General features: G+C 69.3%; 52 protein-coding genes, 7 pseudogenes and 1 riboswitch. Of the genes and pseudogenes, 26 read left to right on the plus strand and 33 right to left on the minus strand.

Annotated elements, in window-relative coordinates; translation table 11 throughout:
* The 3 genes from ACIOMQ_RS34160 to ACIOMQ_RS34170 form a co-directional block, all read left to right on the plus strand.
* Positions 1–4446 (plus strand): putative T7SS-secreted protein (locus tag ACIOMQ_RS34160; protein ID WP_402191710.1); only part of this gene is annotated, 4446 nt, incomplete at its 5' end.
* Complete coding sequence (locus tag ACIOMQ_RS34165) at positions 4443–5201, plus strand: hypothetical protein (RefSeq protein ID WP_402191713.1); 759 nt, start codon at positions 4443–4445, stop codon at positions 5199–5201. The genes ACIOMQ_RS34160 and ACIOMQ_RS34165, both read left to right, overlap by 4 nt.
* A 252-nt stretch (positions 5202–5453) precedes the next feature.
* Positions 5454–6239 (plus strand): cytochrome P450, encoded by a 786-nt coding sequence (locus ACIOMQ_RS34170; protein WP_402191715.1) that lies wholly within the window; start codon positions 5454–5456, stop codon positions 6237–6239.
* On the opposite strand, the gene ACIOMQ_RS34175 is transcribed toward ACIOMQ_RS34170, so the two are convergent.
* Positions 6230–6856 carry an isochorismatase family protein gene (locus ACIOMQ_RS34175; RefSeq protein ID WP_362202839.1) on the minus strand — a complete coding sequence of 209 codons (627 nt, stop codon included), beginning with the start codon at positions 6854–6856 and terminating at the stop codon, positions 6230–6232. The genes ACIOMQ_RS34170 and ACIOMQ_RS34175 overlap by 10 nt on opposite strands.
* 215 nt (positions 6857–7071) lie before the next feature.
* On the opposite strand from ACIOMQ_RS34175, the gene ACIOMQ_RS34180 reads away from it, so the two are divergent.
* Positions 7072–7563 carry a MarR family transcriptional regulator gene (locus ACIOMQ_RS34180; RefSeq protein WP_362202836.1) on the plus strand — a complete coding sequence of 164 codons (492 nt, stop codon included), beginning with the start codon at positions 7072–7074 and terminating at the stop codon, positions 7561–7563.
* Between the two features lie 96 nt (positions 7564–7659).
* A complete protein-coding gene (locus ACIOMQ_RS34185) occupies positions 7660–8154 on the plus strand; it encodes a hypothetical protein (protein ID WP_401760056.1) in 495 nt (164 codons plus the stop codon).
* Positions 8155–8290: 136 nt separating this feature from the next.
* Here the strand turns inward: ACIOMQ_RS34185 and ACIOMQ_RS34190 are convergent, their stop codons facing one another.
* Entirely contained in the window at positions 8291–8440 is a 150-nt protein-coding gene (locus tag ACIOMQ_RS34190) for a hypothetical protein (protein ID WP_402191718.1), read from the minus strand.
* On the opposite strand from ACIOMQ_RS34190, the gene ACIOMQ_RS34195 reads away from it, so the two are divergent.
* The 4 genes from ACIOMQ_RS34195 (at position 8427) to ACIOMQ_RS34210 (ending at position 11309) form a co-directional block, all read left to right on the plus strand.
* Positions 8427–8834 carry a hypothetical protein gene (locus tag ACIOMQ_RS34195; RefSeq protein WP_402191720.1) on the plus strand — a complete coding sequence of 136 codons (408 nt, stop codon included), beginning with the start codon at positions 8427–8429 and terminating at the stop codon, positions 8832–8834. The two genes, ACIOMQ_RS34190 and ACIOMQ_RS34195, sit on opposite strands and share 14 nt — an antisense overlap.
* Positions 8835–9273: 439 nt before the next feature.
* Positions 9274–9813, plus strand: coding sequence for an FAD-dependent monooxygenase (locus ACIOMQ_RS34200; RefSeq protein ID WP_401267991.1), 540 nt, complete (start codon positions 9274–9276; stop codon positions 9811–9813).
* The gene (locus tag ACIOMQ_RS34205; RefSeq protein ID WP_401760049.1) at positions 9810–10625 is read left to right on the plus strand and encodes an SDR family NAD(P)-dependent oxidoreductase; all 816 of its coding nucleotides are present in this window, start codon (positions 9810–9812) and stop codon (positions 10623–10625) included. The genes ACIOMQ_RS34200 and ACIOMQ_RS34205 overlap by 4 nt, the downstream gene beginning before the upstream one ends.
* A 90-nt stretch (positions 10626–10715) precedes the next feature.
* Positions 10716–11309 (plus strand): TetR/AcrR family transcriptional regulator C-terminal domain-containing protein, encoded by a 594-nt coding sequence (locus ACIOMQ_RS34210; protein ID WP_362202821.1) that lies wholly within the window; start codon positions 10716–10718, stop codon positions 11307–11309.
* Between the two features lie 74 nt (positions 11310–11383).
* Here the strand turns inward: ACIOMQ_RS34210 and ACIOMQ_RS34215 are convergent, their stop codons facing one another.
* From ACIOMQ_RS34215 to ACIOMQ_RS34230, 4 genes are all read right to left on the minus strand, one after another.
* Complete coding sequence (locus tag ACIOMQ_RS34215; protein WP_402191722.1) at positions 11384–11854, minus strand: transposase family protein; 471 nt, start codon at positions 11852–11854, stop codon at positions 11384–11386.
* A gap of 6 nt (positions 11855–11860) precedes the next feature.
* Entirely contained in the window at positions 11861–12310 is a 450-nt protein-coding gene (locus ACIOMQ_RS34220) for a transposase family protein (RefSeq protein ID WP_402191725.1), read from the minus strand.
* A 47-nt stretch (positions 12311–12357) separates the two neighbouring features.
* A complete protein-coding gene (locus tag ACIOMQ_RS34225) occupies positions 12358–12939 on the minus strand; it encodes a GNAT family N-acetyltransferase (RefSeq protein WP_402191729.1) in 582 nt (193 codons plus the stop codon).
* A 277-nt stretch (positions 12940–13216) separates the two neighbouring features.
* Positions 13217–13882 (minus strand): DNA-binding response regulator, encoded by a 666-nt coding sequence (locus ACIOMQ_RS34230; RefSeq protein ID WP_402191731.1) that lies wholly within the window; start codon positions 13880–13882, stop codon positions 13217–13219.
* Between the two features lie 67 nt (positions 13883–13949).
* On the opposite strand from ACIOMQ_RS34230, the pseudogene ACIOMQ_RS34235 reads away from it, so the two are divergent.
* The 3 genes and pseudogenes from ACIOMQ_RS34235 (at position 13950) to ACIOMQ_RS34245 (ending at position 16133) form a co-directional block, all read left to right on the plus strand.
* Positions 13950–14826: pseudogene (locus ACIOMQ_RS34235) on the plus strand (oxidoreductase).
* 167 nt (positions 14827–14993) lie between these two features.
* Positions 14994–15266, plus strand: a complete 273-nt coding sequence (locus ACIOMQ_RS34240) for a hypothetical protein (protein ID WP_401754131.1) — start codon at positions 14994–14996, stop codon at positions 15264–15266.
* Positions 15267–15386: 120 nt separating this feature from the next.
* Positions 15387–16133, plus strand: a complete 747-nt coding sequence (locus ACIOMQ_RS34245; RefSeq protein ID WP_401754134.1) for a hypothetical protein — start codon at positions 15387–15389, stop codon at positions 16131–16133.
* Between the two features lie 101 nt (positions 16134–16234).
* On the opposite strand, the gene ACIOMQ_RS34250 is transcribed toward ACIOMQ_RS34245, so the two are convergent.
* From ACIOMQ_RS34250 to ACIOMQ_RS34260, 3 genes are all read right to left on the minus strand, one after another.
* Entirely contained in the window at positions 16235–16645 is a 411-nt protein-coding gene (locus tag ACIOMQ_RS34250; RefSeq protein WP_401939936.1) for a transposase, read from the minus strand.
* Positions 16646–16735: 90 nt separating this feature from the next.
* The gene (locus ACIOMQ_RS34255; RefSeq protein WP_401268016.1) at positions 16736–16906 is read right to left on the minus strand and encodes a hypothetical protein; all 171 of its coding nucleotides are present in this window, start codon (positions 16904–16906) and stop codon (positions 16736–16738) included.
* Positions 16907–16908: 2 nt separating this feature from the next.
* A complete protein-coding gene (locus ACIOMQ_RS34260; protein ID WP_401754140.1) occupies positions 16909–17241 on the minus strand; it encodes a hypothetical protein in 333 nt (110 codons plus the stop codon).
* Between the two features lie 153 nt (positions 17242–17394).
* Between ACIOMQ_RS34260 and ACIOMQ_RS34265 the strand changes: the two genes are divergently transcribed.
* Positions 17395–18006 carry a DUF3592 domain-containing protein gene (locus ACIOMQ_RS34265; RefSeq protein ID WP_402191734.1) on the plus strand — a complete coding sequence of 204 codons (612 nt, stop codon included), beginning with the start codon at positions 17395–17397 and terminating at the stop codon, positions 18004–18006.
* Between the two features lie 1135 nt (positions 18007–19141).
* Here ACIOMQ_RS34265 and ACIOMQ_RS34270 read toward each other — a convergent pair.
* Entirely contained in the window at positions 19142–20041 is a 900-nt protein-coding gene (locus ACIOMQ_RS34270; RefSeq protein ID WP_402191736.1) for an MFS transporter, read from the minus strand.
* Between the two features lie 485 nt (positions 20042–20526).
* On the opposite strand from ACIOMQ_RS34270, the gene ACIOMQ_RS34275 reads away from it, so the two are divergent.
* Positions 20527–20838 carry an alpha/beta hydrolase fold domain-containing protein gene (locus ACIOMQ_RS34275; protein ID WP_401988279.1) on the plus strand — a complete coding sequence of 104 codons (312 nt, stop codon included), beginning with the start codon at positions 20527–20529 and terminating at the stop codon, positions 20836–20838.
* Positions 20839–20917: 79 nt separating this feature from the next.
* Here the strand turns inward: ACIOMQ_RS34275 and ACIOMQ_RS34280 are convergent.
* A pseudogene (locus tag ACIOMQ_RS34280) lies at positions 20918–21446 on the minus strand (transposase); the annotation flags it as partial.
* A gap of 118 nt (positions 21447–21564) precedes the next feature.
* Entirely contained in the window at positions 21565–22776 is a 1212-nt protein-coding gene (locus ACIOMQ_RS34285; RefSeq protein WP_401268028.1) for a Dyp-type peroxidase, read from the minus strand.
* A gap of 30 nt (positions 22777–22806) precedes the next feature.
* On the opposite strand from ACIOMQ_RS34285, the gene ACIOMQ_RS34290 reads away from it, so the two are divergent.
* Positions 22807–24174, plus strand: a complete 1368-nt coding sequence (locus ACIOMQ_RS34290) for a right-handed parallel beta-helix repeat-containing protein (RefSeq protein WP_402191739.1) — start codon at positions 22807–22809, stop codon at positions 24172–24174.
* 107 nt (positions 24175–24281) lie between these two features.
* Here the strand turns inward: ACIOMQ_RS34290 and ACIOMQ_RS34295 are convergent, their stop codons facing one another.
* The 5 genes and pseudogenes from ACIOMQ_RS34295 to crcB (ACIOMQ_RS34315) form a co-directional block, all read right to left on the minus strand.
* Positions 24282–25127, minus strand: a complete 846-nt coding sequence (locus ACIOMQ_RS34295; protein WP_402191741.1) for a hypothetical protein — start codon at positions 25125–25127, stop codon at positions 24282–24284.
* A 279-nt stretch (positions 25128–25406) separates the two neighbouring features.
* Positions 25407–28022 carry an SdrD B-like domain-containing protein gene (locus tag ACIOMQ_RS34300; protein ID WP_401268032.1) on the minus strand — a complete coding sequence of 872 codons (2616 nt, stop codon included), beginning with the start codon at positions 28020–28022 and terminating at the stop codon, positions 25407–25409.
* Positions 28023–28596: 574 nt separating this feature from the next.
* Positions 28597–28971 (minus strand): fluoride efflux transporter CrcB, encoded by a 375-nt coding sequence (gene crcB / locus ACIOMQ_RS34305; protein ID WP_402191743.1) that lies wholly within the window; start codon positions 28969–28971, stop codon positions 28597–28599.
* Positions 28968–29315 (minus strand): DUF190 domain-containing protein, encoded by a 348-nt coding sequence (locus tag ACIOMQ_RS34310; RefSeq protein WP_401754161.1) that lies wholly within the window; start codon positions 29313–29315, stop codon positions 28968–28970. Before ACIOMQ_RS34310 ends, crcB (ACIOMQ_RS34305) begins: the two co-directional genes overlap by 4 nt.
* Positions 29312–29777, minus strand: a pseudogene (gene crcB / locus ACIOMQ_RS34315) (fluoride efflux transporter CrcB). The gene ACIOMQ_RS34310 and the pseudogene crcB (ACIOMQ_RS34315) overlap by 4 nt, the downstream one beginning before the upstream one ends.
* Before the next feature lie 238 nt (positions 29778–30015).
* A riboswitch (Fluoride riboswitch) is annotated at positions 30016–30080 on the plus strand.
* Positions 30081–30111: 31 nt separating this feature from the next.
* On the opposite strand from crcB (ACIOMQ_RS34315), the gene ACIOMQ_RS34320 reads away from it, so the two are divergent.
* The 3 genes from ACIOMQ_RS34320 to ACIOMQ_RS34330 are packed head-to-tail and all read left to right on the plus strand — an operon-like array spanning position 30112 to position 31953.
* Positions 30112–30597 carry an inorganic diphosphatase gene (locus ACIOMQ_RS34320; RefSeq protein WP_402191745.1) on the plus strand — a complete coding sequence of 162 codons (486 nt, stop codon included), beginning with the start codon at positions 30112–30114 and terminating at the stop codon, positions 30595–30597.
* Between the two features lie 32 nt (positions 30598–30629).
* Positions 30630–31415, plus strand: coding sequence for a hypothetical protein (locus ACIOMQ_RS34325; protein ID WP_402191747.1), 786 nt, complete (start codon positions 30630–30632; stop codon positions 31413–31415).
* Positions 31416–31419: 4 nt separating this feature from the next.
* Positions 31420–31953 carry a histidine phosphatase family protein gene (locus ACIOMQ_RS34330; RefSeq protein WP_362202766.1) on the plus strand — a complete coding sequence of 178 codons (534 nt, stop codon included), beginning with the start codon at positions 31420–31422 and terminating at the stop codon, positions 31951–31953.
* 81 nt (positions 31954–32034) lie between these two features.
* On the opposite strand, the pseudogene eno reads toward ACIOMQ_RS34330, so the two are convergent.
* Both eno and ACIOMQ_RS34340 read right to left on the minus strand, forming a co-directional pair.
* Positions 32035–33184, minus strand: a pseudogene (eno, locus tag ACIOMQ_RS34335) (phosphopyruvate hydratase); the annotation flags it as partial.
* 486 nt (positions 33185–33670) lie between these two features.
* The gene (locus ACIOMQ_RS34340; RefSeq protein WP_402191750.1) at positions 33671–37900 is read right to left on the minus strand and encodes a S8 family serine peptidase; all 4230 of its coding nucleotides are present in this window, start codon (positions 37898–37900) and stop codon (positions 33671–33673) included.
* A 91-nt stretch (positions 37901–37991) separates the two neighbouring features.
* Here ACIOMQ_RS34340 and ACIOMQ_RS34345 point away from each other — a divergent pair, with 91 nt between their 5' ends.
* A complete protein-coding gene (locus ACIOMQ_RS34345) occupies positions 37992–38954 on the plus strand; it encodes a helix-turn-helix domain-containing protein (protein WP_401268050.1) in 963 nt (320 codons plus the stop codon).
* Between the two features lie 200 nt (positions 38955–39154).
* On the opposite strand, the gene ACIOMQ_RS34350 is transcribed toward ACIOMQ_RS34345, so the two are convergent.
* On the minus strand, positions 39155–39331 hold the full coding sequence (locus tag ACIOMQ_RS34350) for a hypothetical protein (protein WP_402128489.1): 177 nt from the start codon (positions 39329–39331) through the stop codon (positions 39155–39157).
* Positions 39332–39339: 8 nt separating this feature from the next.
* A complete protein-coding gene (locus ACIOMQ_RS34355) occupies positions 39340–39840 on the minus strand; it encodes an NUDIX domain-containing protein (RefSeq protein ID WP_362202751.1) in 501 nt (166 codons plus the stop codon).
* Positions 39841–39997: 157 nt separating this feature from the next.
* On the opposite strand from ACIOMQ_RS34355, the gene ACIOMQ_RS34360 reads away from it, so the two are divergent.
* Positions 39998–40405: a hypothetical protein gene (locus ACIOMQ_RS34360; RefSeq protein WP_402191752.1), complete on the plus strand. Its 408-nt coding sequence runs from the start codon at positions 39998–40000 to the stop codon at positions 40403–40405.
* A 142-nt stretch (positions 40406–40547) separates the two neighbouring features.
* Here ACIOMQ_RS34360 and ACIOMQ_RS34365 read toward each other — a convergent pair whose 3' ends face one another.
* The 3 genes from ACIOMQ_RS34365 to ACIOMQ_RS34375 all read right to left on the minus strand — a co-directional run bounded on the left by ACIOMQ_RS34365 (position 40548) and on the right by ACIOMQ_RS34375 (position 43239).
* Positions 40548–41204 carry a transcriptional regulator gene (locus ACIOMQ_RS34365; protein ID WP_402191754.1) on the minus strand — a complete coding sequence of 219 codons (657 nt, stop codon included), beginning with the start codon at positions 41202–41204 and terminating at the stop codon, positions 40548–40550.
* A 195-nt stretch (positions 41205–41399) separates the two neighbouring features.
* Positions 41400–42587 carry a GDSL-type esterase/lipase family protein gene (locus ACIOMQ_RS34370; protein ID WP_362212695.1) on the minus strand — a complete coding sequence of 396 codons (1188 nt, stop codon included), beginning with the start codon at positions 42585–42587 and terminating at the stop codon, positions 41400–41402.
* Between the two features lie 4 nt (positions 42588–42591).
* Positions 42592–43239, minus strand: coding sequence for a WHG domain-containing protein (locus ACIOMQ_RS34375; protein ID WP_362212692.1), 648 nt, complete (start codon positions 43237–43239; stop codon positions 42592–42594).
* Between the two features lie 71 nt (positions 43240–43310).
* On the opposite strand from ACIOMQ_RS34375, the pseudogene ACIOMQ_RS34380 reads away from it, so the two are divergent.
* The 3 genes and pseudogenes from ACIOMQ_RS34380 to ACIOMQ_RS34390 form a co-directional block, all read left to right on the plus strand.
* Positions 43311–43517: pseudogene (locus ACIOMQ_RS34380) on the plus strand (FBP domain-containing protein); the annotation flags it as partial.
* 105 nt (positions 43518–43622) lie between these two features.
* Positions 43623–43895, plus strand: a complete 273-nt coding sequence (locus ACIOMQ_RS34385) for a hypothetical protein (protein ID WP_402191757.1) — start codon at positions 43623–43625, stop codon at positions 43893–43895.
* Positions 43896–43909: 14 nt separating this feature from the next.
* Positions 43910–44344: a transposase gene (locus ACIOMQ_RS34390; protein ID WP_401940143.1), complete on the plus strand. Its 435-nt coding sequence runs from the start codon at positions 43910–43912 to the stop codon at positions 44342–44344.
* A gap of 30 nt (positions 44345–44374) precedes the next feature.
* Here ACIOMQ_RS34390 and ACIOMQ_RS34395 read toward each other — a convergent pair whose 3' ends face one another.
* Entirely contained in the window at positions 44375–44818 is a 444-nt protein-coding gene (locus ACIOMQ_RS34395; protein ID WP_362212687.1) for a nuclear transport factor 2 family protein, read from the minus strand.
* A 187-nt stretch (positions 44819–45005) separates the two neighbouring features.
* Positions 45006–45554: a DUF1062 domain-containing protein gene (locus ACIOMQ_RS34400; RefSeq protein ID WP_401754185.1), complete on the minus strand. Its 549-nt coding sequence runs from the start codon at positions 45552–45554 to the stop codon at positions 45006–45008.
* 611 nt (positions 45555–46165) lie between these two features.
* On the opposite strand from ACIOMQ_RS34400, the gene ACIOMQ_RS34405 reads away from it, so the two are divergent.
* Positions 46166–47617, plus strand: a complete 1452-nt coding sequence (locus ACIOMQ_RS34405) for an amidase (protein ID WP_402191759.1) — start codon at positions 46166–46168, stop codon at positions 47615–47617.
* A gap of 175 nt (positions 47618–47792) precedes the next feature.
* Here ACIOMQ_RS34405 and ACIOMQ_RS34410 read toward each other — a convergent pair.
* Positions 47793–48631 (minus strand): annotated as a pseudogene (locus ACIOMQ_RS34410) (helix-turn-helix domain-containing protein); the annotation flags it as partial.
* 135 nt (positions 48632–48766) lie between these two features.
* On the opposite strand from ACIOMQ_RS34410, the pseudogene ACIOMQ_RS34415 reads away from it, so the two are divergent.
* Positions 48767–49438: pseudogene (locus ACIOMQ_RS34415) on the plus strand (SDR family NAD(P)-dependent oxidoreductase).
* 40 nt (positions 49439–49478) lie between these two features.
* On the opposite strand, the gene ACIOMQ_RS34420 reads toward ACIOMQ_RS34415, so the two are convergent.
* Positions 49479–50693 carry a beta-ketoacyl-[acyl-carrier-protein] synthase family protein gene (locus ACIOMQ_RS34420; RefSeq protein WP_401268069.1) on the minus strand — a complete coding sequence of 405 codons (1215 nt, stop codon included), beginning with the start codon at positions 50691–50693 and terminating at the stop codon, positions 49479–49481.
* Between the two features lie 223 nt (positions 50694–50916).
* Between ACIOMQ_RS34420 and ACIOMQ_RS34425 the strand changes: the two genes are divergently transcribed.
* Complete coding sequence (locus ACIOMQ_RS34425) at positions 50917–51222, plus strand: hypothetical protein (protein WP_402191761.1); 306 nt, start codon at positions 50917–50919, stop codon at positions 51220–51222.
* 659 nt (positions 51223–51881) lie between these two features.
* On the opposite strand, the gene ACIOMQ_RS34430 is transcribed toward ACIOMQ_RS34425, so the two are convergent.
* The 5 genes from ACIOMQ_RS34430 to ACIOMQ_RS34450 all read right to left on the minus strand — a co-directional run bounded on the left by ACIOMQ_RS34430 (position 51882) and on the right by ACIOMQ_RS34450 (position 55218).
* Complete coding sequence (locus ACIOMQ_RS34430) at positions 51882–52673, minus strand: ABC transporter permease (protein WP_402191763.1); 792 nt, start codon at positions 52671–52673, stop codon at positions 51882–51884.
* A complete protein-coding gene (locus ACIOMQ_RS34435; protein ID WP_402191765.1) occupies positions 52670–53668 on the minus strand; it encodes an ATP-binding cassette domain-containing protein in 999 nt (332 codons plus the stop codon). The genes ACIOMQ_RS34430 and ACIOMQ_RS34435 overlap by 4 nt, the downstream gene beginning before the upstream one ends.
* A gap of 472 nt (positions 53669–54140) precedes the next feature.
* Positions 54141–54572, minus strand: coding sequence for an SHOCT-like domain-containing protein (locus tag ACIOMQ_RS34440; RefSeq protein WP_401268077.1), 432 nt, complete (start codon positions 54570–54572; stop codon positions 54141–54143).
* 23 nt (positions 54573–54595) lie between these two features.
* Complete coding sequence (locus ACIOMQ_RS34445; protein ID WP_362211251.1) at positions 54596–54856, minus strand: hypothetical protein; 261 nt, start codon at positions 54854–54856, stop codon at positions 54596–54598.
* Positions 54853–55218, minus strand: a complete 366-nt coding sequence (locus ACIOMQ_RS34450; protein ID WP_362211248.1) for a DUF2089 domain-containing protein — start codon at positions 55216–55218, stop codon at positions 54853–54855. The genes ACIOMQ_RS34445 and ACIOMQ_RS34450 overlap by 4 nt, the downstream gene beginning before the upstream one ends.
* Positions 55219–55582: the final 364 nt, after the last annotated feature.

A 55582-nucleotide genomic window follows, 5' to 3' on the forward strand; every position in this document is an offset into this window, starting at 1 on the left:
TTCGATCTCGTGGGCGGCGGGATGAAGAAGCTCGACTCGGGCCACTGGAAGGGTGAGGCCGCCGACGCCTTCCGGGCGAAGTTCGAGACCCTGCCGACCGACTGGCTGCGTGCGGCGGATGCGTTCGAGGGCGCGGCCAGGGCGCTGGAGACGTATGCGGGGACGGTCACGAGCGCGCAGGCCAAGGCCGGTGAGGCGATCGCTCTGTACAAGGAGGGCAAGCAGGACTACGAGAGGGCTGCTGCCGCGTTCCGGGAGAAGGCGGCGGCGTACAACGCGGTCCGCAACACCGATCATCCGCTCCCGCATCCGGGAACGTTCTCCGATCCGAGCGTGGCCAAGCGGCAGCATGCGCAGGAGATGCTGGAGCATGCCCGGCGGGCGCGCAACGAGGCCGCCGACGCGGCCAAGGGCGCGATCACCGCTGCGATGGCACACGCCCCGAAGGAACCCACCGGCCTGGACCGTGCCAAGCAGGAGTTCTTCGACTACGGGGTCGGCCAGGGCTTCGAGCTGGCCCACTTCGGCGGCGGAATCATCAAGGGCACCGCAGGACTGGTGAACTTCGTCCGCTCGGTCAACCCGACCGACCCGTACAACCTGACGCACCCGGCCGAGTACTACAAGGGCGTCAACATGACGCTCGCCGGCCTCGTCTCCACCGCAGCCAACCCCGACCGCACACTCAAGAACGCCTGGGACGCGGCCAAAGGCGACCCATCCGAATTCATCGGCCGACTCGTCCCCGAACTGGTAGGCACCAAGGGCGGCGGCCTCATCAAGGGCGGCCTGCGGGCCGGCATGAAAGACGCCGTGAAGGAGGGGCTGAAACCGGGCCCCGGCCGTAAAGGGGTGGGCGACCCGGCGAAGCCGTCCCGTACCGAGAGGGCACCCGAGAAGGACCCGTCGGACCCGGTCGACCTGGCAACCGGCGCGATGTACCTTCCGCAGACCGATATCGTCCTGCCCGGCACACTTCCGCTCGTCTTCCGCCGGCGTGTCGCCTCCGACTACCGGGCAGGGCGCTGGTTCGGCCCGTCCTGGGCATCCACCGCGGACCAGCGCCTGGAGATCGACTCCGAGGGCGTTGTCTTCATATCCGAGGATGGCCTGCTGCTGTCCTACCCCCACCCCGCACCTGGTGTCCCGGTCCTGCCCAGCCACGGCCCTGAATGGCCACTGGACGTGAACCCCGACGGCGACTACACGCTCACCGACCCGGACACGGGCCACGTCCGGCACTTCACCACACGTCACAGCACCGAAGCACTGCTCGCGCAGATCGACGACCGCAACGGCAACTGGATCATCTTCGAGTACGACGCACTCGGGACACCGACGTCGATCGTCCACCACGGCGGCTACCACCTCGAACTCACCACCGACAACGGTCGCATCATCGCCCTGCGCCTCAAAGACGGAGCCCCCGACGGCACCGACCGGCAAATCCTCGCCTACGGCTACACCGACGGCCACCTCACCGACCTCACCAACTCCTCCACCCGCCCCCTGCGCTTCAGCTACGACGAGCGCGGCCGCATCACTTCCTGGACCGACACCAACAACAGCCGCTACGACTACGCCTACGACGACCAGGACCGCTGCATCGCCGAAGGCGGCGTCGAAGGCCACATGGCACTACGCCTGGACTACGACGGCACCGACCCCGCGACCGGCCTACGGGTCACGACGGCGACCGCCAGCAGCGGCGCCGTCCACCAGTACCTGATCAACGACGCACACCAGATCGTCTCGGAGATCGACCCGCTCGGCGCGGTCACCCGCTTCGAACGCGACCGCCGCAACCGACTGCTGTCCCGCACCGACCCTCTCGGCCGCATCACCCGCTTCACCTGCGACGAGACGGGACGACTGACCACCGAGGTCCGCCCCGACGGCCTGGAATCATCCGCGCAGTACAACGATCTCCGGCTACCGGTCCGCGTCACCAACCCGGACCGGACCGTGGTCGAGTACGCCTACGACGAACGCGGCAACCGAACTGCGGTCACCGACCCGTCCGGCGCCATCACCCGCGCCGCCTACAACGAGGCCGGTCACCTGGTCTCCGTGACGGACGCGCTCGGCAACACCACCCGCATCCGCAGCAATACCGCCGGCCTGCCCGTCGAGATCACCGACCCGCTCGGTGCCATCACCCGCATCACCCGCGATGCCTTCGGCCGCCCCACCATGCTCACCGACCCCCTTGGCGCCGTCACCCGCCTTGAATGGAATGTCGAAGGCAAACTCTCTCACCGCACCGATGCGGACGGCACCACACAGTCCTGGACCTACGACGGCGAGGGCAACTGCCTGACCCACATTGACGCCTCCGGCGGCGTCTCCAGCTATGAATACACCCACTTCGACCTCCCGCTCGCCAGCACCCGGGCCGACGGCGGCCGCTACGAGTTCGAGCACGACAACGACCTGCACCTCACCCGGGTCACCAACCCGCAGGGTCTGAACTGGACTTACGAGTACGACGCGGTTGGCAACATCGTGTCCGAGACCGACTTCGACGGCCGCACCCTCACTTACCGTGTGGATGCCGCGGGCCAGCTCACCGAGCGGGTCGACGCCCTCGGCGGGACCATCTCGTTCGAGCGAGACCAACTGGGCCAGGTGCTCCGCAAGAACGTCGACGGCAGGGTGACGACCTACGCGTACGACCGGGCAGGCCGCCTCCTGGAGGCGGTTGGTCCGGAGAGCGAACTGCGGTGCCAGTACGACCGTCGCGGACGGGTCAAGGCCGAACTCGTGGACGGCCGTCCCCTCCTCTACTCCTACGACGACCTGGGACGGCGCATCCGCCGAACCACGCCCACCGGACATGTCACCTCCTACGCTTACGACTCCGACGGCCTTCCCTCGCGGCTGACCACGGGTGGTCGGCTGGTCGACTTCACCCACGATGCCGCCGGCCGCGAGCTGGTCCGCGCCTTCGGGGACACGATCACCATGACATCGGCCTGGGACGAGGCCGGACGGCTCGCCACGCAGCACATCACGGCAGGAGCCCAGGCCGTCAACAGCCGCGCCTACGCCTACCGCGCCGATGGGCATCTGCTCTCCGTCGCGGACCGGCTGTCGGGCACCCGCACCTTCGATCTCGACCGCATGGGCCGGGCCACCGCCGTCCATGCCCCGGGCTGGACGGAGCGGTACGCCTACGACGACGCGGGCAACCAGACCTCGGCGTCCTGGCCGGACCAGCACCCGGGCAGCGAGGCCACCGGATTACGTACCTACCTCGGCACCAACATCACCCGTGCCGGCGCTGTCCGCTTCGAACACGACGCCCTCGGCCGGGTCACCCTGCGACAGAAGACCCGCCTGTCCCGCAAACCCGACACCTGGCGCTACACGTGGGACACAGAGAACCGCCTCACCTCCGTCACCACCCCCGACGGGACCCGTTGGCACTACCGCTACGACCCACTGGGCCGACGCACCGCGAAGCAACGCCTGGCCGCCGACGGCGAGACCGTGGCCGAGGAGGTCCGGTTCACCTGGGACGGCCTCACCCTCTGCGAACAGACCAGCCACCAGCCGGACGGCCCAAACACGGTCGCCCTCACCTGGGACCACCGCGACGTCATCCCACTGGCCCAGACCGAGCGCATCCTCACGGCCGACAGTCGGCAGGAGGAGATCGACCGCCGGTTCTTCGCCATCGCAACCGACCTCATCGGCACCCCGACCGAGCTGATCGACGAGGCGGGCGCCGTCGCCTGGCGCGGCCGGAGCACCCTGTGGGGCACCACGGCCTGGGCCCGGGACAGCAGCACGTACACCCCGCTGCGCTTCCCTGGTCAGTACTTCGACCCCGAGACCGGGCTCCACTACAACTGCTTCCGCCACTACGACCCAGAGACCGGCCGCTACACCTCCCCGGACCCCCTGGGCCTGGCTCCCGCGCCGAACCCGGTCGGCTATGTGAACAACCCGCATGCCGGGTGCGATCCGCTGGGCCTGATGCCGTACACGAAGGAGGAGAAGGCCCAGCAGGCCAGGGAAAAGGCCAGGGAAAAGGCCATCAAGACCGCGGACGAGGTCATCGAGCGGGCGCGAGGTGGCCGGATGCGGAAGGACGGCGACTACCACGCAGACACCAGGCACGCGTTCAACGACGAACGGGTCGTGGAGATCCTGAAAAACCCGGACGCGGTGTACCACTCCTCGGCCGGCAGCGGAAACTTGATCTTCCGCCAAGGCGAGGACGTCGTGGTTGTCCGGGGCCAAAGAGGCGGAGCGGGCAACGCCATCACCGCGTACGGCCCCTCGGGCATGAAAGGCACGTCCGGGGCGGAGGCGCTCGGCGGTCTACCCACCGATCCCGGCGGGCCGATCACCCACGCGGACGTCGTGGAGGGCAGGATTCCGAGCAAGAACGGCTACATGGCTCCGGCGGAGCAGATCAAACGAGGCGGCACGGCATGAAGATCACCATCGACAGCGACTGGACCGCGACGGTGACGGGCGAACCCCTGAGCGTCACCCCGCGCTTCGACTTCTCGAGTCCCGGTTTGCGCCTAGCGCCCTACGCGGACCGGGAGGAGCGTGAGCGCTTTCTCCTGGACACCTTCGGCAGCCAGGAGTGGCTGTGGGACACCCCGGACACGCTCGGGTTCGACCGGGCCGGCCGGGAGCTGATCGGCGCCGAGTTCGAGCTGCCCTCCGAGCCCGCCTCCGCCGAGGACTGCGCCCGCCTCCCCTCCATGCCCCCCGTCCTCCCAGGCGGGCTGCGTGCGGACGAAGAGCGGAACTGCCGCCTTGAGGTGACCTCGGTGCTGTGCCGCGCGCCCGGCGACGCCGTGCTGACCTGTCTGCGCGACCTCGACGTCCTTGACGAACCGCTGGAGGCCCGCATCGGCATCGCCCCGGACGTGGCGCTCCTGGTCCAGCACGGCTCCATCGTTGGCTGGAGCCTGACCGATCCCGCGCGCTATCTGACCACCGGCTACGCCGCCCCCGACCCCGCCCCGCCGTCCTCGGCCACCCGTCGGCTGCTCAGCGCATGCCTGGACCTGATCACTGATCCGCTGCTCGAAGAGGTGCGGGACCGCGAGCCGGCCGCCCTGGCCCGGCTCCGGACGGTCCACCAGGACCTGCGGGCCCAGCGCGGGGACCGGCACCGAGCCGACGCGCTGCTCGCGCTCATCGCCAACTTGGTGGAGGACTACGGGAACTGGTGAGGTCAGCCGAAGAAGCTGAGGCGCACATGGCGCTGTAGGTTGCCCTTGTTGGTGTCCACCGGACAGCACTACTGCCAGGTGCCGAGTTCGGGTGTGATACTGGCGGACTCTCCTATTCAACTGTCGCCAGTTCTCGTGGAGTACAGCCTGCTGGTGACCGTGTGTGGTCGACGGCGGCGTATCGGATCCAGGTTCCTCCGGCCTCGGACGCGAGGCGAACCGAGGCCGCGCCTCGTCTTGGCCGGTTCATCGATGCCCCGAGGCCCGCACGACGCCGACCGCCCCGCCACCCCCTCGGACCTGCCCGACCTCATCCACACCCGCCACATCGTCCAGGAGACCCTGCGGCTCTACCCACCCATCTGGTTCTTCCCCCGGCGAGCCGCCACCGACCTGCAACTGGGCGGCCACTCCATCAAGCGAGGAACCCAGGTCTTCTACAGCCCCTACGCCATGCACCGCGACTCCCGCTGGTACTCCCGGCCCGAATCCTTCGACCCCGACCGGTGGGACCCGGACCGCCGCGCCCAGCCGCCACGGGGCGCGTGCATTCCCTTCGCCACGGGGGTGCACGGCTGCCCCGGGGGAGACTTCGCCCTGGCGGAACTCACCCTGATCACGGCCGCCGTCACCGAGCGGTGGCACCTGGACCCGGCCCCGGGCAGTGAACCCGGACCGGTCGCGGCCGCCACGCTCGGCCCCGCCCCCCATCACCATGACCGTCTCCGCCCGCCCTCATCCGGGCTGACCCCGGAATGCCACGCGAGGTACGAGGGGCGGCCGGAGCGAGCGAACCGGTCGCCGGGGTCGGACCACCCATGTCCGTCCGACACGCGCCGGCACCGCTTCGGCGCGGCTGTGCGGGGCACGGCGGGCGCGGCGCCGAGCGGGCGGGCGCGCCGAGCGACTCGTCCTCGTGCAGGGAGAGTTCGTGGAACGCTACGGATGGCACGGTGTGTACCACCGGCCGCCGCCGGGATCATGCCTGCTTTCAGGCCGCCGCCGGGGCGCCGGCGGGTCGGTGGGCGCTATGCCTGATAGGCCGCGGAGATCTGGCCGACCAGAACGGCGAACGGCATGTCGAGGGCGGCGTAGAGGGCGTCGGAGTCGTGGGCGGCGTTGTCCGCCAGCGCCTCGACCATGAGGGTGGCGTAGTCGGAGACGATGACACCTGCCTGCTGCAGACGGAGCAGTCCGGCCTCCCGCTTGGCCTGGCTGAAGGTGCCGGAGGCGTCCAGGGTGACGTAGGCGTCGTACCCGGCACCTGTGGCGGAGATCGCGGGCAGGGCCGCGCAGACCTCGAGCGATACCCCGGCGAAGATCACCTTCTGTCGGCCGGTGGCCTCGATGGCCTCGCGGACCCGGTCGTCGTGCCAGGCATTGACGGTGCTGCGGTCGATGATCTTCTGTCCGGCCGGCAGTGCCTGGACCAGTTCGGGAGTGGTCGGCCCCCACAGGCTGCCGGCCGCAGTGGTGGTGACGACCAGCGGGATGCCCAACACGGTCGCCGCCCGGGCCAGCGCCACCACATTGTGCTTCAGTTCGCCGACCGGGATGTCCCGGACGCCGGAGAGAAGGCCCACCTGATGGTCGACCAGCACCACGGCGGCGTTCTCCCGGGTAATCGACTCCTGGAACTTGCTGCGCTCGCTCATCTTCCGCTCCTTCGAGGGTTGGACCACGGGCTAATCGGTCACTAATCTTGATAGTCAAGATTGGTGACTATTTTGAGGCTATGCCCCTGGCGCCCGGAGGGCAAGCATCGGCCGGGAGGAGGCACCCTGCGTCCGGGCGAGGCCCGGCCCGCCGGACAGGGCTAAAGTTGCCGGTCGGAGCAGAGCGGCAGACAAGCGCAGAGACAGGAGGGGCGTTGACCGGACGTCAGACCAAGGAACCGGACCTCGGCGTACTCGCCGCCCGGATCCTCTTCTCCGTCCAGCGCGAGCTGTTCACCACACTCGCCGAACAGGGCTTCGACGACATCCAGCCCCGCGCCGGCGCCGTCCTCGCCCACCTGCGATCCGACGGCGTCCGTGCGAGCGAACTCGCCCGCGCCTCCGGACAGCACAAGCAGGTCATCAGCACCCTCATCGACGACCTCGAACGCCTGGGCTACGTCGAACGCAAACCCGACCCCGCAGACCGCCGAGCCAAACTGATCCACCCCACCGAACGCGGCCTGCTCCAGATGGAGGCCGCCACCTCCATCATGCGAACGATCGAGGAACGCCACGCGAAGGCGCTGGGCAAGCAGGAGTACACCGCCTTCAAGACCACTCTCCATTGCGTGGCCGCACTCCAACATGAGACCGAGCACAGCAGCCAAGGCACCGGGACACGGCCAGGCCGGCCCGACCGGTGAGGCTGGTTGAGCCCAGGTGGCACACGCGGGCGCCGGGCCGGAGGCGTGACTGGCGGAGTCGGGTGGGGGAACTCTCCGAATGCCCTCGGGCTCCGCGTGGGTGCTGCGGACCGGTATCAGATCAGATCGGCGCGAGGGTCGACAGCTACCACACCGCTTTCGTGGGCGGCGAAGATCTCCACTTTCTCCTTTGTTCTCCTTGGGGAATTCGCCCTGCCCGTTGTTCGGGTACTGCCAGAACTGACCGCCGCTCTTGCGGGTGACGAGGTCCTCGTAGTCCTCCCCGTCCAGGTCGCCCCGGTGGGTGAGGAGCGGGCCGTTCCAGTCGACGCTGGTGTTCGGGGAGAAGGGTGTGTCGACGCGGCCTTGGCCGGTGCCGCTGTGGAGTTGCAGGCGGTTGGCGCTGTCGACGGTGAGCAGGCCGGGCTGGCCGTCGCCGTCGAGGTCGCCCGGCTTGTCCGTGACACCGTGGCCGTCCACGTCGAATTTGCCCACTTGTACTCGGTGACGTCGGTGTCCGCGGTCTTGAAAAGGAATCTGCCTGGAGTCCGTGCCGGTGCGCCCATGGCGCCGGTCGTGGCCTCGGCGTAGAGGCCGTCGGCGCTGGAGACCTGCGGCGGTTTGGACGGGTGTTTCGGGTCGAAGCCGAAGCGGCATCCGTTGGCGCCCTGCGTGGGAGTCCGGCCGGAGGCGAAGTTGGCGTCGCTGGGGTCCTCGACCACGAGATCTACTGGACTTCCGCCTCGGGCAGCGACACCGGATCGGCGAACACGTTCCAGTCGTACGTGTTCCCGGTCGAGACCGGCTGGGCCCACCTGTTTCCCGCGAACTCGGTGCTGTTCTCCGGCAGGGCCGAGAAGTGGGTGACGCTGAACATCTCCTGCTGGGAGGAGGATCACAGCAACAGCGGCTGGTACGCGGATCTCCGCAGGAGCATGCGGGACACCTCCCGGTACTGCATGCAGAAGTCCGAGGACCTGGAGGATCACAGCGAGGAGAGCGAGGAGTACGCGGGCGGCTCGGCGCTGCTGTCCCTGGTGGGGCTGGTGGCCAAGCGCTTCGCCTGGCTGCCGGACCTGTTCACCAACGAGGACGACCTGGTGTGCGAGCGCAGCTTCGGCATCAGCAGGCAGGGTCTGCTCAACCTGGTCGCCCGCGGCCGGAGCGCGGCCGCGTGGAGCTCATGGAGCTTCGGCGGCGGCATCGAGGGCAAGCGCGCGCTGTGGCTCAGGGCGTCCAAGCCTCCAACGAGCCAAGGCCGCGACCTGTGAGTCTCAGCCCTGTGTCGGATCCGACTCCGATCCGACATCGGTCATGAGATTCCGACAAGAAATCCAAGATCCTCCAACATTGTGGGATCTCCACTCCCATGCCATCTCGCGGTGCCCCGACCTGCCGCTCGGCGGGCTGTCTCATACTGGCGGTTGGGATGCCGGTCTCACGAGCGAGGCCGATTCCTCTCGCGTGTGGTCAGCGGCCCGAACCTCATAGGCATGGTCCGGATCGCGGGTGAATCCGTCGCGATGCAGTGACATGCGCCTGGCGGGGGCGACGGGCCGACCCGGTGTGAGGCTGCGGCCAGTCCGTCGCGCTTCGGCGCAACTCTCGCCGCCGTTCCCAGAGACTGCGCCCTTGGTTGACTTTTGGTCGCTGACCAATTCTACTGAGATGCGAAACTTGGTCAACGACCAAAATCGCAGGTGGTGAAAGATGACCAGAGTCAAGGTGTTGATCTCCGGCGCCGGTATCGCAGGCCCGGCGCTCGCGTACTGGCTGGCGCGGTACGGGGCACAGGTCACGGTCGTCGAGTCAGCGTCGGAGCGCCGCACCGGCGGGCAGCTGATCGACATCCGCGGCTGCGGGCGCGACGTGATCGCCCGGGCGGGCCTGGCCGAGGCGGTCCGTGCCGCGCGGGCGGGCGCGGACGGGCTGTCGTTCGTGGATGCACAAGGGCGGCGGCAGGCATCGGTGCGGGCGGACGGCTTCGGCGGGGACGGGCCGGTGACCGAGACCGAGATTCTGCGGGGTGCGCTGGTGGAGATCCTCCACGAGGCGACCCGTGGCTCGGTCGAGTACGTCTTCGGTGACCGCATCGGCGCACTCGACGACCGGCACGACGGCGTGCGCGTGACCTTCGAGAAGTCCGCACCGCGCCGCTTCGACGTCGTGGTCGGGGCCGACGGACTGCATTCGGGCGTGCGCAGCTGGGGAGCCCCAACCGGCACCGAGGAACACAGGAGCACGACATGACCGCGAAGACATGGTTCATCACCGGCGCGTCCAAGGGGCTCGGCAGGCAGTGGACCGAGGCGGCACTGGAACGGGGCGACCGGGTCGCCGCGACGAGCCGGATCCCCGACGCGTTCGACGACCTGATCAAGACCCATGGCGACAACCTGCTGCCGATCCAGCTGGGCGTCACCGACCGCGCGGCCGTCGATGCCGCGGTACGTCAGGCCGCCGACCGCTTCGGCCGCCTCGACGTCGTGGTCAACAATGCCGGCTACGGCCTGTTCGGCATGGTCGAGGAGATCAGCGAGGAACAGGCCCGGGCGCAGATCGAGGTGAATCTGCTCGGCCCGCTGTGGGTCACGCAGGCCGCGCTGCCGCGCCTGCGCGCCCAGGGCGGCGGGCACATCATCCAGGTCTCCTCGATCGCGGGCGTCTTCTCGCTGCCGGGCCTCGGCGTCTACCACGCCTCGAAGTTCGGCCTGGAGGGATTCACCGCGAGCCTCGCCAAGGAGGTCGAGGACTTCGGCATCAAGGTCACCCTGGTCGAACCCGCCGGATACGCCACCGACTGGGCGGGACCGTCCGCCGTCCACGCCGAACGCCTGGCCGCCTACGACGGCTTCCGCGCCGGCATGCAGCGGCCGGCCGGAGTGCGCGGCGAGCCGACCGCCACCCGCGCGGCGATCCTCGCGGTCGTCGATGCCGACGAGCCGCCCCTGCGGATCTTCTTCGGCAAGGGGCCGCTCGACGTGATCCGGGCGGAGTACGCGTCCCGCATCGAGGAGTGGGAGCGTTGGGGTGCGGTGTCCCAGGCGGCATTCGGCGCCTGAACAGGGTCGGGAAGAGGGCACTGAACAGCCCGCTTGTACCATGACCAGGAAATCGCCGGTGGGTGACGGAGAACGGAACGGGACACGAGGATGCGCTGGACGCTGGACGACGTGATCGAGGCGGCGTTCACCACGCTCGAGGCGGAAGGTCTCGAGAAACTGACGCTGCGTGGGGTCGCCCGGACCCTCGGTTCCCACCTCAACTCGGTGAGCTCGTACGTCAAGACGAAGCAGACACTCATCGATACGATGGCCGACCACATCGTCGGCTCCGTCGACGTCACCCACCTGCCGGACGAACCGGTCGAACGGGTCCGCACGGTCGCCACCCGCTACCGGGACGCCCTGCTCGCACACCGCGACGGCGGCCGCCTGGTCGCGGGCACATTCACCGGCACGGGCAAGACCCTGCGCGTCGCTGACACCATCGTCGGCGCCCTGCTGGACGCCGGATTCCATGAGGCGGACGCGGCCCGCCTGTGCTGGTCGATCGTCTACTTCACGCTCGGCCTGACCCAGGAGCAGCAGACCCCGTCCGACAATCCCCGCGGCTCGTTCCACGAACTCGTCGCCACCGGCAGCTACCCCGCCCTCGCCCGGATCGGCGAGCACCTCATGGTCACGGACTCCTTCGACGACCGTTTCCGCTACGGACTGTCGCGGCTGCTGCCCCCAGGAGCCTGAACGCGCGAACACTTACGACCTTGGGGCAATTGGGTCCGGGGCAGGTTGGCCTGGGGGTTCGGCCGATGGATGAGTCAGCAGGTGGTGGTGTGGACGGGCACGAGGGCGGTGCTGGTCCTGCGGCGGGTGGGGCGCCTGGCGGAGCGGTCGGAGACGAGGGAGGCGATCGCGGCTTGGGTTTCTCCGTAGGTTGCGCGGCATCCGGTGTATCGCTGGAGCGGGCGCCACTTCTTCAGCTCGGCGTTGGTGTGCTCGATGCAGATCCTCGCCGAGGACTGCCGTCGCTTGGCCTCCCGCCAGGCCCGGTGTTCGCCGTCGCCGGCATCCTCGCCGGGCTTCTTCGGCGGCGCGCGGATCTGGTCGGGGAACTCGCCTGCCAGCCTGCGGTAGCCGTCGTCGGCCGTGGCCTTGACCTGCGGGCGGAGCCGGAACTGTTCGGCGATGCCCTCGGTGCGCACGGCCGTCCGGTCGTGCATCCGGCCGGGCCTGACCACGCCGGAGAACAGGGTGCGGCCCTGGCCGTCGCTGAAACTGGTGGTCTTCATCGTGTTCTACTTCTTCTTGCCCGAGACGAACGTCTTCCGGCCGGGCCGGTGAGCCTGGGGCCGGCGTACCTGGGTCTCGGTGCCGTCGACGCGCAGCTCGATGTTCTCGGCCACCGCTTGGGCGAACAGGTCCTCCAGGGTGCGGATCCGGATGCCGGGCCGGTCGGGGACAGCGAAGCCGCGGGCGGCGAGCAGAGGCCGTATCTCCCGTACCGACGCCGAGACAGTGGAGCGGTCCACCCCATACAGCTCCGCCAACGCGGTGTGCGGCAGCTGGTGACGCAGGCAGATCAGGGTGACCAGCAGCCGGTCGGTGAACACCAGCTTCACCTTGCGTCCCGACCCGGCCAGGCGCTTCCGAAGACCCCCACGCCGCTCGGCCCGGTCCGGCTCCCGCGCCGCCTCCCAGCGTGGCGCCAACTCGGCAACCAGCTCGGCGAAGTGTTGGCGTGTCACACCAGTGAAGGCAGGATGGGGCAGGGCGGCACGATCCAGGGCAACAGTCACATCTCCCGACGTGCCGACCGACTCTGACCTTGCGTCAGCCCCGCTCGGAAGCTGTGCGATACGAGCTTCAGTCGCAGCCGGACGTAGTCATGGTCCAGCGGTCCTGGACGGCGCGCTCCATCCGGCCGCCACCCGTTTCGGGCGTAGAAGCGCTGCGCACGGGTGTTGGACGCCCAGCACTCCAGCACGCCCTCGGCGCAGCCGGCGGCCACGGCCAGCGCGACGAACTCCCGGTGCAGGGCCCCACCCACCCCGCACCCCCAGGCGTGCGCCAGTACCCCGATCTGGTACAGCTCGTAGAACGTCGAGGCGTCCAGGTCTTCGTGGTGCGGTGACCCGGCAGTGAGCAGCCCGACCACCGTCCCGTCCAAGTCATCCGCGACCAGCGTGGCACGCGCCGGTGCGGCCGGCACCCGCGTCCAGGCGTCGCGCCGTTCCCCCCAATCGCTCGGGTCGGCGAGTTCCTCCTCGGGCATGCCGCCCGCGGTGTAGTACGCGGTCCGGGTCCGGGTGTGCACATCGGCAAGGACGTCGGCGTCCTCGGTGGTCGCCTCACGCAGTCGGAAACCTTGATCCATGCCCCTCTGGACGCCTGCACCCACCCGACTGGCTCCCCCACGGGCCCCCATCGGCGGCCAGGCACGACTCGCGATGGAGGATCCGCCGCGATCTTCACGACGAGACACCCGGCTGCCATCACGACAGCAAGATCGATCAGAGGATATGACTCACCTTCTCCATTGCCCCCAAGGCCGTAAGCGGTCGACTCCGGAAGTCCTTCGGGGGTTGACGTGATGGTTGGTTGCTGACCCGAGATGCTCAGATGTGCAGGGGTATGAAGCGATCACCGGGGTGTTATCGGGGTAGCCTCAGCTCGCCCGCGCGCAGCCCGGCCTGGAAGCGGGAGTCGGCCTCGAGCTTGGCCATCAGCTCGGCCACGCGCCGCCGGTAGGTGCGTAGCGAGACGCCGAGCCGTTTGGCCGCCGATTCGTCGGTGAGTCCAGAGCCGAGGGCTTCGAGGATCACGCGGCCGTCGGCGTCGAGGTGGGGGATGTTGCTGCGCAGATAGGTGTCGAGATCGACGGCGCTGTCCCAGATGGCGCGGAACAGCGAGTGGACGCCGTCGACCAGGATCTGCGACGTCGTCACGGTGTACTCGCGGCCGGTGGGGGTCTCCCGGCCGGCGAGGATCACCACCCGCTGGTCGATGATGATGGTCCCGTGCGGCAGCGGCGAGCCACTGATCCGAACGAGAGCGCCCTTGCTCTGCACCAGTCGCAGGTGGGCGCGGGCCTCCTCGTCGGCAAGCGCGACCGGGCTGAGCAGCTTGCGAGAGGTGAAGTCCGAGGAATCCGTAGCACGCATTCGGTTCCGGATCGCGGCCCTGGCCTCCGGCTGCGACCAGGTCTTGAGGTCGCGGGCGGCGCACAGGAACTCGGTCTGCGCGGACTCGAAGAGATGACCGGCACGCGCGATCAACTCCGCGTCCCCCTGGACTGAAAGCACCTGTTCGTTCCGCATCCCGCCAGTCTGGCAGCAAGCTGCCACGAGCTCGCCGGGCGTCGTGGCGGTGGACATTATCAGCCCCATGACGATGAAGACCTTCTCCCTCGGGGGAGACCTGACCATCAACCGGCTCGGCTTCGGCGCAATGCGCCTGGCGATGGGCACCTTCGACGGCCCGGCGCGAGCCCCTGAGGGCGGCATCGCGGTGCTCCGGCGGGCCGTGGAGCTGGGTGTGAATCACATCGACACGGCCGGCTTCTACGGAAGGGGGGGCGGTGCGGGCCAACGAACTGATCCGTACGGCATTGACCCCGTAGCGTGACGATCTGGTGATCGCGACGAAGGTCGGGCCGCTGCCCGGGCCAAACGGTGTGCCGAGCGAACAGGCGACGCCCGACAAGCTGCGCGGCTTGGTTGAGGCGGATCTGCGCTCGCTCGGGCTGGACCGGCTCGACCTGGTCTATCTGCGGGTGGGCGGGATGACCGGGCCGGGCGGCGAATCGATCGCCGATCGGTTCGCGGTGCTGGCCGAGCTCCGCGCCGAGGGGCTGATCCGGCACCTGGGTGTCAGTAACGTCGACGCCGCCCAGTTCGCCGAGGCCTGGGCGATCGCGCCCGTCGCGGCGGTACAGAACCGGCACACCGATGACATGGGGCTGCTGGCGGAATGCGAGGAAGCGGGCATCGCGTACGTGCCGTACTTCCCGCTCGGCGGTGGCGGCAGCCCGCTCGACGCCGAACGGCTTCGCAAGGTCGCAGCACGCCTGGGCGCGACCACCGCGCAGGTCGCGATCGCCTCGCTGCTGGCGACCTCGCCGTCGGCACTGGCGATTCCGGGCACCGGTTGTCTCGATCACCTGGAGGAGAACCTCACGGCGAACGATCTCAGCCTCAGTGACGAGGACCTGTCTGACCTGCGAGGCCAACGAGTCGGCTCCGGAAGTCCTTCGGGCGGTTGATTGCGGAGCCGGTGTCGCGAGACATCGTTTCCCATGGTGCTCGGCGGTCGCAGTCTCCGGCGGTGTTGTGGCAAGGGGAACGGGCCTACGCTGCCGGGTTCTGGCATCGTGGCGCGCCGATGTTCCTGAGATCATCACCGCAGAAGTACTCAAGGGGGCAGATGTCCATGTTCTTTCTGATCGTCAGCATGGTGATGGCTCTGACGTTTGGTGTGGTGGGGATGGTGACCTTGGTAACTGGCCGGGTCGCTGTGCCCTGGCTTCGCAACAGTGTGGGACGCCCCGGTGTCTGGGGCGCTGGCGTAATGCTGCTGGCAGCAGGGGTCGCGGCCGCGCGCGTCATGCCTTTGGGGGCCAATATGTCGCTCATGCTGGGTGGTCTTGTTCTGGTAGGGCTGTCGCAGATCCTTGGGCGTCAGGGGGCACGGCAGACGAAGTAGTACTGAACTTGAACTCGTGGTGTCGGTCGCCCTGGGGCGTCGATCGACCCGATCGGGGCCTGCTGCCGGAAGTCGACTGGACCAGCGGACGGCAGGTGATGGCCGCTCTACGCTGTCGGCATGACGGGATATCCGGGTTTCGGTGTGCTGCTTGCCGCGTTGTCAGATCGCAGGGAGCTGGACATCGGCGTCCTGGCACGGCGAGCCGGAGTCCCTGAACTCGAGCTCCAGAGTGTGTTCGCCGGCATCGTGCCAAGCCCATCGCTGCTCCGAAAGCTCGGACCTGCCCTCGGTTTGCATGCCGAAGACGTATTCGTGATCGCGGGGGCGACGGTTCCGGACGACCTGGCTCCCCTGGACGCGGAGGCCCGCAGGTGGGTCCCGTATGTCGTAGAACATGCCGTAGATCTCCCATCGGAGAAGAGAGGCGAGTTGCGCCACCTCGTCCGGTCGTTGCCACGGGGCAAGCTCCTGCAGCCGCCGTCGTTTCCTCAGCTCTATGACACGCCTGCTGGGCCTCCAGGGGCCCTGCTCGTCCGCATGCTCAGATACCGGAACCTGGGTTGGATGGGCATGGCCAGGATCTTCCTCTTCATGACCGGGCGGTACTGGTCCGCGTCCACGTACGGAATGGTCGGCGCAGGCCGCAAGGAGCTGACCCCCGACCTTGTTGCCGATTTCGGGACCTTGCTGGGCATCCCTGCCGGCGACCTGGCCGCTCTGACCGGCATCGCACTGTCCGAGGAGCCCCACACCCCGGAGCCGGCGGTGGCCGGCGTGGCCGAGCTGATCCGGGACCTCCGACGCCTGACCGCCGACCAGGTGCGACACATCAGCGAAGCAGCGGCATCCATGCGGCCGACATGACCAAATACCCATTGCCGCCCACGTGTTGAGGATCAAGCCAGTGCCCGCAAGGCAGCCGTCGGTCACCTCCGGCCGGTACTGCAGCATTCTGCGCCTGCGCTTCACGGGGCGGGTGATCTGGCCAAGGCCGGCGGCGGCGAGACTGCCGATGTCGCGTTTGACCAGGGACCAGATGCCTCCACCGTGTATGAGACGTGGAACAGTCGGCCGATCAGCGTCTTCACCCGGGCCAGCGTCCACCGCTGGTCCGCCCACCCGTGCGCCAGCGGACCGCGTTCCAACTCCCGCTCCAGTCGGGCAATCTGCACGTCAGACAGCCGCGCCCGACCAGGTGACCCCTTCGACGCCACCCCGGCGTGGCCGTTCTCGCGCCACTGGCGCCGCCAGCGTTCCACCGACCGCACCGAGACCCGCAACGCGGCAGCGATATCCCGGTTCTTTTCCCCGCCCTCGAAGCGCGTCACGGCCTGGAGCCGGACCCGCTCGCGCACGGCCGCCTCAGCGTCGGTCAAGCCGCCGCCCTGCGCGTATCTCACCGCTCCAGGACTACCGAAGCCATCTGCGCGCTGTCCGGCGAACAGCCCGACATCACCCGATCAAGTTCAATAGCGTGGAGGGGAGCTGAAGCCGATGCCGATCGCCGTACCGCCCGGGTTGATCTCGCGGATCAGTCCACATGCCTCGGCGAAGCGTTGCTCGTCCTCCTCTCCCAGCATCACGGCATAGGTGCCGAACTCCTGACCGAGCGGCGGCGGCACAGTCCCGGGCGGCACGCCTAACGCCAGGGCTCAGTGGGGGCACCCCACGCAGCGGGAGCCGCCTCCATCAACGCCGCACCGCTGACCGCTCGTTGCTCGTCGCACCAGACGGTAGCCAGCCGGACATCGATGGGGAACTCGACGTTCGTGCCGTCCTCGAAGGGGATCAACACGTGCGTCTCGGGGCCGTCCGGATGGTTGCCCAGCCATTGCACGTGCCTGATGATCGGAGTGAGTGCTCCGCCCGGGCCTACGAGTCGGTAGCCCTCCTCGAAGCCTTGGGACGGCCTGGAGATCAACGCGGGCTGGCGGCGGGAAGCTCGCTCGTCCCGGTAGCATTTCGCGGCCATGCTTTCAGATTGTCCGAGTGCGTCAGGGTCGGTAGCCAGCGAAGGATGACGGTCCGCACTTGAGCTGTGGTCAATTGGCCTGCCGCGAGAAGATCGCGCCCCGGATGGACGGGGTAGAGCAGTATCGACTGATTCAATTACGTCAGGGAGCCGATGAGTACGAAGCCCGCACGTCCAAGCAATCTGCTCAGATACCTAACGATCACATCCATCACCATGATCGTTGTGGGGCTGTGCGGTTTCGTCGCGATCGTGATGTTCATCATGCCGAACCACGCCAAGGTGATATCTACCCTGAAGAGTCACGGAGTTCAGACCCACGCGAGTGTCACGAGATGCCAGCAAGCCCTCCACGACGAAAACGGTGGCGAACTGTCTGTCACCTGCTGGGTGCGCTTTACCCCGTCCGACGGACGTTCTGTTGAATCGCCGCTGCAATTTAAGACACATCAGGTGAGGGACGGCTACACCATGGTGGTCGTGTACGACCCGAACGATACCGGCACAGTCGCCCTTCCCTCGGACCTCGGCTACTGGAACACCCTCACCAGGAACACTATCGATTTGATTTTGCTGCTCATCTCAGCAGCAATGGTTCCGCTGGGAATCGCAGGTATCGTCCTGCGGAGGCTTTTCGGGCGCTTCATGAAGCGGTACACGGAAAATTTCGATGAAATTGACCGGATCGCCACTCGGCGCCTCAGTACGGACGTCGCTCAGGCCATGGCTCAGGTCTGGACTCGGGGCAAACCTTCCGGAAAGTGAGCAGACATCCAGGCGGTCCGCCGTTCGCGTCCAGCCGTGCGGCCCGCAGCCCCGGCTCATCGCGGTAGACGCCGCAGAAATTGCTATGTCAGTACGGTCGGCGACGACGATGCCGTGGATTTCGCCTTGGCGGATCGCGGTGCAGAGACGGGACAGTTGAGGGCGGGTGACGGGGTCGGTCATGCCGGTGTCGTCGCAGGCGGTCACGGCCATATTGAGGCTGATCCTTCGGAGTGGACACCCTGACAATGGATCTTGATGGTCCGGGGAGGGATGTCCAGGTGGGACGCAAGTCGCCGTATCCGGAGGAGTTCAGGAAGGACGCGGTCGCGCTCTGCCGCGCCGCGGGCGGCAAGCGCACATACGCGGCGGTGGCGGCGGACCTCGGATCACCGCCGAGTCGCTGCGGGCGTGGGTCCGCAAGGAAAACGAGTCGCAGGCACTGCCCGAGCGCCGCGAGGCCGGCGGGAGTCCGGCTGAGGAACTGGCCCGGTTGCGGGCGGAGAACGCCCGTTGCTGCACGGAAGGCGCTGGACCTCGAAGGCGCAGCGCCCGGCCAGTGCGAACCGGGCCACTGTCAGGCGTTCCAGAACGATCAGTGACACCAGGTGCGCGAGCAGCTCGTACCGCCCCGTGCGCGGATAGGTGTCCGGACCGTCTTCGGCCAGGGCCGCGGCGACCGCTGGCACCCCGTCCGCCATCGCCTCCGCTTCCCCCACCCGGGAATGGAAGGACAGCACCCGCCTGGTGTCGTCGGTGCCGTCGTGGGTGAAGTAGCGCAGGGACCCCACTGCCATGGTCGGCCGAGTCGGATCCTGCTCTATTTCTCGGGCGCGGCAGCGTCGGCAGAGCCCCCGCTGCACGCGGTCGTGGTCGCGGGCGTGTATGTGGCTGGGGGACGGGAAACCAGTGTGTCGGGCGAGCACGGCCGTCGGCACGGAAGCGGCGAGCAGGGCGGAGGCCGTCCACGGCAGTGCCCCCGAGCCGGCGCTGTCCAGGACGGTGCCGCCGAGCAGGGAGCCGCCGGCCATGCCGATGTTCCAGCCGGTGACCCAGAGGGAGTTGGCGGTGTCGGGATCGAGCGGGGCCGCCTTGACCCCCGCGGTCTGTGTCAGTGTCGGAATGCCGCCGTGCGTCACGCCCCAGAACACCGCACCGAGTACCACGGCCACGGTGCTGTGCCCGACTGCGCCGAATACCGCCAAGCACCCGGCGGACAGGGCCAGCAGGCCGATCGTGGCGACGCGCAGCCGACGGTCGGCGGTGGCTCCGGCGATCCAGACGCCGACCATGGAACCCAGGCCGAACAGGAACAGCACGGTGCCGGTGCCGACCCCCAACCCTGCCTGTTCCACGAAGGGGGCGATGTAGGTGTAGAGCACGTAGAGCCGAGGACCATCAGGAGCGACGTGATGTTGATGGCGGGGATTCCGGGCGTACGTATGGTGCGCATCGGCCCCATGCCGCGGCTCGCCGCCTCGCCGGCCAGCTGCGGCAGACGCCACAGTGCGGTGCCGGCCAGGGCCACGGCCAGCACGGTGAGCAGCCCGAAGGCGGCGCGCCAGCCGATGAGTCCGCCCAGCGCGGTGCCGGCCGGGATGCCGAGCGACAGCCCGACCGTCATCCCGGCCAGCGCGGTGGCGATCGCCTTGCCGCTGCGCTGCGGGGCCAGCCGTGCGGCGTACGCCGGAACCATGGCCCACAGCAGGCCGGCGAACACCCCGCAGACGACCCGCGCGGCAAGTGTCAGGGCGAAGCCGGTGGACATCGCCGTCACTACGTTGGTGGCCGCGAAGCCGAGGAGCAGCGCCAGCAGCAGGGTGCGGCGGGGCAGAATCAGGGTCCAGGCGGTCATCGGGATCGCGGTGAGGGCTGCGGCCAGTGCGTAGACGGTGATCAGCAGCCCTGCACGTGCCTCGGTGACGTCCGGATCGGTGCTCATCGCGGGCAGCACTCCGGCCGGCAGAGCCTCGGTGAGGATGGTGACGAACGCGGATCCGGCGAGCACCAGCAGTCCGCTCAGGGGCCAACTCACGGTGCTGGACGGGGGATTCGCGGTAAGCGAGGAGTGAGTGGCAGAGGTCGTGCCCGGAGGCTAAAACCCTCACGTCTACGTGAGAGTCAAATCCGGGAGCCCCACCAGCCCCGGCCTCATGCGTCCGCCGTCGCGCGGGCGGCCTTCCGGGCAGCCCGCAGATAGGCGTCGACGGCGCTGCGATTGCGGGTCAGGCACCGGATGCGGCTGTCGAGGAGCTCCCGCTCGGCGGCCACCTGGTCGAGCATCCGTGCACAGGGGACTGGCGGCAGCAGATCCGACGGGCCGTCCAGGTACGGCAGGATGTCGCGGATGATCCGGGTGGGCAGCCCGCACTCGATCAGCCCGCGGATCTGCCGCACCACCTCATCGGCGCCGTCGCAGAAGTCGCGATAGCCGTTGCTGCTCCGGGTGGGCCGGATCAACCCCTCCTCCTCGTCGGCATCTGGGACCGTGCCGCCAACCTCCAGGGCTGGCAGGCCCTCCTGGGCGACACGCTCGGCACCGACCACGTCAGCCCCTGCGCCGCCCCCGCCCGGGCCGATGACCTCAGCGGACTGCCGCCCACGTACCTGGACGTCGGCGACCCCGACCTCTTCCGCGACGAAGACCTCACCTACGCCAACCGGCTCATGCAGGCCGGCGTCCCCGTCGAACTCCATGTCTACCCAGGCGGAATCCACGCCGGCGAACTACTTGCCCCCGACGCCGAACTCAGTACCCGCATCACCAACTACCGCATGACCGCACTCAACCGGGCCCCGCATTCCTCCCGTGCACCGGGCGGACCGCAATAGCCCGACCAATACGGGCCGCACCGTGTTCCGTGCGGGGCGCTTTGCTGCCCCACGACGTACGCACTCCAAGCCCTTCCGTCCCGAAGTGCGCCTCGATCGGGTTCGCCCAGGACGCGTTCGTCGGCGTGACGCACAGTTCGACCTTGTTCTTCTTCGCCCAGCGGCGGATGCGCCAGTTCTTGTGGGCGGAGAGGTTGTCCAGGATCACGTAGATCGGGGCGCCGTCCGGCCGGGGTGCCCGGATCGACTTGAGCCGCGGCCCAGGTCGGTGCGCTGCCCTTGCGGATCCGGTTGACGCCCCACAGGGTGTCGCCGCCGGCCGAGTTGCAGCCGTGGAAGTAGGTGGTGCCATGGGTACGGTGATAGGTCGCAGGCAGCCGGTCCGGGCGTCCCTGCTCGGCCCAGCAGGACCCGGCGGTCGGACGGATACCGAGCGGCCCGAACTCGTCGAAGGCGAAGGTCCGGTCGGGCCGTTCATGGAGTGCGCACTCGATGCGGTCCAGCTTGGTGTCGAAGTCCGGGTCGGTGGAATCCTTCCATGTCTTGGTGCGCTGGAAGGTGATCCCGCGGCGCACGAGCAGGCAGCGCAGGGCCTCCCGGCCGATCTGCCCCGGTCAAGGCATGGGGGATTCTTACGCTTCGGCTCGGGAGGGGCTCGGTGCCGGGCTCGGCGACGTCTCACGTCCGGCCGCATCATCGCAGGTCAGTTTCCCTGGGTGGACAACTTCAGGTCCAGAGCTGTTCGCCGAGAGTCCCGGCGGGTGCGGTGCCGGGCAGGACGTAGACCACGGCCGAGGCCCGGTGCTGGAGGAACGGGGTGAGGGCGTCGCGGGCGGCCAGGCGGTTCTGGACGCGGGTGAACTGGGCGGGGTCGCGCATGAAGGCGCAGAAGAGAAGGCCGCGGTCGGTCGGGCCGTCGTCGTAGCTGTAACTGCGGCGGAGCATACGGGCGCCGCCGTCGAAGCGGGGGCTGGCGAGACGCACGTGGGCGGTGGCCGGGATGACGTAGGAACCGTCGGGGTTCTTGGCGTAGATGTCCGGCTCGTCGTGCTCGGCGGTGCCGCTGAGCGCGACGCCGTCGCGGGCGCGGCGGCCTATCACCCGGTCGCGCCGGCCCTCGGGGAGGGCCGCGAAGCCGGTGACGTCCATGTGGATCCTTCGGTAGACCAGAACGGTGCCGTCCCGGTGGGCTCCGGGTGGGCCCCAGACCCACTGCTGGGCGGCCGCGTGATCGGGGTTGGCGGTGCCGTCCTTGGAGCCGAACAAGTTGCGCGGGGTGGTCCCGGGGGCCGTGTGGGGCAGGAAGCCGGACTGGGTCCAGCGCGGTACGGCGCCGGCGGCGTGCGCGGCCGTGCCGACGAGTTCGGCGACGATGGTGAGGGTCCAGCGGTCGGCTGCGCACAGTTGGACCAGAAGATCGCCGTTGCTGCGGTGCGGGTCGAGGCGGTCGCCGGGGAAGAGCGGCAACTCGCCAAGCGAAGCGGGGACGTTGAGGCCGAGGCGCGCGGCGAGGGCGGGACCGATGCCGACCAGGGAGGTGAGCCGGGTCGCGCCCCCGTCCTGGAGTCGCGGGTCCGGCGGGGCGTCGGAGGCCGTGGTGGCGAGCGTGCGGGTCAGCGCGCCGAGGACGCTGCGCAGGGTCTTCCGGTCGGTGGCGGCGGAGGTCTGCGGAAGGTCGAAGGAGAGCAGGTGCGTCGCCGGTTGCTGGGGCGCCGTGACACCCGCCTGTCGGGCGCCGTGGAAGGGAATCGCGGCCTCGGTCGGCGGGGCACCGCTGGTGGCACGGCCGGCTGTCCGGCCGTCCCTCGCCAATTCGTCGGCCGCCGCGCCGACCCCGGCGGCGAGCACAGCTCCGCCGGCGAGCAGTGCCCGGCGCCGCCCGAAACGGGTTGCCGCGGGTCGGGGTGAATCCTGCGCATTTCCCTGTTCGGTGGGCATGCGCCTATTGGAGACGATAAAACAACTGCCATGCAAATCCTGTTTGGAGAAGGACTGTTGGCGCGTTCGGGAGTCCCGGCGGCGGTGTTCCGGGCGGCGCTGCGTCTGTCGGTGCTGGTTGTCTCGGTCGCGATGGCGGCCACCGGGTGCTCCGGTACGGGGTCGACGTCCACCGATGCGCGGCATCCGGCGGGGAGCGTGCTGCGCGTTCCGCAGGACTTCTCCTCGGTGCAGCGGGCGGTGGACGCCGCCCGGGAGGGCGAGACGGTGCTGATCGGCCCGGGCGTGTACCGGGAGAGCGTGCGCGTCACCAAGCCCCGCGTGGTGCTGCGCGGAGCGGACCGCAACGCGGTGGTCTTCGACGGCGGTGTGCGTCTGGCCAACGGCATCACCGTGACCGGCGCCGGCTCGGTGGTCGAGAACCTCACCGTGCACGGCTATCTCGCCAACGGCGTGCTGTTCACCGGCGTCACCGACGAGCGGTTGCAGCAGCGCGGCGCCGGCGGCTCCGCCTACGACCCGCTGGACACCACCCGCTTCCCGCCCGTCCGGGGCTTCCGCGCGACCCGGGTGACGGCGTACAACAACGGCCTGTACGGCATCTACGCCTTTGACGCGCGCGACGGTGTGATCGAGGACTCCTACGCCTCCGGGCACGCAGACTCGGGCATCTACGTCGGCCAGTGCAAGCCCTGCGCCACCGTCGTCCGCGGCAACACCGTGGAGCGCAACGCGGTCGGCATCGAACTGACCAATGCCTCGGACGGCCTGTCGGTGCTGGGCAACCGCGTCGCCCGCAACCGGGTCGGCGTCACGGTCAACTCCAATGACCTGGAGGCCCTCGCCCCGCAGCACGGCGCGGTGATCGCGGGCAACGTGGTCGCCGACAACAACGCCGCCGACACGCCCGAGCAGGCGGACGGGGGCTTCGGCATCGGCATCGGTATCGGCGGTGGCACCGAGAACCGCGTCCAGCGCAATCTGGTCCGGGGCAACCGGGCGGCCGGGGTGGTCGTCACCGACCCGCCGGGGCATCCGGCGAGCGGCAATCGCGTCGAGGGCAACCGCGCCAACGGCAACGGCACCGACCTCGTGCTGGCCTCAGCCGATCCCAGCAACTGCTTCGCGGGCAATCGGCCCGCCACCCAGAGCCCGGACGGCCTGGAGGGCCGCGCGGGTTGCGGCACCCGCGGTCGGGGCGCGCTGCCCAGCGGCCGGACGGCGCCGGTGCAGGCGCCGCCAGGCGTCCCGTTCAGCCAGGTGCCGGCCCCGCCCGCCCAGCCGTCCATGCCGGACCCGACGGTCCCGGGCCGTCCGGCGACCGACCTGCCGGGGGCCGTCGACGCGGCCGCGTACCCGCTCCCGAAGGACGCGGACGCCGTGCCGCACTCGCGCTGAGCACGGTGCTCCGGCTGGCTCGGCCCTCGTTCACCATGCCCCCTGAAGGGTGAGTCGAGGAGGGTCGCCGGCAACCGCGGAAGCCGGGGCGAACCGGCACGGAGCGGTCAGCCGGTGACCCACGGCGCCTCGGGGAGCTTTGCGCCGCCCTCGCGCCCGGAGAACTCCACCGTGGTCGGGGTCCCCAGACCCGGCATCCGCATCGTCACCCGCCGCAGGCCGCCGTCGCCGTCGACCCAGTACGTCAGCGGCGACCGCTCTCCGTCGGACCCCGCACTGGGCGTGGCGCCCTGGGCACGCGGCCCGGCGAACCGGTCGTAGCTGCGGCCGTCGATGCGATCACGCTCCAGCCAGCGAGCCCCGGACTGTGCGAGCAACAACGGGTTGTCGGGGCGGTCCGCGCCGAGACCGATCAGCAACTGGAGCCCGGCGTCCAGGGGGTCGGTCGTGTAGGAGCGTGCGGACCAGCCCGAGCGCGGGATGTGCTCGGCCTGCTGCCAGGGCGGGCTGTTGTCTCCCTCCGGCGCGGGGGCCAGGCCGAGGCCGCCGGTGTCCCAAACGACCAGCCCGTGGTCGAGCTGCCCGGCGGCGGGCCCGGCGGCTCCGGAGGAGCTGGAGGATCCGGAGGCCTCGGTGGAACCGGTGACCTGGTAACTCCCCACGGCCCGATGGGTTCGGTAGTCCACGACCCCCTTGACCCGCACCACCACACCGCCGCCCTCGGTGGCCGTGAGAGTCACCGCCACGGGACTGGCCTGGTACAGATTCAGCCGCGACAGCGCCAGCCTGGACGCCTCCTCCATGGTCACCGGCCGCTCGGTGGTGTCGTCGGAGAGGGTCCGGTAGGCGGCCAGGCCGCCCACTGCGGCGCCGCACGCCGCGATCGCGATCAGTGTTCTGAACCAGAGGGTCCGACGCGGCGTACGGCCGCTCATCCTCAACTTCCGAGCCATGCAGTCGCTTTCTCTCGTCGGCTGGTCACACAGTCGGGCGGGTTCGCGAACCGCTGGTGCGCGAACCCGCCCGATCCGGCCCGGAGGGTCACCGAGGCCGGCTGCCCTGCTCGGGGGTCAGGGCCTCTCGTTTGGATCATGCCGGGCTCGCGGGGTCCGGCACGCACGCTCGCCGCGTTGTCGTCGGTCGCCGACGCTTTGCGTCGACTCCCTCCTCCGCCTTGCGATCACACGCACCAGACCCCGCTCCCTGATCCAGCCCGATCCAAACGAAAGACCCTAGCGGTGCAGCACCCTTCGCCTGCGCATCAGCGTAAACAGCGCCGTGCCGAGGGTGGTGAGCGCGGCGGCGCCGGCCAGGGCCATCAGAACCGCCTGGCTCATGCCCGTGCCCGCCAGGTGCGAGCCGGGCTCGGGGCCCGGTGCGTGCGGTGTGCCCGGTGGTTTCGGTACCGGCGTCGTCGGTGTGGGTGTTGGCGTGGCGGCGGGCAGCCGCCGGTTGACCGCTGTCACCGAGACCCCGGCGTCGAGGTTGTCGGAGGTCAGCACCAGCGGCCCGAACACCGTTTCGTCCGGTACCGCGTATCCAGCCGGCGGGCTGACTTCCTGCCAGTAGTACGTCCCCGGCGCGCCGCTTCCCCGGCAGTTGCCGTCGGCCTTGGTCGTGCAGGCCTTGCCGACCTGCGTATCCGGCGTCGTCCCGGAGGTCTGCGCGCCCTCCGAGCCGTTCGTCTCCTTCCACAGCTGGAACTTCGCCCCGGCCAGCGGTTTGCCGTCCTGGTCGTGTTTGATCAGGCGCAGCACGCCCTCCTGTTGTCGGAAGCCGAAGTCGTAGGTGTGGTCGTTCTCTCCCGGCCCGCCGGTGGTCAGCGCCCGTTCCGGGTACTTCGCGCCGGACGGGACGATGCCCTTGGAGTCGATGAAATGGTTGTCTCCGACATCCGCGTCGGTGGGAACCCACTGGTGGAGCGGGCCGCCCTTGGCGTAGTCAGCCGGGTTGTCGAGCCGGATGGTGTACTTGGTCCTCGGTTCGAGGCCGCCGGTGACGTTGGAGTCGTCGAAGTAGTACTCACCACGCTCCGACGTCTTGGTTGTGCCGACCAGCTTGCCCGACTCGTCGTAGAGGTGGACGGTCGCGCCGGCGACCGGGCGCTGGCCCGGGTTCTGGATGCCCGTGCGCTCAGGGTCGTACCAGACCCGGTTGCCGATCTGCAGCGGGGCCTGGTCGCAGAGCACCTCCAGGTCACCCATCGAGGCGCCCTTGCCGAACGGGGCCACGGTCCCGGGCGGGTTGAGGCGCAGGCCGCCCTTCGGGTCCTGCTTGCCATCGCGCTGGACGAAGGAGGTGCCGTACCCGAAGGCGGTGCTGTTGGGGTCGAAGCCGGAGGTCGCGATGGTGTTCTCGACCTTGGAGAGCGCCATGCCCGCGAAGGCCGCGTTGTGGTGGGAGCCCATCCGGCTGGTGTCGAAGAAGCGGGTGCCCCGGGGGGAAAGCCCGCAGCCGTTGTTGGTGTCCATCACGTACACCCCGCCTGCCAGGCACGCCTTGTTCAGGTCGCCGCCCGACATGACGTTGGCGGGTGTGTTGGGTGTGGGACCGGCCGGGGCGCGGTCGCCGAAGCGGTCGCGGAAGGCCAGCAGCATGGAGCCGTCGGCCTCGAAGCCGATCTCGCCCAACTCCGGTTCGGGTTGGGCCAGATAGGTTTGGCAGGCCTGGCCGTTCTGGGTGGTCGGGAAGGTGTTGGTCCAGGGGAACCAGCCCGCGCCGTCGCACGGGGGCCCGCCGACCGTGGACTGGCGCGGATAGTCCAGCGGCTGGTCCAGCACCGGCTTCCGGAACGCTCCGGTGGCGAGGTCGAAGGGCATGACCACCGCGCGCAGGTCCGAGAGCTTCCCGGTGGACTCGCCGGAGCACACGCCGCCGAGGTAGCCGACGCCGTCCTGCAGACCGAGGCCGAAGGGGCGCCAGTCCCCGGCCGCCGGACAGCCCGGGTCCGGGATGGCGTAGACGGCCTTCGGCGCCGAAGCGGTCGCCGCCGAGGCGTCGTAGCGGTAGAGCTTGCGGTTGTCGAGGTTGACGACGAACAGGTCCTTGCCGTCATCGGTGATCTTGATGCCGCCCAGGCTCTCCTTGCCCGGTACGGCAAGGAAGGCGTCGTCGGTACCCGACCCGTGCGCCGTCGTCCCGGCGTCCGGGACGACGGTGAACAGTGTGGTTTTCTTCTGCGCGAGGTCGGTCACGTAGATCCCCCCGGCGCCACCCGGACCGTAGTCCGTGGAGCGCTTGGCCACCGCCGAGGAGAACACCCGCTTGTCGGCCTTGTTCCACGCGATGCCGAACAGCGTGCCGGTGTCGGCGTTGGTGGCGATGTTCGTGACGTCGATGTCGACGCCGTCCTGGCCGCGTGCGTCGTACGGGAAGGAGACCAGCGTGCGCTGGGCCCCGCCCTCGCGCGTGGTGGGCTGACAGGTCGTCATCAGCGGTGCGTTCTTCTGGCAGTAGTCGCCCGGACTCCACAGCCCGGTGGTGTACGCCACGCTCTTCCCGCCGGAGAGGTCGACGAACTCCTCATTGCTGCTCAACTGGTTGGGCGCACCGTCCAGTCCTTGGCGCGAGGCGAAGGCCGGGAACAGCGCACCCGGCTTCGGATTCACCACCTGTACCCGGTACTTGCCGTTGGCGGTCTTGCCCGCCGTCGGCGTCAGTGTCACGGTGCCGTCGGCCGCCGTAACCCCCTCGATGCCCGCCCCGGCGTCGTCGGGCGTGAGGGTCACCTTGACGCCCGCGATGCCTGGTTCAAGCGCGGGCGTCCATACGCCGCTGGTGCCCGTGGCCCGGATGACCCGGACCGTCACCGACCCGTCGTCCGCCTGCGAGTACGCCGCAGGCGCCATGGCTAACGAGCCACTACCGATTCCCAAGGCGAGCGCGGCCACGCAGCCAACTGCGCGGCGGCCGAGCACGCCCGGCCGCCGCCGACGCGGCTCGGGCGCGGCTCCCTTTGCTTGCTCATGTGTGGATGTCATCCCCTGCTCTCAGCGTTCAGAAGGGCCTGTTGCCCTGCTCGTGAGGGAGTACATAGAGATGCGGAGAACCGCCTTGACGGCGATCTTAGAAGGGTTTTAGGCAAGATCGTGGCGGAATGGAGAACTCGTCCTCCGTCAAACCCTCCGCGCGGGAACGCAACGGCCTCTGAGCGCATGGCGGGCGGAGCGGCGAGGCGGTGGGGGGGGCAGGGAGGCGAGGTGGCGAGGTGGCGAGGTGGCGAGGTGGCGAGGTGGCGAGCGAGGCTCGCACGTCTGTCGCACCGGTCACCACAGGCACGGACGCCCTCCGGGTTCAGTCCGAACTCGGCGCCGAATCAGTCGTGTTGACCGTTCGCCGGGACCGCGCACCCCTCATGGTCCGCCTCCTCGGCCGGGCCGGCTTTGCCGCGTCGTCGTCCGGACCCCCGCGACGGAGGAGCGGCTATGCCCAGATGGCCCGGGCGAGCGCCACCCCGGTGAACGCGGCTCCGAGTCCGGCCACCACGCTCGCCGTGATGTTGGCCGCCGCATAGAAGCGTGTTCCGTCCTCGGCCAGGCGCAGCGTCTCGTACGAGAAGGTGGAGTACGTCGTCAGTGCCCCGCACAGCCCGGTGCCGACAAACAGCCGTATCGCGGATGATGCCGCGCCGGCGGCGACCGCGCCGGTGAGCAGCCCGAGGATCAGGCAGCCGACGACGTTGACGGTAAAGGTGCCCCAGGGGAAGAGGCTGTCGTGCCGGGACTGGATTGTGCAGTCGGTGAGGTAGCGCAGCGGGGCTCCGACGACGGCGCCCGTGATCACGAGCAGCCAGTTCACTGCCCCTCCTTTTCACGACCGGTGCAGCGGATGACTTCGCAGTCGTCGAGGATGACCAGGCCCTCGGTGACGAGTTCGTCCAGTTGTGGCAGGAAGGCCCGGAGCCGGTCGTTGGTGTCGACGATCACGATGGCGACGGGCAGGTCCTCGCCCAGGGACAGCAACCGGACCGTGTGGATCAGGGAGGAGGCTCCGAACCCTTCGATTCCGCGGAAGACGGTGGCACCGGCCAGGCCCGCTTTGCGGGCCCGGTGGAGGATCTCGGTGAAGACCGGTCTGTGGTGCCACATGTCGTTCTCGCCGATGAAGATGGTGACGCGCAGTGCGGAGCCGGTGAGACTCATGGCTGCCTCCATTCGATGATCCGGCGTGTCACGGTGACGGCGATCCAGACGGAGGCCATGGCGGCGAGCAGGGTGAGGGCCAGGTAGCTCAGGCCGATGCGTGCTTCGCCTCCGTCGACCAGGCGTTGGACGTCGGTGGCGTAGGTGGAGAAGGTGGTGAAGCCGCCGAGAACACCGGTGCCGAAGAAGGGGCGTACGAGCCGATGGGCCGCCCAGACGTCGGTGATCACGACCATGAAGACGCCGATGACGGCACAGCCGATGGCGTTGACGGTCAGGGTCGTCCACGGGAAGGCATCGGCCGCGGTGGGCCACAGGAGCGAGGCTCCGTACCGTGCGGCCGCCCCCAATGCACCGCCGAGCGCGACGGATGCCACCACGGGGCCCTGTCGCAGCCGAGGGTCTTTGCGTTGTTCGGGGCTGGTGGAGGTCGACATCCGGGTCGACCGGTTCGTTCAGCATCGGGGTCCGGGGCTTTTCCACGTACGTCTCCTACTCGCCGGGCGCGGGCATACACAGGTGCGCGTCGCAAGTAGGGACCGTTGGCGGCGTCATTGCCGCGGTTCGGGTACGGCGGGCCCCACCGCCGTGCGATGAGAACGAGATCACCGCTTCGAGCAAGCCTACCGGGTGCCGGGAACGTTCTCCCGTCCGGCCGGGGCCGCGGCGGTTGTACCGCAGGGCCCTGCGCGGGACACTTGACACATCGGGCGAGGAGGCTCGCCGCAACCGCGCCGATGCGGCGCTGATGGCCTCTGCGTGATCCAGCCGTCTGGCATTACGGGAGGTGGTCGCGGTGCCTCGTATCACCGTCGAGGTCGAGTCGACCATCGGGTCCTCCATCGGGAGGCACGGCAGTCCGGAGTCCGCCCAGCACGACGTGCCGAGTCGCGCCGATGGCTGGCCGGTGGGCGAGGGATGCGTCGAGGACACCCTGGACACGGACGGCCGGTCCGTGCGGACCATGGTCTTGATGCAGGAGCCGGCACGGCCGGGGGACGAGGTAGCGGCCTGGCCGGTGGCGGTGCTCCACCTGAGCGACGGCCGGCGTGACCTGGACGAAGTGGTGTGCGTCGCCGAGGCCGAGCCCTTCGTCGATCTGGTCGGCACTGCGGATCTGGGCCGCTGGCACGCGGAGCCCGCCGCATGGGCAGCAGCTCTCGGTCGGCTCTCACCCGGCTCGGAGTACCAGGTGACGGGCTGCGGCAGCCGCGAGGAGGCCGATCGACTGGTGGCGGATGCACAGCACGCCTATCTCCAGTTGACCGGATGCCTGGATTGACCCTACGCGCCGGGGGGGAAGGGAGTTGTGCTGTGACAACGATCATTGACGGCCGTACGCGTCATGCGGTGGCACTGCCGTCGGCGCGCAATCGGATGCTGCGGATGTGCGCGCACCTGCCGGTCATCAACGGCGAGCCAGGACCGGTGCACGCACGGGTACTCGTCATCGCGGACGTGCTGTCGCGGACGCTGGAGGCGGACGGCCGGCAGCTGATCCAGGTCTGCGAGCTTCCCGACCCGTCACCGGAGCGGGTCATGGCGTTGCAGACCTTCATGACCGCGCTCGGAGTGCACCCCCCGGCCTCGTTCACCGGCAGCGGAGAGGTGCTCGACGCCCTCGGAGGTCCGGCCGATGTGAACGTCTTCGGCGACGGACGGCACGATGCCGAACGGGGAGTGTGGGTGGAGGTGGGACGCGTGGACGGAGCCGGGGCGCACGGGCAGTGTCCGGCCGAGGGCGAGGATCTCCTGGCCATGAGGCTGGCGTTGCTCGGGCATTCGTACGACCGGCCTGCCACCCTCACGCCTCGTGATGTCGTCGATGCCGAGCGGACACTGGCGCGGTGGCGGGAACGCGTGGCGCACTGGGCGTGTTCGCCGTCGAAACCGGTCCCGCAGGAGTTCAGCCGCGCGACGGCTGACGCGGTGGCCGCGGACCTCGACACACCGGCCGTCCTCGACCTGCTGCTCCGCGCCGAGATGACCGAAGGCATGCCCGAGGGTGCAAAGTTCGAGACCTTCGCTGCTTCGGACCGGATACTCGGTCTGGAACTCATACGCGAGATCGGGCGCGCCCCGGTGCCGGAAGCGGGGTGAGACGGTGTCCAGGTCGACGCCGGCGCGGTTGATCGTGCTGCGGCACGCCAAGTCGGCCTGGCCGGAGGGTGTACCCGATCACGAACGTCCGCTCGCGGGCCGGGGCCGCCGGGACGCGCCGGCGGCCGGACGCTGGCTGCACGAAGCGCAGTGCGTGCCCGACCTGGTCATCTGCTCGACCGCCCGGCGTACCCGGCAGACATGGGATCTGGCCGCGGCACAGCTGGGGGCGTCGCCGGAGGTGGTGTTCGAGCCGCGGGTGTACGAGGCGAGCGCGTCCGCTTTGGTCTCCGTCGTGCGTGACGTCCCGGTGTGGCGGCGCACCGTGCTGTTGATCGGCCACCAGCCGGGAGTGCAGGACATGGTCCTGTCCCTGGCGGGAGACGGGGACGACGCGGCACTTGCGCGGGCCCGCGTGAAGTTCCCGACCGCCGCGGTCGCGGTTCTGGTGCTGCCCGGCGCGTGGGCCCGGCTCGCTCCGGGCACAGCGACGCTCGCCGATTTCGCCGTCCCCCGCGGTGTCCACGTCACGCGTTGAGGATCTCCGTCCCAGCAGGCCGAACAGAAGTACGCCGGCAACGATGCGGAGACGCGCCTGCCCGGCTCCCGTCGGCATCGATCAAGCATCGCCGAGCCCGAAGGGGAGCACTCCGGGGTGCGCGTCGGCGAGTTCGAGGAGGCGGTTGTACTTGGCGACGCGCTCGCCGCGCGCCGGGGCGCCGGACTTGATCTGCCCGCAGCCGGTGCCCACCGCCAAGTCGGCAATGAAGGCGTCGGGAGTCTCGCCGGAGCGATGAGAGATCATCTGTGTGTATCCGGCCTCGCGGCAGATCCACATTGCTTCCAGCGCTTCGGTGACGGTCCCGATCTGATTGACCTTGATCAGCGCGGAGTTGCCGACCTTGCGGGCGACGGCCCGGGTGATGACGGCCGGGTTGGTGACGAAGATGTCGTCACCCATCAGCTGGACGCGGTCGCCGAGGCGTTCGGTGAGCCGGACCCAGCCGTCCCAGTCGTCCTCGGCAAGGCCGTCCTCGATGCTCCACACCGGGAAGCGGCCGATCATCTCCTCGTAGCGGTCGATGAGCTGGTCGGAGGTGAGTTCCTCGCCCGCCACCCGGTAGTGGCCGTTCTCGTGGAATTCGCTTGCGGCCGGGTCGAGAGCGATGGCGACGCCGTCGCGGCCGGGGGTGTTGCCCGCGTCTTCGATTGCCTCCACCAGGACGGTCAGTACGTCCTCGGGGCGGTCGATGTCCGGGGCGAAGCCGCCTTCGTCGCCGAGCCCGGTCGGGTGCCCGCCTGCTGCCAGGTGCGCCTTGAGCCGTCCGTACACCTCCGCACCCGCCCGTACGGCGGCTGGGGGCACCGAGCGGAGCGAGCATGAATTCCTGGAAGTCCAGGTTGTTGGCGGCCTGGGCGCCGCCGTTGACGACGTTGAAATGCGGGACCGGCAGGCGCGGAGTGGTTCCGGCGACGTTCGCGAGGGACCGCCACAGGTCCTTGCCTCCGGCGGCCTCGGCGCGGGCCGCCGCGAGCGAGACACCGGTGATCGCGTTGGCGCCGAGCCTCGACCTGGTGTCCGTACCGTCCAGCGCGATCAGCGCGGCGTCGACCTCGGCCGCCGACGCGAAGTCACGGCCCACGAGGGCCTGCGCGATCTCGCCGTTGACATGGCCGACGGCCTGGCGGACTCCCTGACCGGCGAACCGGGCAGGGTCGCCGTCGCGCAGTTCGACTGCCTCGCGTGTGCCCGTGGACGCCCCGGAGGGGTCCGGCTGCGACGGGGCCCGGCTCCCTGCTCCGGCATTGCCGCCAGTGGCCCTGAAGCCCCGGAGGTGGGTGCGCTGATTTGGAGTGATGCGCTTGGCGACATGTCCGATCGTGCGCCTTCGCCGCGTCCCCCGGCCGGTACGGCGGGGGCGTGGTCGTGCCTGTCGTGGTTCGGTTCCTCGGACGGTCGGCAGTTGCACGTGTGGGCGCCTGTGACCAGGTCTGATCACATACGTGCCGACTCTGCTGACGTGTCATCAGGTTGAGCGAGTCGCCGGCCCGCCGGACAGCCGTTGGAGGAACTGCCACAAAGCCTTTCCGGCCGCAGGAGCCCACCCGGGCCGGAAGTTGCACCGAAACCGCCGCTGAAGCGCCCGCGCCGGGCGGCCCGGCCGTCGTGGTCGTTGCGCTGATCCATCGGCCGCGTCAACGCGTGGGCCGAACGCCCGGACAGGAGTGCCGTCCGGGCGCCCGGCCTGTAGTGATCAGTGGCGCAGGTCGAGACGGTGCACGCCGCCGTCGACGGTGCCGACGTAGAGCGTGCGGCCGTCGGGGCTCGCGGCCAGTTTGGTGGTGTCGGTGTTCTGCAGGCCGGTGGAGATGTTGTGCCAGCTCAGACCGCGGTCGGTGCTGCGCAGTACGCCGCGGCCGCCTTGCAGGAGGCCGCTGGCTCCCGAGCTGGTGGTGGCCGCGTAGAGCGTGTCCTTGACCCGGAGCAGGTCGGAGACATGGATTGCGAGAGCGCCGGTGTCCGCGGTGCGGAAGGTCCGGCCGCCGTCGGTGCTGACGCGGACGCTCTCGCCGCCGACGACGAGGCGCCGTCCGTCGAGGTCGATCGCGGTCACCGGGCCGTCGGCGACTTTGGTGACGGTCACCCCGCCGTCGTCGGACCGGTAAAGACCCGCGGTGTTGCCGAGCCACAGGCGCAGCGGATTTGCGGGGTCGCCCGTGATGGTGTCGAAGGAGCGCTCGTGGTAGAGGTTCTTCCACGTGGCGCCGCCGTCGCTGGTGGCGAACAGCCCCTGGCCCAGAAGGCTTTGGAAGCTGACCATGACCCGGTTCGGGTCGGCGGGGTGGACCAGGAGCGCCGTCGGCACCTCCGCCGAACTGCCCCTCTTCTGCCAGGTGGCACCGCCGTCACCGCTGCGTTCGACGGTGAATGAGCCGAACGCGGTGCGCCGCACCTTCCAGATCACCTTCGGATCCTTGGCCGACACGCCAAGTTGCGGGACGGTGACGCCCCTCCTGCCCTCGCCGCCCGACTGGCCCCACTCCGGGGTCGCGACGGGAAGGGCGGTGCGGTAGACCGCGCTGTCGGTGGCGGCGAGCAGATGGCCGTCACTGACAGCGAGATCGTTGACGGTCAGTCCCTGGACGCCGATCCGCCGGTATCCGGTGCCGTCCGCGGCACCCCGGTAGAGACCGTCCTGCTCGCTGGAGACGGTGACGGAACCGTCGGCCCAACGGTCGTAGTCCATCGGTATCGCCGCGCGTGACGGCGCGGCGACCGTGGTCCACGTCTGCCCGTGGTCGCGGCTGAGACGGCCGCTGCCGGTCAGCGTGGCCAGGTACAGGTCGTCACCCGAGATGGTCAGGCGGACGCCGCCGTCCGTCATGGACAGGAGGGTGGTCCAGGTCTCCCCGCCGTCACGGGAACCGACAACTCCCCGGCCCGGGACATACACCGCCACGACCGAGGAGTCGGCGGCCAGCCCGCCGACGGTCCCGTCGGACGGGTCGAAGAGCAGGCGCGCCTCGCCGGGGTTGCCCGAGCCGATGCCGGAGCGGGCCCAGACGCCGTGATACGTCGTCATATAGAGGGTGTCGCCGGTGACGGCGGCGGCGGTGATGCCGCCGGTGACGCCGGTCGGATACGTCGTCCAGTGGTCGCCCGCATCCGTGCTGACCAGCAGTGCGTCCGAGGTGACCGCGACCAGGGTGCGGGTTCGTTCATCGGCGGCGAGCGCCGAGATGCGGGTGTCCGGGACGTCGAGTGTGCGCCAGGTCCGCCCGTTGTCATCGGTACGCAGGATGGCGCCCCGGCGACTGCCGTCGTGAACGCTGTTCACGGCGTACCACCAGCGGTCGGGATTCTTCGCGTCCACTACGAGCGGGCCCGTGCCGTCCGCGACGGGCAGTCGTCCCAACTGGCGCCAGGAGGCCCCGTTATCGGTGGTCAGCCAGGGAGCCGCCTTCTGGTACTGGGTGAGGACGGCCTGCTTCGGCCGGTTGGGCGAGAGGGCGATGAAACCGGCCTGGCCGTTGGGACCCACCGGCTTCCAGCGGTTCCCGCGGCTGTCGACCGGGGTGACCTCGAAGGCGCCGGTGCCGGTGAGCCGCTGCCCGGTGCCTGCGGTGCCGCGTACCGAGACCCGGTAGGCGCCGGCCACGCTGCCGGTCACCTCGGCCCGGTAGTAGCCGCTGGCGGGATCGAGCGTGGAAGTGACATCGACGGCCCTGCCGCGCGGCGGGGTGACGGTGACGACCGGCGGTGCGGCCAGCCGGGTCGGCGGGGCGATGTGCACGGTCGAGTGGCCGTCGCTCGGGTCGGGCGCGGCCTGGACGGCCAGATGCCGGACGGCGAGCAGGTAGGGCACCCGGATCGCCGGTCCCCGGTCGGGAGTCGCCGTGAGACGGCCGCTGATCTCGGTGTCGGCCGCCGGCCGGGCGACGCGCAGCGAGACCGTCACGGTCGCGGTCCCCCCGGCCGGTACGGTGACGTGCTTCGCCGAGACCGTGGCCGGACCATCGGTCCGCAGCGAGGTCGCGACCGGCCGCTTGCCGGAGTTCCGCAGTGTCACCTTCGCGATGCCGCCGACGTGACGCCGGGACAGATCGGCGAGTCCGAACGACACCGACGCGGGCGAGGCGCTGACCGTGGCCGAGGCGGCCGCGGCCACATCGAGCCGGCCCGAGCCCTGCGTCGTGGGCCCGCTGTCGCTCAGCGGCTTCGCGGTGCCGACCAACGCGGCCTTGATCTCGGCCGGCACCCGCCCGGGATGCAGCTGGCGCAGCAGGGCCGCGGCGCCGGCGGCGTGCGGGGCCGCCATCGACGTGCCCGACATGCGGTACTCGCCGGGCCCGTACAGCGCCTTGGGCACGGTGGAGCGGATCTCCACGCCCGGTGCGACCAGGTCGGGCTTCAGACCGAAGTCCTGTCCGGGACCGCGTGAGGAGAACGAGGCGATCCGGTCGGTGGTGTCGGTGCCGCGTAGTGTCACCGACACCTTCCCGGCGGCGAGCCGGGTGCTCAACTCCGTGTACTGGGTCGAGTCGATGCCCATGACCACCAGGTGGTCCATGCGCAGCGAGTCGCCCGAGGCGTCGATCCGCGCGGACGAGGACGGCACCTGGGCCACTCCCGGCTCAGGGTTCACCTCCGGCGGCCGGACCTCTCCCGGGGCTCCGGCGACGAACACCGGGCCGTCGTTGGAGGGCAGTCCGGCCAGCACGGCGATCGCGCCGCGCTTCTCCGCCTCCTTCGCCCACTCCACGGCGCTCGCCGTCAGGTACCGGGCGTCGGAGGCGACGAGCATCTCGGCCCGTACGATCTTTCCGCGTACGTCGCCGACCCGCTTCCAGTCCTCGGCAGTGCCCTCACCGACATCGACGAGCGGAGCCGTGACGGGGTGCTCCGGCGGGTTCGCGGACAGGATGCCGCGGTAGGTCTGGATCAACCCGGGTTTCTTGCCGGCCAGATAGGCGCTGGGCAGCCGCAGATTGCTCGTCGACGCGCCGACCGCGAGCACGCCGTCGGCCGTTGCGGGGCTGTTGACCGTACCCGTGCCCGGTCCGTCGTTGCCGGCCGCGGCCACCACGACCACACCGGCTCGTACGGCCGCGGTCGCGGCGCGGCCCAGCGGGTCGGTGCCGTCGCCGGGGCCGCCGAGGCTCATGTTGATGACATCGGCGCGGTGCGGGTTGGCCGGATCGGAGGCCGCCTCGATTCCGGCGATGATGTCCGACGTGTAGCCGGAGCCGTCGGCGTCCATCACCTTGTAGGCCAGCAGATTCGCGTCGGGCGCCACGCCGGTGACGCCGTCCTTCTCAGCCGCCTTGCCCGCGATGATGCCGGCGACGTGGGTGCCGTGGCCGTTGTCGTCCATCGGGTCCTCGTCACCGTTGACGAAGTCGTGCCCGCCGACGACCTTGTGCCCCTTGCCGAGTCCGCCGCCCAGGTCGGGGTGGGTGTAGTCCACGCCGCTGTCCAGGACCGCGACGGTGGTCCCCTTGCCGGTGACGCGGCTTCCGGCCGGGTCCTTGCGCTGCCAGACGCCGGGTGCGCCGATCAGCGGCACGCTCACGTCCGTCTTCGTCAGCACCCGGGTGTCGGGGTGGACGGCGGTGACGCCCGGCAGCGAGGACAGCCGCCCCACCTCGGACGCGGGCACCGTCATGGCCACCGCATCGATGAGCAGGCCCAGTTTGCGGGTCGCGGAAGGGTGCAGCCCGGCGCTCTTCGCCGAGCCGAGGAAGGTCTCCTGCCGTGCGTCGAGCGCGCGCCTGGCGGCACCGACGCCGCGGGCGGCCTCGGCGGACAGCAGCGATCCACCGGGCGCGGCGGTGACCGCTGCGTTCCCGGACAGTTCGACGAGCACTCGTTGCGACGGGTCGGGCGTGGACGCGTGGGCGGCACCCGGTGTCGCCGCCAACGTGCCGGCGAGAACAACGGCGGCGAGGGCGGCATGACGCGATCTTCGTGACTTCATTGCCATGCGTAAAGGTCCTAGTGGTGAGGGCACTTGCCGCACAACTGATCTCGGTGGCCCATTGCTGCCGCTGGCACAATTGGGCCACCATCCGTCCATGACTCCCGAGACACCGCAACTCACGGCGGCAGGCATCGATCCGTTCGACGAGAGCGTCTACCGTGCCGTCCTGTCCCGGCGTACGGCGGCTCCTGCCGAACTCACCGCGGATCTCGGCTGTTCGGCCGAGCGCGTCGCCAGGGCGCTGGACCGGCTCCGCGACCACGGACTGGTCGGCCGCCTCTCCGGCTCCCGCCGCCGGTACGCCGCGATCGAGCCGGGCGCCGCCGTCGAGGCGCTGGTGCGGGCCAGAAGCAATGAGCTGGAGCGGGTCCGGTCGGCGGCCGACGAACTGTCCCGGTTGTTCGCCGCCGTGCGCACCGGCGCGACCTATGAGGACGAGGTGGAGATCACCACCGGCAGCGAGGCGCTCGGCCGCTGGTTCGTCCGCCTTCAACAGGAGGCCCACGAGGACGTGATGACGCTGGACCGGCCGCCGTACGCCCTGACCACCTCCAACCCGGTGGAGGCGACGGCACTCGGCCGCGGCGTACGGTACCGCGCGGTCTACGCCCCCGAGGCCCTGGAATGGCCGGGCGTCCTCGACGACATCCGTGAGCTGGTCCGGCACGGCGAGCAGGCCCGCGTCCTGCCCGGCCTGGGCATCAAACTCGCCATAGCCGACCGCAAGCTCGCCCTGATGCCGCTCTCCCTCGACCTCAACGGCGTCCGCGCCGCGGTGATCCGCCCGTCCACCCTGCTCGATGCCCTCACCGGCTACTGGGAAATGTGCTGGAAGCAGGCCCTGCCCCTCAACGCCCCCGCCGAGGACCCCCTCGGCGAGGAGGACCGACTCGTCCTCACCCTCCTGGTCAGCGGCCTCAAGGACGAGGCGATAGCCCGCCAGCTCGGCTGGTCCGTCCGCACCATGCGCCGCCGCATCAGCCGCCTGCACGACCTCCTCGGCGCCGCCAACCGCTTCCAGGCCGGAGTGATCGCGGCCCGCCGCGGCTGGTTGTGAGACAGCGCGTCGGTGCAGGTGGGGCGGCAAGGAGCGGATGTGGTCTCGGCGCGCGTTCCACGGCTGCACCATGCGGCTCGTGACGGGTGAAGACCGGGACTGTGGCTGGAAGACGCCGAGGGTGAGGCCGCGCTCAAGGCGAGGGCGAGAAGTTACCAACCGCGTGGAAGTTCGACGACGTCCTGACCACCAGGCCCGAGTCACCCGCCCGCGGCTTCGGACCGGTCGTAGCCGCGGAGCACGGGACCGTTACCGGGATCATTGACGTCACCGTCGCAGACGAACTGGCGACCATCGACACCGTCGTCGTCCACCCCGACCACCAGCGCCAGAGCCAGGGCTTCTGTCGACGGTGAAACGATGGACCGCCCGGACATGCCGGGGACTATCCCCGTGCGGTGAGGGCCAGGTAGCGAGCGTAGGCGTCGCGGCTGTCGGACACGAAGTCCCACTGCTCCATCGCCTGCGCGAGCTCCCCTTCCGCCAGCCAGTCGTGCCAGGCGATTTCGGATCGATTGGCCGCGACGTGCCGGTCCTCGACCACGGCTTCGTGCACCGCGAACCAGTAGGGACTCAACTCCCCCTGACACAGAAATTTGAAGAGAGGCCGAACCGGCGACCGCACTCCAAGTTCCTCCAGCAATTCCCGCGAAGCCGCGGCCTCGTAGGACTCACCGACCGCCACGGCGCCGGCGACAAGCCAGCTGTACTCGCCGGGGAAACGGGAGGCGTCCTTTGGACGCTGATGCACGAGGTAGTGGCCGGATCGATCGCGGACAAGAACCATCGCCATCCGGTAGAGCCATCCCTTCCGAACCGCCTCACCACGCTCCACCGGTCGCATCACACGGTCTTGTTCGTCAACACGCTCCACGATTTCACTCATGCCGACACTCTGTCAGAGTGCATGAGCGGTCTCGCCCCACTGGTCCCTGACGCGGCTCGGGTGTGACGACCGGCTACCCAGTTGATCGTTCCAGGACGAGTTCGGTGTGTTGGCGTGGCTGTTGGATGTTGTGGTGGCAGGACCTGCCGGATGGTGGATGAATCTGCGTCTGATGGCCTGTGGAGTGTACGGCCCTGCTGTTGCCGCCTCGTCCATCTGGCGGCTCCGGTATCCCGGTCGGTTGCCGGCGGACGACCGTGTTGCTCTGCGGGGCATCGGCTGTGTGCTGTGCGAGAGCGTGAGTTGGCGGGACGTTCCTGCGGAGCGGGGTGATGGCCCGGCGGCGTCCGCGACGGGCGCGCTGCCAGACACCGGCGGCGAGATCCGCCAGCAGTACGAGAACGCCTGTACCGGCTGCCTTGTCGGCGGCGATCCCACCCTCAACGACGAGGCCGACGACGTCCGCTTCGTCCAGTCGGCCGACCGCGACCAGTACGACATCCGTCCCAGCGTGCGCCGGCAGATCGGCGACTACCTCGCGGGCACATACCCCTACCTGGGCTGAGACGCGAAGCCTGCGCCATCACCTGCGGTGATTCACACGTATGCCACGGTGGTCCGTGCCGACGGGGCCGACAAGGTGCCGCGCATGACGAATCCACGCTTGCCGTAGCGAGTGGCCACAGCCCGGAACTGGTGGTCGATGGTCACCCGGCCCGGTTCTCCCGGGCCCGGGTGGCGGCGAGGGTGCCGAGGAGAGTGAGGGCATCGGAGCTGGGGGAGTTCGGCTCGGCGTGGTGGACGACCAGTTCCTGGCCGGGCGTGGACCGCACGTCGAACGCCTGCATGCGCACGGTCAGTTCGCCGACGTCGGGACGGTGGAACCGTTTGCTTCGCAGCCGCTTGCGGCGTGCGTCGTGCCGTTTCCACAACCGCACGAACTCCGGGCTCCGCTCGGTGGGCGTGAGGAGTACCTCGTGGAGGCGCGGGTCATGGGGATCGTCGCCGCGCAGCATCCGGGAACCGGCCACGGTGTTGGCCGCCACCAACTCCCAGTCGGAGCAGAAGCGTTGGGCGTCCGGGGCCGGGAAGATCTTCAGCATCAGGTTCGGACCCTGCCGGAAGCCGTCGAACAGGGCGTCGGCCGGCCGGTTCACGGCCGGCACGTCGCAGGCGCGGCCGAGCATGATCGCCGGGGTCCCTGGCCACATCTCCATCAGGCTCTGCAACTGCGGGTCGCCCCGCTCGGCCGCCCCGCTGCGGCGCTCACCCGGCGTACCCCGCCTGTCGGGATTCCCCACCGCCTCGGGCCGCACCAGCGCCCGCCGCGCCCGCAGACAGTCACCCAGTTGTGTCGTAGGCATGCGCCCAGCGCAGGCACGCCCCGTACACCCGGGCCTGGGTGTGTCACACCCTGGCACACCCGCCCGAGCCGCCGTACGCCCCTGTCACATCGCCCGCCGAGGCATGAGCCGTGCCAGGGTGCACGACTCCCCGGGTGCAGCAGGGCCTGCCCCGGCACCGCCGGCCCCTGCAGCCCGTGGACCGGAGCGATGTGCTCAGTCGGCCTCGGTGGCGAAGGGGCCGCCGTCGCCGAACGCGAGCCGCCCGAAGTTCTCGCCGATACGGCGGTGAGCTGCGGGATCGGGGTGGATCTCGTCGGGCAGCGGGAATTCGGCGTACTCCTTCTCGCCGTACAGGTCACGGCCGTCGAAGTAGTGCAGCTTCGGGTCGTCGGCCGCTCGCTGTTCCACGATCCGGGCGAGTTCGTCGCGGATGATGTTGAGCGTCAGACGCCCGGCGGCGCGTTCAGCCGGATCACCCGTGGCCTTGAACCGCAAGGTCCCGCCGTCGAAGTCGGGCACGAGGGGGCCGGGGGTGTCCTCCTGGACCGGGCACAGGATGGGTGACACGACCAGCAGCGGCGTGGTCGGGTGCCCCTCGCGGATGGTGTCGAGGAATCCGTGCACCGCAGGGCTGAAGGCACGCAGGCGCATCACGTCGCTGTTGACGACATTGATGCCGATCTTCAAGCTGATCAGGTCCGCGGGGGTGTCCCGCATCGCACGGGCGGTGAACGGGTCGAGCAGCGCGCTGCCGCCGAACCCCATGTTGACCAGCTCCACTCCGCCCTGGGCGGCTGCCAGTGCCGGCCAGATGGCGGTCGGGTGGGTGGCGTTCGAGCCGTGGCTGATGGAGCTTCCGTGGTGCAGCCACACCCTGCGTCCGCGATCCGGTGCCGGCTCGATGGGGGCATCGGTGCGCAGGGCGATCAGCTCGGTGATCTCCGTATGCGGAAGCCAGATCTCGACGTCCTTGTCGTGCCCGGGCAGATCGGTGAACCGGGCGGTGCCGACAGGCCCCTCGGACAGCTCGGAGGACTGGGTGACCATGTCGGTGATCGTGCGCACGTTACCGCCGGCCACCGTGGTCTGGGCAGCGAGACGGCCGTCGACCAGCAGGTCGTACACGCCGTCGGCCGGGGCCGGAAAACCTCGGTAGACCCGCTTGGTGGGCAGCGTGTCCAGGTCGATGTTCGTGGCCCGGGTGCGGAAAGCCAACCGCACGCCGGAGGGCTGGGCCTCGGCCACGGCCAGCTGGTTGTCGGGTATCTGCCGGCGGGAGCGGGCGGGCAGCCGATGCGGCAGCAGACCGTGTGCGGTCGCTTCCACGTCGAGGTGACCGCGCAGGATATCTGCGGTGACAGGTGTGGTGATCCAGCCGTGCTCAGTGTGCTCGGTGTTCATTGCCTCAGCCTTGTTCAAGATTTTTGGTAGCGGATGCGCCAGTGCCCGGCGGACCGCCTCCGGCGGTGCGCCTCTCATCCGGTCGGCGTGCGGCGCGGTTCCGCAGCAGAGTGTCGAGGGAGTCCACGATCCAGGCCCAGGATTCCCGCGCGTCGGGGACGCTGTGCTCGAAGCCTCCGGCCAGCTCCAGGCTGACATAGCCGTGGAACACGCTGCCCAGCATCCGGACCGCGTGTGTCTGGTCCGGCTCCGCCAGGTCGTAGCCGCGCAGGATCGCCCGCGTCATCTGTGCATGCCGCACCCCGGCACTGGCCGCCGCCGTCTCGGGATCGAGCCTGAGACGGGCGGCGGCGTAGCGACCGGGGTGCTCCCGGGCGTAGTCGCGATAGGCATCCGCGAAGGCGGCCAGCGCGTCCTTGCCGGCACGCCCGGCCAGGGCATCGGCGACCCGGTCGGCGAGTTCCTCCAGTGCGAACAGCGCGATCCTGGTCTTGAGCTCCTGGGAGTTCTTCAGGTGCGAGTACAGACTCGCGACCTTGACGTCGAACCGCCGGGCGAGCGCCGAGACGGTCACCTGGTCGAAACCGACCTCGTCGGCCAGTTCCGCCCCCGCCAGGGTCAGACGTTCCAATGTCAGTCCTGCTCTAGCCAAAACCTTTCTCCGATCTGGCGATAGCTATTATGTATTTACCTAAAGCCTATAGGCAAAATAGCCTGCCGTCCATGAAACCCCTGACCGAGCGGGAGATCCGCACTGCCTTCGTGAACTGCACCAAGGGCGAGGCCAAGCGCCTGTTCATCCCCCGCGACCTGGACGAGCGGCCCTGGGGCGACCTGGACTTCCTCGGCTGGAGGGACCCCCAGGCCCCCAACCGGGCCTACCTCGCCACCGAGCTGGACGGCCGTCCGACAGCACTCGCCCTGCGCTGCTGAAGCAGCGCTCGACAGTGTTGCGTCGGCGGAGGACCGCGCGGTCGAAGCCGGGTGGCCGGCCGCTGTGGCGGCCCCTGTTGTGCCGGTGCTCCCTGGCGGGACGTGCCTGAGCGGTATGGCCCGTGGGAGACGGTGTACGGACTGTTCTGGCGTTGGCAGCGGGACGGCACCTGGCATCGCATCTTCGAGCAACTGCAGGCCCGGGCCGACGCCGAGGGGCTGATCACCTGGGACGTCTCGGTGGACTCGACTATCGCCCGTGCCCACCAGCATGCGGCGGGTGCCCGCAAAAAGGGGATCTGCAGGTCGAGCCGCGGGGTGGTGTCTTCACCGAGCCCGACGACCATGGGCTCGGACGTTCCCGGGGCGGCCTGACGACCAAGCTCCACCTGGCGGTCGAGCAGGCGCAGAAGCCGATGTCACTGGTGATCACGGCCGGGCAGCGCGGTGACTCCCCGCAGTTCCAGGTGGTCCTGGACCGTATCCGGGTGCCCAGGCTCGGGCCGGGCCGGCCTCGCACCCGGCGGGACAAGGTTCGTGCCGACAAGGCGTACGGCTCCCGCGCGAACCGCGCCTACCTGCGCAAGCGCGGTATCCGCTGCACGATCCCGGAGAAGCGTGACCAGATCGCCAACCGCAAGAAACGCGGCCCTCACGGCGGTCGGCCGCCGAAGTTCGACAAGGCCGACTGCAAAGAGCGCCACACGGTGGAGTGCGGAATCAACCGCCTCAAGCGGCACCGCGCGGCCGCCACGAGATACGACAAGCTCGCCGTCCGCTACGAAGCGACCGTACTGGTCGCAGCCATCAACGAGTGGCTGTGACCAGCATCCTCATGCTCGCCCTGGTGGCTTTCACCGGTCTTCGGTGTCGAATGCCTGGGCCACGGCGAGGCTGTCCTCGTAGATATGGTGCCGGGTGACCAAGCCGTCTTCGAAGGTGAGGTGCATAGCGAACCGCGCGCGATACGCACGTCCGGTGGACCGAGCGGTCTGGCGAATCTCGCCGATCACGACCGCGTCGTTTCCGTCGATGAGGATGCGCTCAACCTCAGTCGCCACCTGCTCCGGCACGTGGTGCTCGGCAAGTTCGCGATAGTGGGCGGCCGCGTCGGCCCGGGTGGACCGATGACGGATCCAGGGCGTGGCAGTACGACCGTGCTCGGCCTCCGGCCAGTTCAGCTTCCAATCGCCCCGCTCGGCGTACAGCTCGGCGATGCGCTCGGGGTCGCCCCCACCGATCCTGCGCAGTAACTCCTCAACCGCGGTCCGTGTGTTCGTAGATGTGGCTATGCACATGATTGGCCCCTCCGTATGGTCCGCGTCCTGCTCACGCGGCGAGATCACCAACCTAGCCCGCACAGTCCGGGCGAGACGATTACCTCCTGAGTAAGGCAACGCATCATAAAGATCCACTTTCGAAACGCACCCTAGTTGGGCCTGTCCGGCGGCTCCTGCCGGACAGGCCCCTGGTCCAGAGGAGGGCTCAGCGCTTGAGCGTGAAGGTGAAGTCGCCGGAGAGCTTGCCGGTCAGCCGGACTGCCGAAACGAGTCTTCCCTCCATGATCAGCCTCTCGACCTCGGCCCGCGAAAGACCGCAGCCTTCAGCGATCAGTCGCACCGGCCGGACAGGGATCCGCGCCGCAAAGCGGACCGAGACGTCGATCACCTCGCGGTCCAGGTGATCCGATCCACCGGTGTCGAGGCGCCAAGCGTTGTCCCAGTCGAGGGCGATGCGATTACGGCGCCGCACGACCGGATCCTGGAGCAGCTCAGCTGCCAGGCCAGGGTCGTTGTCATGCAGCCGGTCCAGCAGCTCAGGTCGTACGGAGCGCACATTCATCCGCTCCAGGACCGTGAGCTTTGCAGTTTCCCCGCAAGCGGTACAGAGCGCGAGGAGCCAGGCGTCGATGAGCTTGTGGTTTGCGTTGACGCGAAATTTACCGTTTGCCCGGAAGCGCTCGGACGCGCACGCGTGGCAACGGCGGAGAACGAGCGGCAAGCAGGTGGGCGCGACCACCCAGTTATTGAGCACAGAAGTACACCGGTTTCAGTGAGAAGTCCGCAGCAGAAAGGAGCGCGGCGCACATGCGTGTGCGACGCGCGACGAATCAGCGCTCGGGAGGTCTCACAGGGTGTACAACGGCATGTCCTTGACTGGACGGCTTGGCTCGCCAGCACGGTAATGGCGCAAGCGGCGCTGCTCCACTGGTTTTCGAGCGCCTCACCGCCGCTGTCCAGAGGCACTGCGAAAGCGGGATCGGGGTCGTGGTGCGCCCGGTTCCGAAGACAGTGGTAGAGGCAGCCGAGCAACTTGCTGAACAACTTTCTGAGCGCGGCTGTGTGGCCTTCTCCGCCTGCTCGTCGTCGGTCGTAGTGAGCACGTGGGCACGTGGGGCCTCGGTGCGAAGGGCAACGAAGGCCGTCCGCGCGGAAGATGTCCCGGAGCCGCGCGACCTCGCTGTCGATTCCGCGGCGCGGGCGGGCAACTCCCAGGCCGACACGGATCCCGACGCGCGTCGCCATCGCCAGCAGTCGGGCGAATTGGCTGTGGCCGGAGAGGAACATGACGAGTATTGAGACGTCCGTCCCGTTGCGCGAAGCGGCATTTCATGACCTGCTCCAGAGGTGGGTACGGTCGGATTCATGGAGTGGAATTTTCAGACGGCCGAAGAACTTGCGGCTGCCTTGCGTGCCGGTGAAGTGACCTCGGCGGAACTGACCGACGAGGCGATCGCCCGTATCGAGCGGGACGACAAGGCGATCAACGCGATCTGTGTGCCGGACTTCGACCGTGCACGGGCCGCCGCGCGCGGTGCCGACCAGGCGCGTGCCCGCGGTGAGGACCGGCTGCTGCTCGGCATTCCGGTGACGGTCAAAGAGTCTTACAACATCGCCGGGCTGCCCACGACCTGGGGCATACCGCTACACCGGAACTACATGCCGGCCGAGGACGCGGTGCAGGTGTCGCGGCTCAAGGCCGCAGGCGCGGTGGTGCTCGGTAAGACCAATGTGCCCTTGGGGCTGCAAGATGTGCAGAGCTTCAACGAGATCTACGGCACCACCAACAACCCGTGGGACCACCGTCGTACGTCGGGCGGATCCTCCGGCGGCTCGGCGGCGGCCCTGGCGTCCGGATTCGGCGCGTTGTCCATCGGCTCCGACATCGCCGGTTCGCTGCGCACCCCCGCACATTTCTGCGGTGTCTACGCGCACAAGCCGACACTCGGGCTGGCGGCGCACCGCGGTATGGTCCCGCCGCCCGCGCCGGCATTGCCGGCCGACCTCGACCTCGCCGTCGTCGGCCCGATGGCGCGCACTGCCCGCGACCTCACGCTCCTGCTCGACGTCATGGCCGGACCGGACCCACTGACGCTCGGTGTGGCGCACGACTTGACGCTGCCGCCCGCGCGCCACGAGCGGCTCTGCGACTTCCGGGTCCTGGTCCTCGATGAACATCCGCTCATTCCGACCGGGTCCGCTGTGCGGTCGGGCGTGAACCGGGTGGCCGACGCGCTTGTCGACGCCGGCGCCCGCGTCGAACGGCACAGTCCGCTGCTGCCCGGTCTGACCGAAGCCGCGATGCTCTACACGCAGTTGCTGTTCTCGGGTTCCATTGCACGTTTTCCCGTCGAAGCGTACGAGCAGCTGCAGGCCCGCGCCGCCGGACTGAGCGCAGACGACCGGAGTCTCGATGCGGCGCGGCTGCGCGGCATGGTGTTCAGCCACCGCGACTGGATCGAGGCGAACAGCTTTCGCGAGCTCCACCGCCATGGCTGGCGGCAGTTCTTCGCCGAGTTCGACGCCGTGGTGTGTCCCATCACGCCCACTCCCGCGTTCCCGCACGACCACAACCCCGACCTGATGAAACGTCGCATCGACATCGACGGCGTCGAGTATCCGTACTTCGACCAGCTCGTCTGGGCCGGTCTGGCCACTATGCCCGGTCTACCCGCCACCGCTATACCAGCGGGCCGGTCGCCCGAGGGTCTGCCGGTGGGAGTGCAGCTCATCGGTCCGATGTTCGAGGACCGCACCCCACTGCGGCTGGCCGAACTGCTTGAGCTGAAGATCGGTGGCTTCCAGGCACCGAAGTAGGGCGTACTACCGGGTGTGCGTCAAGGACGAGGTGCGGATCACGACGAGATCCCCGAAATCTGGTCGGTGTCGGTACCGTCGGTGACTTGGTGTTCGTGGTGGAAGCCAGTGAGGTTTTCTCAACGGCGGTATCCCTGCGCGGGTTGCGCATCAGTCGGGCGTCGCGGTAGCGGTCTGTGGGTGCCGGGGTGTGGGGAACGGTTTGGCAGGAGGACAGGAGGCGGAGCTTCTCGTCGTTCTGGGTGTTGCGGTCGGCGTGGTAAACGACGAGGAGCAGGCCGGCCGATCCGGAGACCGCGCGTTTCTCTCGGTTCAGGGTGAGTTCGCCGACTTGCGGACGGTCGAGCGTGACGGATGTGCCCTCGCGGGCGTGCACGTCATGGCGTGCCCAGAGCTGGTGGAAGCGGTCGCTCGCAAGCGAGAGCTCGCCCACGAGCTCGATGAGTCGCGGGTCGTCGGTGCCCGTGCCGACCGACTGACGGAATCCGGCGACCAGGCCGGCGGTGGCGTCCTCCCCATCGGGGTAGAGGGACTGTTCGGCGGGATCGAGGAACACATCACGCAGGCGGTTTCGGCCGGTGACCAGGTGGGGCGAGAGCACCGTCGCCAGCGGGTTGGCTGCCAGCACGTCGAAGTAGCGGCCTTCCAGGAAGGCCGGCAGCGTCAGTGAGTCGAGGAGCTTGACGTTACCGGACGGCACCGCCTCTTTGCGGGGCCGGCGGCGTGCGCGGCGGGGTCTGTCGGACCCCAGGCTGAGCAGATAGGCGGTGCCGGTGTCACCGAGCTGGAGCACACGCGCGAGCGATTCGAGCACCTGGATGGAGGGGTTGCGGTCGCGGCCCTGTTCGAGCCGCAGATAGTAGTCGGCACTGATATCGGCGAGCATGGCGACTTCCTCGCGGCGCAGGCCGGGAACGCGGCGCAGGCCGAGCTGAGGGAGACGGACACTGTCCGGCGTGACGAGTTCGCGGCGGGCGCGCGGTACTCGCCGAGCGTGTTCGTGTCGCGGGTCATGAGAAAGAGCGTAGGCGGGTCCTTGGCTGCGTGCCTGGACCTGCCACCCCAGGAACACGGGAGCTCTCCCTCGATGCCGCGCCTCCTCGAAGGACGGGCCATGAGCTGGTTCATCGAAGAGAGGAAACACCGGACATGACCGTGACACTCATCACCGGAGCGAACAAGGGCCTTGGGTACGCGACCGCCCGTCGGCTGATCAAGGAGGGGCACACCGTCTGCATGGGGGCGCGCAGCAGCGAGTGAGGGCAGGCGGCCGCGGCCGAACTCGGCGCGCAGTTCGTGCAGCTCGACGTCACAGACGACGCGTCGGTGCAGGCCGCCCTGCGCGTGATCAAGGACCGCGAGGGCCGCCTCGACGTACTCGTCAACAACGCCGGCGTCGCAGACAACACCCTCGGCGCCGACGGCGTCACCGCCGAGTCCGCGAGCGCCGTGTTCGGCACCAACGTGGTCGGCGTCGTCCGCGTCACCCAGGCCGCGATTCCGTTGCTGCGCAAGTCCGACAACCCGGTGGTGGTGAACATCTCCAGCGCGCTCGGCTCGTTCTGGGCGGTCACCGACCCGGAGCGCCACCAGTCGCACAACGCCTTCGTCGTGTACGGCCCGAGCATCCCACACGGCCCGAACGGAAGTCACCAGCACCGCGGTCAGGTGAGCGCCTCCGTCTGCACGCGGCCGAGCGCTCTCCCGGATACGTGGTCAGGAGGATTACTGAGGTTGGACTCGTGTTGTCGTGTCCGGCCTGGTGGTCAGGCCGGTCTGAGCAACGACACGACATCACGAGTGGGCGGCAATTGGGTCTGAGGGGCCCATGCCGCCCAGCGTGGCGGTCAAGGTCTTGTCGTCACTTGGTGAAGACGAGGCTGACGTTGTGTCCGCCGAACCCGAATGAGTTGGCCAGCGCAGCAGACCACCGACCGGTGCGCCGCTCACCGCGCACCACGTCCAGTTCCACGCGCGGGTCGAGTTCGTCGAGGTTGCGCGTGGCCGGCACCGTGCCGTCCTTGAGCGCGAACAGAGCGGCCATGGCGCCAACCGTCCCGGACGCGCCCATCATGTGACCTGTCATCGACTTCGTCGCCGTCACCGCAACGTGGCTGCCGATCACCCGGCCGATCGCCTCGGCCTCCGCCAGGTCACCGGACTCCGTCGAGGTGGCGTGGGCGTGCACGACCCCAATGTCCGTCGGGGCCAGGCCGGCGTCGCGCAGCGCCAGTTCCATGGCGAAGGCCTGGCCTTCCGCGTCGGAGGCCGTGATGTGGTTCGCGCTCGAACTCACGGCACTGCCGGCCAGCGTGCCGTAGGCACGTGCTCCACGGGCCCGGGCGAACTCGGCGCGTTCGAGCACCATCATCCCCGCGCCCTCGCCCATAACGAACCCGGACCGCTTGACGTCGAACGGGCGGGACACGGTCTCTGGGTCCACGGACTGCGTCGACAGGGCCTTCATCTGGGCGAATGCCGCGATGGTGAAGGGGTGCAGGCATGCCTCCACTCCACCTGCGACGACCACGTCCGCCCGCCCGCTGCGGATCAGATCCTGCCCCAGGGCGAGGGCCTCTGCCCCGGAGGCACAGGCACTCACCGGAGTCCTGGCGCCTCCCTTCGCGCCCAGGTCCATGCTCACCCAAGCAGCCGGCCCGTTGGGCATCAGCATGGGGACCGCGAACGGCGACAGCCGGCGAATCCCGGCGCGTTCGAAGACGTCGTCCTGCCCCAGCGTGGTGAGGACACCACCGGTCCCCGTACCAATGACGACGGCGAGCCGTTCCGGCTCGACCTGCGGAGCACCGGCGTCCTGCCAAGCTTCGCGCGCACTGAGGATGGCGACCTGCTCACCGCGGTCCAGCTTCCTGGCCTCGACCCTCGGAAGCAGGGAGGCAGGGTCCACCGTGAACCCGGCCGCAACGTGCACGGGCAGGTCCGCGGCCCACTCCTCCTCCAGGAAACGCACCCCCGACTTACCGTCCAGCAGCCCCGACCACGACGACGGCGCATCGGCTCCCAGTGGCGTCATCGCACCGACGCCTGTCACCAGCACACGACGGTTACGGGTCACACGAGCCTCCTTGAATTGTGTAGATACTACATAGTGTCTGACTTGCCCTCATGGGGATCATGCCAGCTTTCAGAAGGGAAATCGGGGTAGGAGTCGACCGATTCGAAAGCGAGAGATTGTCATGTTCCAACAACTAGCTAGTGCGCGGCCGGAACGCCCCCTCCCGCCAGTAGCCATGGGCCTGAGCACAGGGTGCTGTCCAGATCTGCCGTCCGGGCGCCATGTGATCCACGGATGTGTCGTCAAGGGGGCCGGCGACCAGGACGGGAACCGCGACTCCGCCGGCACCCTGCGGGCGGTCCCCCGGATGGTGATCGAGCCGGTCGTCTCCGCCGTCCGCATCGTGGAGAAGATCGTGCCGGACGACAGACTGCTCTTCGACTCCGTCGGCCACACCTTCCGGCACACTCGCTCATCCGACGGCGCCCCCTGGGATATGAGGCTCTTCGAGCCGCATCGAGGACTTCGTGATCTGGGCCCGTCAACAGGCGCTGCGTTCGGACCGGCCGCACGAGACCAGCCCCGATGACCGACACGGAGCGATCGGCGTGGCCCGCTTCCTCAGATCCCTCGCCCGGCACATCGCCCGTCGGCCCGGGGGCTTCGTAGGACTCGCGATTGGAGCCCGGACAATCGTCGCTCCGGCCGTCGGAGCCGGTGTTCCGCGCAATGCGCTCACCCGGCAACACCCCGACCTCAGAAACGAGTTCTACGGCAGAGTCCGTGCACGCGGCCCGACCCTGGACCCCGAGAAGCGGCTCCGAAGGCAGATCACGAAACGCAAGGAACTCCGAGCCGCGGACGCAGTTCAGATCGGGCAACTGGAAGCAGACGTCGAAGCACTCGTCGGAGCGCTCCATCCGTCCCAGCCGGAGAACAGCAGGCTGCGTACCCGGCCCGCGAACCCCGGCATCCGACTCCTGAGGTAAGGAGCACCGAGGACAAGGCCCTGCCCTGTCCTCGCCCTGGTCCCTGCCGGAGCCGGTGCCCGCAACGGCCGGTCGACTGCGAATCGACGTGGATCAGTGCGGTGCGGCGGGATCGGGCCAGAGCCGGCCCGGCGAGATCCATCACGACCGGCTGGGCGCAGAGGTGCAGATCTGCACGCGGATGGGGCGGCGTACGCCGACGCGGTGCCGGAGTACGCCGCCCTGGAGCGGGACGGGCTGCGGGAGGCAGCCCGCGCACTCATTCCGGGTCGCGGTTGAACTGCGCTGTCGACCAGCGGTAGCCGAGCGCGATCAGGCCGACGCACCAGGCGATGGCGATCCATCCGTTGTGGCCGATCTCGGTGCCGAGCAGCAGGCCGCGGAGGGTTTCGATGGCGGGGGTGAAGGGCTGGTATTCGGCGATGGGCTGGAACCAGCCGGGCATGGTGTCGGCAGGGATGAAGGCGCTGGAAATGAGCGGGAGGAGGATGAGCGGCATGGCCATGTTGCTGGCCGCCTCGGGATTCGGGCTGGCCATGCCCATGCCGACTGCGATCCAGGTGAGGGCAAGGGCGAACAGTGCGAGCAGCCCGAACGCCGCCAGCCATTCCAGGGCGGTGGCGTCGGTGGAGCGGAAGCCGATGGCCACGCCGACGGCGCCGACGAGGACCACGCTGGCGATCGACTGCAGCACGCTGCCGACGACGTGCCCGATGATCACAGAGCTGCGGTGGATCGCCATCGTACGGAAGCGGGCGATGAGGCCCTCGGCCATATCCATGGAGACGTACACCGCGGCCCCGATCACGGTGCCGCCGATGGTCATCACCAGGATGCCCGGGACGATGTAGGCGATGTATTCGGAGCGGCCGGCGCCGCCGCCGCTGATGCCCGCGCTCATCACGTCGCCGAAGATGTAGACGAAGAGCAGCAGCATCATGATAGGCGTGAGCAGCAGGTTCAGGGTCCCGGACGGGTAGCGCCACGCGTGCAGCAGGTTGCGGCGCAACATCGTGTTGGAGTCGCGTACGGCGAGGGAGAGTGAGCTCATCGGACGGTCTCCTTGGGCTGGTTGACGTGGGTGGAGCCGGTCAGGGCGAAGAACACGTCGTCGAGGTCGGGGGTGTGCACGGTCAGTTCGTCCGCCTCGATGCCGGCCGAGTCCAGCCAGTCGAGGAGGGAGCGCAGCTCGCGCTGGCTGCCGTCGCTGGGAATCTGCAGCGCGAGCGCCTCGTCGTCCCGGGTGACGTCGCGCAGCGCGACGGCGGCGCTCTGATACGCGGCCGGGTCGGTGAACCGCAGCCGCACGTGCCCGCCCGGGATGAGCCGCTTCAGCTCGTCGGCGCTCCCCTCTGCGGCGATCTTGCCGTCGTTCAGCACCGCGATGCGGTCGGCGAGCTCGTCGGCCTCGTCCAGGTACTGGGTGGTGAGGAAGACGGTGACGCCGTCGGAGACGAGCGCGCGGATGATCTGCCACATGTTGTGGCGGCTGCGCGGGTCGAGGCCGGTGGTCGGCTCGTCGAGGAAGATGATCCGCGGGTTGCCGACGAGGGTCATGGCGAGGTCGAGGCGGCGCTTCATACCGCCGGAGTAGGTGGAGGCGGGCTTCTTCGCGGCCTCCACCAGGTCGAAGCGCTCCAGGAGTTCGGCGGTGATCCGCCGCCCCTCGCGCTTGGAGAGGTGGTGCAGGTCCGCCATGAGGAGCATGTTCTCCTCGCCGGTGATCAGCCCGTCGACCGCGGAGAACTGTCCGGTGACACCGATCTCGGCCCGCACCGCCTGCGGGTTGGCGGCCAGGTCGTGGCCGCCGACGTGCAGATCGCCGGCGTCGGCGGTGATCAGGGTGGAGAGGGTCTTCACGGCGGTGGTCTTGCCGGCGCCGTTCGGGCCGAGCAGCGCGAACACGGACCCGGCCGGGATGTGCAGATCGATGCCGTCGAGCACGGTCTTGTCGCCGTACGACTTGCGCAGACCGACGGCGGAGACGGCGGCCGGCGACGGGTGACCGTCACTCTGACTAGATGTGGGCATGACAAATAAACTCATGAGTCCTCCCTTTCGGAGGCTGAAGTCACTGGGGGAGTAGGAGAGTTGAAGGAATCGATGTTCAGTCCCGGGCGTAGCAGGACGTCGATGGCGCCGTGGCCGGTGCGGACCTTGATGGTGCCCTCGGCCTTCGCCGGGGCCTCGGACGCGGCGGGCGTGTTGCGCACCTGCCCGTGGTCGGAGCTGACGTCGAGTCAGACGACGGAGCTTGCGGCGTTGCCGGCCTCCGGATCACCGCACGCGGTCCCGAGCAGGATCGAGCCGCTTGCTACCTGGCCGAGGTGAATGCGGCCGTTGGGCGTCGAAGTCCAGATCTGGCAACGGGCCGCCCTTGGCGTGACCGTAGGCCGCACCTGTATCGAGTGCGGATCCTCCGGCACCCGCCGCGACGGGTCGACCGCCCGCCGCCGCCAACCGGCCGGTCGCCCGCCCGGCCCCGTGGTCCGGGCGGGCGGTCGGCCCCGTGACGGTGTCACTCGCAGAAAACCTGCACCTTGGCGTCGGGGTCCTCCACGTCGACGATGACGTCGTCGAGGTGCTCGATGAGCTCCTCGAGGTGCTGCGGCTTGAGCTCGGTGAGGTCGATCGGTACCCCTGACCTGCCCAGCTCCGCGTTGACCTTGGTGAGCGCCTGCGGAGGGAGAAGGCTGGTGAGCCGGACCCCGGCACGCAGCAGCTGGAGCGGGACCCGGATGTTGACCCGGCTCGCCCCGTCGCCGCCGGAGTCGTCCGCCGCGTCCACCACCACGCGCAAGTACTTGGGCCGCGATTTCGGGCGGGATGCGGCTCCCGGCGGCGGCTCGGGCTGTTCTCGTTCGAGGGCGCTGATCAGCCGCTCGGCCTCGTCCGCGGTGATCTTGCCCTCGGCCAGCATCTGCAGGACCTGACGGCGCTGCTCGTTCATGGGAAGCTCCTTGCTCTTCTGACTCATCTGACACTTACCAGCACGGCCGTTCGGCCCTGCTCAATCTCGAACCGGGTGCCGGGCAGCGCCCACAGCAGTTGCCCGGCGCCGCGCAGCGCGCCCACCGGGCTCACCCGGGTGGCGAGGCAAGCGACCACTCCGGCCAGCCCGGCGAGCAGCAGGAGGGGTGACAGCACCAGCAGGACGGCCGGCACAGGGACGTACAGCCGCCGCCGGCGCCCGTCGGAACGGCGATAGCGCACCGTCACCAGGTGCGGGATCACCGGGATCCCTCCAGCTCGGCCAGCGCCTCCTGGGCGCTGATCTCTCCCCGCCGCAGGCGGTCAACGACGTCGGCGGCGCCGGTGGGTGCCGGGTCGGTGTCGACGAAGTCGAGGTGCTCGGCGATCCGTTTCAGCCGGGACTTGACCGTCGGGTAGCTCACCCCGAAGATCCGCTCCATCTCCTTGATCGAACCGTGCGACCGTACGAAGGCGGCAACGAACACCTGGTCGTCGACGCTGAGCTGAGCCAACTGCGGCGGCTCGAACTGCCCCTCGATCGCGACGTCGCTGCCCGCGAGGCGCACCCGCTCGACCACGAACGGCTGTCCGCGCGTCAGGTCCGTCAGCTCCTGCCAGTCCACCCTCGGCTCCCTTGCTCTCGGTGACAAGCTCACCATTCATTTGTACCTTGAGATTATTAAGGCGTCAACGCGCAAACATTGAGTTTTCTTATTTGGGTTTCGATGTCCCGGGTAGTTGACTCCCACCGTTCGTCATCCCCGCATCCCCGCATCCCCGTGGTGGTCAGTGATGCCGTCGCCCCAGTCGGCATGTCGTCGACGTTTCCACGGTCCGCCGGGCAGGCAGCACTCCGGGCAGAGCCCACGATCTCGGGCTGCGCGTTCGCTGAAGGCCCGGCGTCCGCCCGCCCCGTCGGGTCATCGTCGGGTCCATGCCGGACGCCAGCGGGTGCGCGTGCTCGGGCAGTATCGGCCGGTCTCATGA

This window comes from Streptomyces sp. NPDC087845 (genome assembly GCF_044742755.1).
Classification (GTDB): domain Bacteria; phylum Actinomycetota; class Actinomycetes; order Streptomycetales; family Streptomycetaceae; genus Streptomyces.

Excerpts from the sequence above, each read along its gene's own strand:
- ACIOMQ_RS34165 (WP_402191713.1), top strand. The coding sequence starts at position 4,443 with ATGAAGATCACCATCGACAGCGACTGGACCGCGACGGTGACGGGCGAA.
- ACIOMQ_RS34170 (WP_402191715.1), top strand. The coding sequence starts at position 5,454 with ATGCCCCGAGGCCCGCACGACGCCGACCGCCCCGCCACCCCCTCGGAC.
- ACIOMQ_RS34175 (WP_362202839.1), bottom strand. The coding sequence starts at position 6,856 with ATGAGCGAGCGCAGCAAGTTCCAGGAGTCGATTACCCGGGAGAACGCC.
- ACIOMQ_RS34190 (WP_402191718.1), bottom strand. The coding sequence starts at position 8,440 with ATGTTCAGCGTCACCCACTTCTCGGCCCTGCCGGAGAACAGCACCGAG.
- ACIOMQ_RS34200 (WP_401267991.1), top strand. The coding sequence starts at position 9,274 with ATGACCAGAGTCAAGGTGTTGATCTCCGGCGCCGGTATCGCAGGCCCG.
- ACIOMQ_RS34205 (WP_401760049.1), top strand. The coding sequence starts at position 9,810 with ATGACCGCGAAGACATGGTTCATCACCGGCGCGTCCAAGGGGCTCGGC.
- ACIOMQ_RS34210 (WP_362202821.1), top strand. The coding sequence starts at position 10,716 with ATGCGCTGGACGCTGGACGACGTGATCGAGGCGGCGTTCACCACGCTC.
- ACIOMQ_RS34215 (WP_402191722.1), bottom strand. The coding sequence starts at position 11,854 with ATGAAGACCACCAGTTTCAGCGACGGCCAGGGCCGCACCCTGTTCTCC.
- ACIOMQ_RS34225 (WP_402191729.1), bottom strand. The coding sequence starts at position 12,939 with ATGGATCAAGGTTTCCGACTGCGTGAGGCGACCACCGAGGACGCCGAC.
- ACIOMQ_RS34230 (WP_402191731.1), bottom strand. The coding sequence starts at position 13,882 with ATGCGGAACGAACAGGTGCTTTCAGTCCAGGGGGACGCGGAGTTGATC.
- ACIOMQ_RS34240 (WP_401754131.1), top strand. The coding sequence starts at position 14,994 with ATGTTCTTTCTGATCGTCAGCATGGTGATGGCTCTGACGTTTGGTGTG.
- ACIOMQ_RS34245 (WP_401754134.1), top strand. The coding sequence starts at position 15,387 with ATGACGGGATATCCGGGTTTCGGTGTGCTGCTTGCCGCGTTGTCAGAT.
- ACIOMQ_RS34260 (WP_401754140.1), bottom strand. The coding sequence starts at position 17,241 with ATGGCCGCGAAATGCTACCGGGACGAGCGAGCTTCCCGCCGCCAGCCC.
- ACIOMQ_RS34265 (WP_402191734.1), top strand. The coding sequence starts at position 17,395 with ATGAGTACGAAGCCCGCACGTCCAAGCAATCTGCTCAGATACCTAACG.
- ACIOMQ_RS34285 (WP_401268028.1), bottom strand. The coding sequence starts at position 22,776 with ATGCCCACCGAACAGGGAAATGCGCAGGATTCACCCCGACCCGCGGCA.
- ACIOMQ_RS34290 (WP_402191739.1), top strand. The coding sequence starts at position 22,807 with ATGCAAATCCTGTTTGGAGAAGGACTGTTGGCGCGTTCGGGAGTCCCG.
- ACIOMQ_RS34295 (WP_402191741.1), bottom strand. The coding sequence starts at position 25,127 with ATGGCTCGGAAGTTGAGGATGAGCGGCCGTACGCCGCGTCGGACCCTC.
- ACIOMQ_RS34300 (WP_401268032.1), bottom strand. The coding sequence starts at position 28,022 with ATGGCGCCTGCGGCGTACTCGCAGGCGGACGACGGGTCGGTGACGGTC.
- ACIOMQ_RS34310 (WP_401754161.1), bottom strand. The coding sequence starts at position 29,315 with ATGAGTCTCACCGGCTCCGCACTGCGCGTCACCATCTTCATCGGCGAG.
- ACIOMQ_RS34340 (WP_402191750.1), bottom strand. The coding sequence starts at position 37,900 with ATGGCAATGAAGTCACGAAGATCGCGTCATGCCGCCCTCGCCGCCGTT.
- ACIOMQ_RS34345 (WP_401268050.1), top strand. The coding sequence starts at position 37,992 with ATGACTCCCGAGACACCGCAACTCACGGCGGCAGGCATCGATCCGTTC.
- ACIOMQ_RS34350 (WP_402128489.1), bottom strand. The coding sequence starts at position 39,331 with ATGTCCGGGCGGTCCATCGTTTCACCGTCGACAGAAGCCCTGGCTCTG.
- ACIOMQ_RS34355 (WP_362202751.1), bottom strand. The coding sequence starts at position 39,840 with ATGAGTGAAATCGTGGAGCGTGTTGACGAACAAGACCGTGTGATGCGA.
- ACIOMQ_RS34360 (WP_402191752.1), top strand. The coding sequence starts at position 39,998 with ATGAATCTGCGTCTGATGGCCTGTGGAGTGTACGGCCCTGCTGTTGCC.
- ACIOMQ_RS34365 (WP_402191754.1), bottom strand. The coding sequence starts at position 41,204 with ATGCCTACGACACAACTGGGTGACTGTCTGCGGGCGCGGCGGGCGCTG.
- ACIOMQ_RS34370 (WP_362212695.1), bottom strand. The coding sequence starts at position 42,587 with ATGAACACCGAGCACACTGAGCACGGCTGGATCACCACACCTGTCACC.
- ACIOMQ_RS34395 (WP_362212687.1), bottom strand. The coding sequence starts at position 44,818 with ATGTGCATAGCCACATCTACGAACACACGGACCGCGGTTGAGGAGTTA.
- ACIOMQ_RS34405 (WP_402191759.1), top strand. The coding sequence starts at position 46,166 with ATGGAGTGGAATTTTCAGACGGCCGAAGAACTTGCGGCTGCCTTGCGT.
- ACIOMQ_RS34430 (WP_402191763.1), bottom strand. The coding sequence starts at position 52,673 with ATGAGCTCACTCTCCCTCGCCGTACGCGACTCCAACACGATGTTGCGC.
- ACIOMQ_RS34435 (WP_402191765.1), bottom strand. The coding sequence starts at position 53,668 with ATGAGTTTATTTGTCATGCCCACATCTAGTCAGAGTGACGGTCACCCG.
- ACIOMQ_RS34440 (WP_401268077.1), bottom strand. The coding sequence starts at position 54,572 with ATGAACGAGCAGCGCCGTCAGGTCCTGCAGATGCTGGCCGAGGGCAAG.